The organism is Aquirufa sp. TARAVU-A1A (genome assembly GCF_054558675.1).
On the sequence record NZ_JBPXKP010000002.1, the window covers coordinates 172,289 to 229,959 of the forward strand.

Annotated in this window: 55 protein-coding genes (2 of these 55 running past the window's edge); 31 read left to right on the top strand and 24 right to left on the bottom strand. The window is 41.6% G+C overall.

All coding sequences use genetic code 11. The features are described 5' to 3' along the window. Window positions 1-2,317, bottom strand: the 5' portion of a protein-coding gene (locus V7S75_RS03455; protein ID WP_459511378.1) for a TonB-dependent receptor. 1,010 nt of this gene lie to the left of the window's left edge; the window shows 2,317 of its 3,327 coding nt (coding positions 1-2,317); the start codon lies at window positions 2,315-2,317; the stop codon falls past the left edge of the window. A gap of 256 nt (window positions 2,318-2,573) precedes the next feature. On the opposite strand from V7S75_RS03455, the gene selD reads away from it, so the two are divergent. Genes selD through purS form a run of 6 tightly spaced genes read left to right on the top strand, consistent with a single transcriptional unit; the run spans window position 2,574 to window position 6,712 of the window. Next, window positions 2,574-3,620 (top strand): selenide, water dikinase SelD, encoded by a 1,047-nt coding sequence (selD, locus tag V7S75_RS03460; protein ID WP_459511379.1) that lies wholly within the window; start codon window positions 2,574-2,576, stop codon window positions 3,618-3,620. Further along, window positions 3,620-4,381: an alpha/beta fold hydrolase gene (locus V7S75_RS03465; protein WP_459511381.1), complete on the top strand. Its 762-nt coding sequence runs from the start codon at window positions 3,620-3,622 to the stop codon at window positions 4,379-4,381. Before selD ends, V7S75_RS03465 begins: the two co-directional genes overlap by 1 nt. Further along, window positions 4,378-5,079 carry an SAM-dependent methyltransferase gene (locus V7S75_RS03470; protein ID WP_459511383.1) on the top strand — a complete coding sequence of 234 codons (702 nt, stop codon included), beginning with the start codon at window positions 4,378-4,380 and terminating at the stop codon, window positions 5,077-5,079. The genes V7S75_RS03465 and V7S75_RS03470 overlap by 4 nt, the downstream gene beginning before the upstream one ends. A 30-nt stretch (window positions 5,080-5,109) precedes the next feature. Further along, window positions 5,110-5,751, top strand: a complete 642-nt coding sequence (locus tag V7S75_RS03475) for an MBL fold metallo-hydrolase (protein ID WP_459511384.1) — start codon at window positions 5,110-5,112, stop codon at window positions 5,749-5,751. Beyond that, window positions 5,748-6,464, top strand: coding sequence for a CDP-diacylglycerol--serine O-phosphatidyltransferase (gene pssA, locus V7S75_RS03480; RefSeq protein ID WP_459511386.1), 717 nt, complete (start codon window positions 5,748-5,750; stop codon window positions 6,462-6,464). Before V7S75_RS03475 ends, pssA begins: the two co-directional genes overlap by 4 nt. After that, window positions 6,461-6,712: a phosphoribosylformylglycinamidine synthase subunit PurS gene (purS, locus tag V7S75_RS03485; protein WP_377977183.1), complete on the top strand. Its 252-nt coding sequence runs from the start codon at window positions 6,461-6,463 to the stop codon at window positions 6,710-6,712. Before pssA ends, purS begins: the two co-directional genes overlap by 4 nt. A 1-nt stretch (window position 6,713) precedes the next feature. On the opposite strand, the gene V7S75_RS03490 is transcribed toward purS, so the two are convergent. Beyond that, window positions 6,714-7,070, bottom strand: coding sequence for a CoA-binding protein (locus tag V7S75_RS03490; protein ID WP_459511388.1), 357 nt, complete (start codon window positions 7,068-7,070; stop codon window positions 6,714-6,716). A gap of 89 nt (window positions 7,071-7,159) precedes the next feature. Between V7S75_RS03490 and V7S75_RS03495 the strand changes: the two genes are divergently transcribed. Then, entirely contained in the window at window positions 7,160-7,690 is a 531-nt protein-coding gene (locus V7S75_RS03495) for an HNH endonuclease (RefSeq protein WP_459511390.1), read from the top strand. Here V7S75_RS03495 and metF read toward each other — a convergent pair. From metF to kdsB, 3 genes are read right to left on the bottom strand one after another with little or no spacing between them, the layout of a single operon-like run. Continuing rightward, window positions 7,687-8,640, bottom strand: coding sequence for a methylenetetrahydrofolate reductase [NAD(P)H] (gene metF / locus V7S75_RS03500; RefSeq protein WP_459511392.1), 954 nt, complete (start codon window positions 8,638-8,640; stop codon window positions 7,687-7,689). The genes V7S75_RS03495 and metF overlap by 4 nt on opposite strands. A 6-nt stretch (window positions 8,641-8,646) precedes the next feature. Continuing rightward, the gene (gene metH / locus V7S75_RS03505; protein ID WP_459511395.1) at window positions 8,647-12,408 is read right to left on the bottom strand and encodes a methionine synthase; all 3,762 of its coding nucleotides are present in this window, start codon (window positions 12,406-12,408) and stop codon (window positions 8,647-8,649) included. 49 nt (window positions 12,409-12,457) lie between these two features. After that, window positions 12,458-13,210 (bottom strand): 3-deoxy-manno-octulosonate cytidylyltransferase, encoded by a 753-nt coding sequence (gene kdsB / locus V7S75_RS03510; protein WP_459511397.1) that lies wholly within the window; start codon window positions 13,208-13,210, stop codon window positions 12,458-12,460. Window positions 13,211-13,275: 65 nt separating this feature from the next. Between kdsB and V7S75_RS03515 the strand changes: the two genes are divergently transcribed. The 6 genes from V7S75_RS03515 to V7S75_RS03540 are packed head-to-tail and all read left to right on the top strand — an operon-like array spanning window position 13,276 to window position 17,612. Further along, window positions 13,276-14,010 carry a hypothetical protein gene (locus V7S75_RS03515; protein ID WP_459511398.1) on the top strand — a complete coding sequence of 245 codons (735 nt, stop codon included), beginning with the start codon at window positions 13,276-13,278 and terminating at the stop codon, window positions 14,008-14,010. Then, window positions 13,997-14,854, top strand: a complete 858-nt coding sequence (locus V7S75_RS03520) for a septal ring lytic transglycosylase RlpA family protein (RefSeq protein ID WP_459511400.1) — start codon at window positions 13,997-13,999, stop codon at window positions 14,852-14,854. The genes V7S75_RS03515 and V7S75_RS03520 overlap by 14 nt, the downstream gene beginning before the upstream one ends. A 1-nt stretch (window position 14,855) precedes the next feature. Continuing rightward, window positions 14,856-15,020: a hypothetical protein gene (locus V7S75_RS03525; RefSeq protein WP_459511402.1), complete on the top strand. Its 165-nt coding sequence runs from the start codon at window positions 14,856-14,858 to the stop codon at window positions 15,018-15,020. Between the two features lie 3 nt (window positions 15,021-15,023). Then, entirely contained in the window at window positions 15,024-15,803 is a 780-nt protein-coding gene (locus V7S75_RS03530) for a TIGR02757 family protein (RefSeq protein ID WP_459511404.1), read from the top strand. Then, window positions 15,794-16,690, top strand: coding sequence for an aldose epimerase family protein (locus tag V7S75_RS03535; protein ID WP_459511405.1), 897 nt, complete (start codon window positions 15,794-15,796; stop codon window positions 16,688-16,690). Before V7S75_RS03530 ends, V7S75_RS03535 begins: the two co-directional genes overlap by 10 nt. Window positions 16,691-16,721: 31 nt before the next feature. Further along, a complete protein-coding gene (locus tag V7S75_RS03540; protein WP_459511407.1) occupies window positions 16,722-17,612 on the top strand; it encodes a DUF3078 domain-containing protein in 891 nt (296 codons plus the stop codon). Here V7S75_RS03540 and V7S75_RS03545 read toward each other — a convergent pair. Both V7S75_RS03545 and V7S75_RS03550 read right to left on the bottom strand, forming a co-directional pair. After that, window positions 17,601-18,500 (bottom strand): Ppx/GppA phosphatase family protein, encoded by a 900-nt coding sequence (locus V7S75_RS03545; protein ID WP_459511408.1) that lies wholly within the window; start codon window positions 18,498-18,500, stop codon window positions 17,601-17,603. The genes V7S75_RS03540 and V7S75_RS03545 overlap by 12 nt on opposite strands. Then, complete coding sequence (locus V7S75_RS03550) at window positions 18,497-18,793, bottom strand: HesB/IscA family protein (protein ID WP_459511409.1); 297 nt, start codon at window positions 18,791-18,793, stop codon at window positions 18,497-18,499. The genes V7S75_RS03545 and V7S75_RS03550 overlap by 4 nt, the downstream gene beginning before the upstream one ends. 129 nt (window positions 18,794-18,922) lie before the next feature. Here V7S75_RS03550 and porX point away from each other — a divergent pair, with 129 nt between their 5' ends. Beyond that, window positions 18,923-20,488, top strand: coding sequence for a T9SS response regulator signal transducer PorX (gene porX / locus V7S75_RS03555; RefSeq protein WP_459511411.1), 1,566 nt, complete (start codon window positions 18,923-18,925; stop codon window positions 20,486-20,488). 4 nt (window positions 20,489-20,492) lie between these two features. On the opposite strand, the gene V7S75_RS03560 is transcribed toward porX, so the two are convergent. Both V7S75_RS03560 and fsa read right to left on the bottom strand, forming a co-directional pair. Further along, a complete protein-coding gene (locus V7S75_RS03560; protein WP_459511413.1) occupies window positions 20,493-21,164 on the bottom strand; it encodes a cell division ATP-binding protein FtsE in 672 nt (223 codons plus the stop codon). A 10-nt stretch (window positions 21,165-21,174) separates the two neighbouring features. After that, window positions 21,175-21,831, bottom strand: coding sequence for a fructose-6-phosphate aldolase (gene fsa, locus V7S75_RS03565; protein ID WP_459511415.1), 657 nt, complete (start codon window positions 21,829-21,831; stop codon window positions 21,175-21,177). A gap of 197 nt (window positions 21,832-22,028) precedes the next feature. On the opposite strand from fsa, the gene V7S75_RS03570 reads away from it, so the two are divergent. Genes V7S75_RS03570 through V7S75_RS03580 form a run of 3 tightly spaced genes read left to right on the top strand, consistent with a single transcriptional unit; the run spans window position 22,029 to window position 24,017 of the window. Beyond that, window positions 22,029-22,730 carry a tetratricopeptide repeat protein gene (locus V7S75_RS03570; RefSeq protein ID WP_459511417.1) on the top strand — a complete coding sequence of 234 codons (702 nt, stop codon included), beginning with the start codon at window positions 22,029-22,031 and terminating at the stop codon, window positions 22,728-22,730. Window positions 22,731-22,735: 5 nt separating this feature from the next. Beyond that, entirely contained in the window at window positions 22,736-23,095 is a 360-nt protein-coding gene (locus V7S75_RS03575) for a transmembrane 220 family protein (RefSeq protein WP_459511418.1), read from the top strand. 1 nt (window position 23,096) lies between these two features. Continuing rightward, window positions 23,097-24,017, top strand: a complete 921-nt coding sequence (locus tag V7S75_RS03580; RefSeq protein ID WP_459511420.1) for a sugar phosphate isomerase/epimerase family protein — start codon at window positions 23,097-23,099, stop codon at window positions 24,015-24,017. Here the strand turns inward: V7S75_RS03580 and V7S75_RS03585 are convergent. The 6 genes from V7S75_RS03585 to V7S75_RS03610 all read right to left on the bottom strand — a co-directional run bounded on the left by V7S75_RS03585 (window position 24,014) and on the right by V7S75_RS03610 (window position 32,475). Then, complete coding sequence (locus V7S75_RS03585; RefSeq protein ID WP_459511422.1) at window positions 24,014-24,463, bottom strand: hypothetical protein; 450 nt, start codon at window positions 24,461-24,463, stop codon at window positions 24,014-24,016. The two genes, V7S75_RS03580 and V7S75_RS03585, sit on opposite strands and share 4 nt — an antisense overlap. Window positions 24,464-24,550: 87 nt before the next feature. Further along, window positions 24,551-25,282: an outer membrane lipoprotein-sorting protein gene (locus tag V7S75_RS03590; protein WP_459511424.1), complete on the bottom strand. Its 732-nt coding sequence runs from the start codon at window positions 25,280-25,282 to the stop codon at window positions 24,551-24,553. A gap of 81 nt (window positions 25,283-25,363) precedes the next feature. Next, on the bottom strand, window positions 25,364-26,575 hold the full coding sequence (locus V7S75_RS03595; protein ID WP_377977205.1) for a TCR/Tet family MFS transporter: 1,212 nt from the start codon (window positions 26,573-26,575) through the stop codon (window positions 25,364-25,366). A gap of 24 nt (window positions 26,576-26,599) precedes the next feature. Then, on the bottom strand, window positions 26,600-27,493 hold the full coding sequence (locus V7S75_RS03600; RefSeq protein WP_459511426.1) for a sugar phosphate isomerase/epimerase family protein: 894 nt from the start codon (window positions 27,491-27,493) through the stop codon (window positions 26,600-26,602). Window positions 27,494-27,872: 379 nt separating this feature from the next. Then, window positions 27,873-28,610: a PI-PLC domain-containing protein gene (locus V7S75_RS03605; protein ID WP_459511427.1), complete on the bottom strand. Its 738-nt coding sequence runs from the start codon at window positions 28,608-28,610 to the stop codon at window positions 27,873-27,875. A 4-nt stretch (window positions 28,611-28,614) separates the two neighbouring features. After that, complete coding sequence (locus V7S75_RS03610; protein ID WP_459511429.1) at window positions 28,615-32,475, bottom strand: pyruvate carboxylase; 3,861 nt, start codon at window positions 32,473-32,475, stop codon at window positions 28,615-28,617. A gap of 198 nt (window positions 32,476-32,673) precedes the next feature. Here V7S75_RS03610 and pdxA point away from each other — a divergent pair, with 198 nt between their 5' ends. From pdxA to V7S75_RS03645, 7 genes are all read left to right on the top strand, one after another. Then, window positions 32,674-33,681: a 4-hydroxythreonine-4-phosphate dehydrogenase PdxA gene (gene pdxA / locus V7S75_RS03615; protein ID WP_459511431.1), complete on the top strand. Its 1,008-nt coding sequence runs from the start codon at window positions 32,674-32,676 to the stop codon at window positions 33,679-33,681. A 3-nt stretch (window positions 33,682-33,684) separates the two neighbouring features. Continuing rightward, window positions 33,685-34,593 carry an NAD(P)-dependent oxidoreductase gene (locus V7S75_RS03620; RefSeq protein ID WP_459511433.1) on the top strand — a complete coding sequence of 303 codons (909 nt, stop codon included), beginning with the start codon at window positions 33,685-33,687 and terminating at the stop codon, window positions 34,591-34,593. Beyond that, window positions 34,590-37,022: an endonuclease MutS2 gene (locus V7S75_RS03625; RefSeq protein WP_459511435.1), complete on the top strand. Its 2,433-nt coding sequence runs from the start codon at window positions 34,590-34,592 to the stop codon at window positions 37,020-37,022. The genes V7S75_RS03620 and V7S75_RS03625 overlap by 4 nt, the downstream gene beginning before the upstream one ends. Further along, window positions 37,022-37,522, top strand: coding sequence for a tetratricopeptide repeat protein (locus tag V7S75_RS03630; RefSeq protein WP_459511437.1), 501 nt, complete (start codon window positions 37,022-37,024; stop codon window positions 37,520-37,522). The genes V7S75_RS03625 and V7S75_RS03630 overlap by 1 nt, the downstream gene beginning before the upstream one ends. A gap of 118 nt (window positions 37,523-37,640) precedes the next feature. Further along, entirely contained in the window at window positions 37,641-38,069 is a 429-nt protein-coding gene (locus V7S75_RS03635; RefSeq protein WP_459511438.1) for an FKBP-type peptidyl-prolyl cis-trans isomerase, read from the top strand. A 5-nt stretch (window positions 38,070-38,074) separates the two neighbouring features. Beyond that, window positions 38,075-40,522, top strand: a complete 2,448-nt coding sequence (locus V7S75_RS03640; protein WP_459511441.1) for a hypothetical protein — start codon at window positions 38,075-38,077, stop codon at window positions 40,520-40,522. Beyond that, entirely contained in the window at window positions 40,519-41,409 is an 891-nt protein-coding gene (locus V7S75_RS03645; protein ID WP_459511443.1) for a YicC/YloC family endoribonuclease, read from the top strand. The genes V7S75_RS03640 and V7S75_RS03645 overlap by 4 nt, the downstream gene beginning before the upstream one ends. Before the next feature lie 233 nt (window positions 41,410-41,642). Here the strand turns inward: V7S75_RS03645 and V7S75_RS03650 are convergent, their stop codons facing one another. From V7S75_RS03650 to V7S75_RS03675, 6 genes are read right to left on the bottom strand one after another with little or no spacing between them, the layout of a single operon-like run. Then, the gene (locus V7S75_RS03650; RefSeq protein WP_459511445.1) at window positions 41,643-42,512 is read right to left on the bottom strand and encodes an EamA family transporter; all 870 of its coding nucleotides are present in this window, start codon (window positions 42,510-42,512) and stop codon (window positions 41,643-41,645) included. Window position 42,513: 1 nt separating this feature from the next. Then, complete coding sequence (hemH, locus tag V7S75_RS03655; RefSeq protein ID WP_459511447.1) at window positions 42,514-43,524, bottom strand: ferrochelatase; 1,011 nt, start codon at window positions 43,522-43,524, stop codon at window positions 42,514-42,516. A 22-nt stretch (window positions 43,525-43,546) separates the two neighbouring features. Further along, the gene (locus V7S75_RS03660) at window positions 43,547-44,701 is read right to left on the bottom strand and encodes a DUF4249 domain-containing protein (RefSeq protein ID WP_459511449.1); all 1,155 of its coding nucleotides are present in this window, start codon (window positions 44,699-44,701) and stop codon (window positions 43,547-43,549) included. A 2-nt stretch (window positions 44,702-44,703) separates the two neighbouring features. Next, window positions 44,704-47,106 (bottom strand): TonB-dependent receptor, encoded by a 2,403-nt coding sequence (locus V7S75_RS03665; protein WP_459511451.1) that lies wholly within the window; start codon window positions 47,104-47,106, stop codon window positions 44,704-44,706. Window positions 47,107-47,161: 55 nt separating this feature from the next. Continuing rightward, a complete protein-coding gene (locus V7S75_RS03670; RefSeq protein WP_459511453.1) occupies window positions 47,162-48,250 on the bottom strand; it encodes a complex I subunit 1/NuoH family protein in 1,089 nt (362 codons plus the stop codon). Then, window positions 48,250-49,416: a trans-sulfuration enzyme family protein gene (locus V7S75_RS03675; protein WP_459511455.1), complete on the bottom strand. Its 1,167-nt coding sequence runs from the start codon at window positions 49,414-49,416 to the stop codon at window positions 48,250-48,252. The genes V7S75_RS03670 and V7S75_RS03675 overlap by 1 nt, the downstream gene beginning before the upstream one ends. 168 nt (window positions 49,417-49,584) lie before the next feature. Here V7S75_RS03675 and V7S75_RS03680 point away from each other — a divergent pair, with 168 nt between their 5' ends. The 5 genes from V7S75_RS03680 (at window position 49,585) to V7S75_RS03700 (ending at window position 54,175) form a co-directional block, all read left to right on the top strand. Then, window positions 49,585-50,952: a 3-keto-disaccharide hydrolase gene (locus V7S75_RS03680; RefSeq protein WP_459511457.1), complete on the top strand. Its 1,368-nt coding sequence runs from the start codon at window positions 49,585-49,587 to the stop codon at window positions 50,950-50,952. 8 nt (window positions 50,953-50,960) lie between these two features. Next, window positions 50,961-52,286 carry a Gfo/Idh/MocA family protein gene (locus V7S75_RS03685; RefSeq protein ID WP_459511460.1) on the top strand — a complete coding sequence of 442 codons (1,326 nt, stop codon included), beginning with the start codon at window positions 50,961-50,963 and terminating at the stop codon, window positions 52,284-52,286. 533 nt (window positions 52,287-52,819) lie between these two features. Then, entirely contained in the window at window positions 52,820-53,590 is a 771-nt protein-coding gene (locus V7S75_RS03690) for a PASTA domain-containing protein (RefSeq protein ID WP_459511463.1), read from the top strand. Window positions 53,591-53,592: 2 nt separating this feature from the next. Further along, window positions 53,593-53,892, top strand: coding sequence for a rhodanese-like domain-containing protein (locus V7S75_RS03695; protein WP_459511465.1), 300 nt, complete (start codon window positions 53,593-53,595; stop codon window positions 53,890-53,892). Window position 53,893: 1 nt separating this feature from the next. Further along, a complete protein-coding gene (locus V7S75_RS03700) occupies window positions 53,894-54,175 on the top strand; it encodes a rhodanese-like domain-containing protein (RefSeq protein WP_459511467.1) in 282 nt (93 codons plus the stop codon). Here V7S75_RS03700 and miaA read toward each other — a convergent pair. From miaA to V7S75_RS03715, 3 genes are all read right to left on the bottom strand, one after another. Beyond that, on the bottom strand, window positions 54,157-55,050 hold the full coding sequence (gene miaA, locus V7S75_RS03705; RefSeq protein WP_459511469.1) for a tRNA (adenosine(37)-N6)-dimethylallyltransferase MiaA: 894 nt from the start codon (window positions 55,048-55,050) through the stop codon (window positions 54,157-54,159). The genes V7S75_RS03700 and miaA overlap by 19 nt on opposite strands. Window position 55,051: 1 nt before the next feature. Continuing rightward, complete coding sequence (locus tag V7S75_RS03710) at window positions 55,052-56,341, bottom strand: DEAD/DEAH box helicase (protein WP_459511471.1); 1,290 nt, start codon at window positions 56,339-56,341, stop codon at window positions 55,052-55,054. A gap of 213 nt (window positions 56,342-56,554) precedes the next feature. Next, a complete protein-coding gene (locus V7S75_RS03715) occupies window positions 56,555-57,013 on the bottom strand; it encodes a hypothetical protein (RefSeq protein ID WP_459511473.1) in 459 nt (152 codons plus the stop codon). A gap of 94 nt (window positions 57,014-57,107) precedes the next feature. On the opposite strand from V7S75_RS03715, the gene V7S75_RS03720 reads away from it, so the two are divergent. Beyond that, window positions 57,108-57,533, top strand: a complete 426-nt coding sequence (locus tag V7S75_RS03720; protein WP_459511475.1) for a transposase — start codon at window positions 57,108-57,110, stop codon at window positions 57,531-57,533. A gap of 108 nt (window positions 57,534-57,641) precedes the next feature. Further along, window positions 57,642-57,671, top strand: partial view of a porin gene (locus tag V7S75_RS03725; protein ID WP_459511477.1) — the 5' end (the start) only. It continues 1,353 nt past the right edge of the window; 30 of the gene's 1,383 nt are visible here — the first part of the coding sequence; its start codon is at window positions 57,642-57,644; its stop codon lies off the right edge, out of view.

Genomic DNA, 57,671 nt, shown 5'->3' on the forward strand with positions numbered 1-57,671 from the left:
TTGAATTTGGCAAGTTTACGTTCTCTAAGTATACGGCATTAATATCTTTTGTGTAGATACCTTCTAATGAAACAATCCAACCATCTCCAAATTGCTTATCTACTGCCAAGTTTCCACGGAATACTTGAGAGAATTTAAAGTTTGGATCAGTTACAGCTAAGTTGTAAGCTGTAGGAGTCAAAGTTGATGAAATCGCTGGACGATATGCATTAACATCTGCATTAAATGGACGATTTGTAGGGTTAGCTAAGTTTTCTGAACCAAACAATACACCATTATTAGACAATTGGTTTGACAACCAAACGTAAGGAACACGACCAGAGAAGATACCTAAACCACCACGTACTTGTGTTGTTTTATCATCTTTCACATCCCAGTTAAATCCAAAACGAGGAGACCACAATAATGTAGTTTCTGGGAATTTGTTTGTAGCTAATTTAACACCATCACGGAAAGTTAAAGCTGGTACATATGGATTGTTGTACTTAGGCTCATCAAATGATGGGAAAGATGTAGCATCACCACGAAGACCAAATGTCAATTTCAAACCTTTAGCAGCTGTAATTTCATCTTGACCATAGAAAGAGAAAGTACTTCCTTTCATTTCAGCAAATGGGAATTCAGCATAGTTAGACCATTGTTGTTGGTAACGAGCAGGAATAACCGTCAAATCACCGCTAGCAGATTTGATGAAATCATCAATTGATTTGAATTGGTAACCACCATAGTAGTTTGGAGCAAAACCGTTTCTAAACGCGTTGCTTTCGTATGCAATACCGAATGTGTAAACATTCTTTCCTTTGTAGATTGTTAAGTTATCTGACAATTGGAAAATATCAGAATCCAAAAGGTTATTTGCCGAGAATGGCTCATAACCGAATGAAGTCAACTCATTTAAGTTATTGTTACCAATATCTACTGTAGGAAATGGATTATTGTTTACAGGCGATTGACGGAAGTCACGCATCGCTGTATAACCAACTGTTAAGTTGTTCGAAATAGAATTCGAGAATGTAGAGTTCAACTCAGCAATGTATGAATCTAAGTTGTTGTTGATACGGTACAATGAACCTTGGAAAGGCAATACCGTAGCAGATGGAGCACGACCACCTGATAATGAACCTGAACTTGATGGAGAGATATCCGCATAAGAACGTAAGTAGTTATACTTGATATTCAATTTATGCTTATCAGAAATATTCCAATCTAAACGAACGTTAGCTTTTTGCGAATATTTTTCTTTGTCATAGTTTTCGTAAGCACCTGGATCATAGTTGTACTTCGTCAACAAGAATTGCTTCAAACGATCTAAATCTTCCGCCTTAGCAATCGATTGATTCGCAGCCGTAGAACCCGTACGAGTAGCTACAAAGTTAGAACCTGGATCAGTTTGTGCCTCTTGCTCAAATGAACCGAAAACAAATAATTTATTCTTGATGATCGCACCACCTACACGTGCTCCAAATTGACCACGTTGGAATTTACCATATTGGTTTGTTACATCACCGATTTTATTTCCTACCAAACCTTCGTTTGTTCCGAAATAGTATCCAGAACCCGTCCAGTTATTCGTACCTGATTTCGTTACAACGTTGATGTTAGCACCTGTTGCCATACCTTGACGAACGTCATATGGAGCAATTAAAACTTGGAATTGGTCAATCGCGTCCACTGAAATAGGAGATGCACCAGCTTGTCCACCGATAGTTGGAGACAACGCAAAAGCATTGTTAAAGAATGCTCCATCAACTGTTACGTTGTTATATAATGCATTACGTCCTGCAAAGTTCAAACCATTCGCACGTGGATCTAAACGAGCAAAATCACCTAATGAACGGTTCAATGTAGGCAATGTCGTAATCGAATTGTTAGAAACCGTTGTAGCAGCACCTGTACGACCTGAGTTAATCACAGATGAACGAGACGCAACAACTTTAACTTCTTCCAATTGAGATTGATTAACCTCTAATTTGAAATTTTGACGAAGCTCTGAAGCCAAAGTCAAAACGATACCTGATTGAACTGCTTCTTTGTAACCTACGAAAGTTACAGAAACTTTGTATGGACCACCCACACGCATGTTTACGATGTTGTAACGACCGTCAGCACGTGTAGACGCACCATAACGAGAACCTGTAGGTTCGTGAATAGCGATTACCGTAGCTCCCGGTAAGCCTTCACCCTTTTCATCAACTACACTACCCGCTAAAGCGGAAGTGGTAGAACCCTGTGCAAACACTTGCCCAATGGGTAGCGCCATCAAAAGCATTAAAAATGCCCCTAACAACACAGAATGAGTAATAAATCTTCTCTGCATAAATTTGGAATTTAGTTATAAATGAAACTGAAGAATTTGGTCACAAAATAAACCTAAAAAATCAAATACTCCAAAAATAAACGAAAAGCTTTTGCAGCTAAATGCTAGATAAATATCTGATATATAGCATTAAAGGCATATTAAATTTACCTATTCGCATGATACAGCCCTAGATTAGTCCTAAAATCATTTTAAATTTAACAGAAAGATAATTTTTAACTATTTAAAGAATAATTTTGCCCTAGATTTAAATATTATGCAATCAAATAACGAAGCAGTTAAATTAACAGCGTTTTCTCATGGTGCAGGATGCGGGTGCAAAATTTCACCCCAAATTTTAGACACCATCCTTAAATCAGATTCTCCCAAAAAACACCATCCACTCCTTCTTGTAGGGAATGAAAGCCGAGACGATGCAGCCGTTTTCGATTGGCAAAACGGCGAGGCCGTCATTTCTACAACGGATTTCTTCATGCCCATTGTTGACGACCCATTTGATTTCGGGAAAATTGCAGCTACAAATGCTATTTCAGATATATATGCCATGGGTGGTTCACCTTTGATGGCGATTGCCATTCTCGGTTGGCCCGTGGATAAACTTGCCCCCGAGATTGCAGCACAGGTCCTTGAAGGCGGCCGTGCAGCCTGCGCAGAAGCGGGAATCCCTTTGGCAGGAGGCCACTCCATTGATTCTCCTGAACCCATTTTCGGTTTAGCAGTCACGGGAAAAGTAAAAAAAGAACATCTGAAACAAAACGATACAGCTGTTAAAGGATGTAAACTCTATCTAACCAAACCTTTAGGGGTTGGTATCCTATCCACTGGCCAAAAACGCGGAATCGTTAGCCCTGAAGATTTAGCGCGCGCCGTCAAACAAATGAGCACATTAAATTCCTTCGGTGAGAAGCTCGGTCCATTAAGCTATGTAAAATCGTTAACCGATGTTACGGGTTTTGGATTATTTGGCCATTTAGTGGAAATGGCAGATGGCTCAGGATTGAGTGCTTACATTGACTTCAATGCCTTACCCCTGTTGCCTAACATTTCAGATTACTTAGACCAAAAATGTTTCCCAGGTGGAACTTCGAGAAATTTGGCGAGTTACGGTCACCGACTGAGCGACGAGATCAATGAACGCCAACGATTTATTGGCGCGGATCCACAAACATCGGGCGGCTTATTAATCGCCGTCGATGCCGAACATATATCTGAATTTGAAACTTTTGCAAAATCACATGGCTTTGAATTAAGTCCCATAGGAGAATTAATTGAAGCACAAGAAAAAGCCATTTATTTAGCCTAATGAAACTATTTGCCCGCACCGTTGGAACAACGGGAACCCCAATCATTATCTTACATGGAATTTTCGGTACCTCCGACAACTGGCTTGGTATCGCCAAAGCCTTTGCTGATACCAACCGCGTTTTCTTGTTAGACCAACGAAACCATGGTCAATCCCCTTGGTCGGACGAATTTGACTACCAGGTCATGGCTGCCGACTTATTGGAATTCATTGAAGATCATGCTTTAGAAAATCCCATCATCATCGGGCATTCCATGGGTGGAAAAACGGTTATGCAATTTGGCCTAAATTATCCTGGAATCGCGCAAAAAATCATCGTGGTAGATATTGCACCCAAATTTTACCCGGTGCACCACACACAAATATTGGCTGGTTTAAATTCTGTTAACTTGCAGGCGATTCAATCGAGAAACGATGCCAATGATCATATGAAGCGCTTCGAGGAAAATGAAGGGGTTCGCCAATTTTTACTTAAGAACTTATATCGAAATGCCGAAGGCCAATTTGCTTGGCGCATCAACTTAGCTGTCATTACCAAAAACATCGATGTGGTAGGACATGAATTGTTCGTTAAAAATGCCTGCGAAACGACCACCTATTTTATCAAAGGTGGGAATTCGCATTATATTCAGCCGGAGGACGAACGCTATATTGCGGAGATTTTCCCCAACTTTGAATTAATCGAAATCCCGAATGCCGGCCATTGGGTACAGGCCGACCAACCGGAAGCTTTCGTTCAAGTGTTAAAAGAGATTCTATGAAATTAGTGCTCATCCCTTGCCCCATTGCAGAACAAACTGCGGCACATGTGCTTCCAGAAGAAGTGCGTCAAGCTGTTTCACAGTGCAAGCATTTTCTCGTGGAAAATGTACGGACGGCCCGCAGATTTATCAGCGAATTGAAACTCGGCATTCAGATTGATGAGCTAACGTTTGAAATATTAGATAAGGATACTGACAGAAAAACGGTTTCCGACTTTTTCAACAAATACAATTCTGTTGAATCCATCGGTGTCATTTCGGAAGCAGGTTGCCCCGGTGTAGCAGATCCGGGTGCCTTAGCCGTAGCTATCGCACAAGAAAAAGGCATCGAGGTATTGCCACTCGTAGGCCCCTCTTCTATCCTACTCGCATTAATGGCATCTGGCTTTTCAGGTCAAATGTTTCGCTTTCATGGCTATTTACCCATCGATCGCGCCGCAAGAATACGAAGAATCGAAATGCTACAAAAAGATGTAGAGAAATTGGGTGAAACCCAACTCTTCATCGAAACGCCATACCGTAATAATGCGATGTTAGAAGATTTAATCCAACAATTACCTGGAAATCAATTATTAGCAATAGGGTGTAATATTCAAGATTCAACAGGATTTACACAAACGAAAACCTTGAAACAGTGGTCGGAGGAAAAGCCCGATCTACACAAAAAACCCTGCATCTTTCTATTGGGACGCTCATAAAATTCGTAATTTGCACCAAAATATTTTTTCGTGATTCATCAAAAATCCTTTACCTGCAATCCTTTCCAAGAGAACTCCTATTTGGTGTGGGATGATGCCGGAATGGGTGTTATCATTGACCCAGGTTGCTATACCTATGATGAACGAAAAGAATTGCATGATTTCATCGAATCAAAAGGGATTAAGCTTCAATATATCTTAAACACACACGCACACATTGACCACGTGCTGGGTGTTGCTTACTTCCAACAAACCTACCAAATTCCATTTTGCCTACATCCTTTGGATAAACCCTTGTTGGCCGATGCATCAAATCGCGCACAAGTCTATGGATTTCCGCATTTCCAAACGGCCGAAGTAGATCGCTGGCTTGTTAATGATGAACAAATCCAAATTGGCGAAATGAACTTTAAGGTTCTATTTGTCCCAGGGCACGCACCTGGACATGTTGCCTTTTATGAAGCATCCATGGGATGGGTATTTGGAGGAGACGTATTATTTAAAAGAAGTATTGGTCGGACGGATTTTCCTTTGTGCAATCACGCAGACCTCGTAAACAGTATCAAAACTCAACTATATACTTTGCCTGGAGAAACTGTGGTATTTCCGGGGCATGGTCCTTCTACACGTATCGAAGAAGAAAAAATAGCTAATCCATTTGTCAAAGCATGAAAAAGGAAATCCCTAATTTATTGACCTTAGGAAATCTCTTAGCAGGTTGCATGGGTTTGTATTTTGTTATGCAAGGCAATATGTTGTTTGCATCGTATTGCATTTTCATTTCCTTGATTTGTGATTTTTTAGACGGCTTTCTTGCTCGATTATTGCATGCCTATTCTGAATTAGGCAAAGAGCTTGATTCCTTGGCCGACATGGTTTCTTTTGGCGTCCTACCCAGCTTTATGCTTTTCAATTTAGTGGAACAAAGTTGTGGAGCTCAATGTACGGTAGGACCACTGGGCTTCTATAAGCCGTTTATGGTATTTTCATTGGCATTAATGTCGGCGTATCGATTAGCCAAATTCAACATTGACACTAGACAAACCGACTCGTTTATTGGAGTACCTACGCCAGCTAATGGTCTACTTGTCGCTTCCTTGCCACTCATATTACATTTCCAACCTGAATACACGGCCTACATTTTACATTACAAAGGCCTTTTAATCTACAGCATTTTGATGAGCTATTTGCTGGTATCTGAATTACCACTCATGGCTTTCAAATTCAAGACTTGGACTTGGGCCGACAATCAAAGTCGATACTTATTCTTAATTTATTGCGTTGCTATGCTAGTAATGTTTAATTTTGCAGCTTTCCCTGTTTTGGTAATATCCTATATTGCTTTATCAGGTATTCTTTCGTTAAATAAATCCTTTCAAAAATGAAATTCATCGCCGAAATCAATGTAATGCCACAAAAAGAAATTCTTGACCCACAAGGAAAAGCAGTTCGCATAGGCTTACAAAACTTAAATATCACGCAAGTAGCTGATGTTCGTATCGGAAAGCACATTACTTTGCAATTAGAGGCAGCTACTGAAGCGGCGGCGAATGAAATTGTGACGGAGGCATGCAAGAAATTATTGGCAAACCTTATTATGGAAGAATTCGAATTTACGCTAACAGCGATCTAAATCAGAATTGGCCTGTATGCAGCATAACAAGCGTACAGGCCTCTTCTACTTGAATTCCCTGCTTACTTAATTCAGCCATCAAAGATGGGTTCTCAGTACCTGGATTAAAGATTACCCGCTTGGGGCTTAATTGCTCGATATATGCCAACAAATCTTGTTGGTGTGCCGGCCCTACATACAATGTTACCGTATCAATATCAGGAATAATCGGTTGATTATGTTGAATGCTAATCCCAGCAACCTCCCCTTTTTTTATCCCAACCAAAAACACTTCATGCCCTTTCTCCAACAATAAATTTGTTGCGCTATAGGCATATCGAGCTGGATTTGTGGAAGCACCGTAGACTAAAACGCGCATATTATCAGTTTATTGGTACAATATTAGTAAAATATCTCAAGTATTTAGTGTAGTTTAACACGCAATTACAACCACTAATCTATATCAATATGTTATCACGCACACGCTGGGCGGAAAAATGGGCATTTATCGAATTGCCTATTCCGACTGATCAAGTTTATGAAATCTCAAATTTTGGACGAATCCGAAATCGGCATCAAAAAATCCTACAAGGGTCAAGTATACAAGGGTATCGAACGCTGAATATCCGCATTGGCACCGAACATTTCAATTATTACATACATAAATTAGTGGCTTTGCACTTCGTTAGCCATATATCCTCGGGAAATCTATTTGTCATCCACAAAGATTACGACAAACTGAATAATGTAGCTGAGAACCTTCAATGGGTAACGCGCGCTGAGTTAACGGAGCATAATAAGCGAAATCCAGCCAATGTGAATAAACGTAAACCAGAAACGGGAAGCCATTATAAACTTAATCCTGGCAAGGTCAAAATCATTAAGCAACTCTTACGCTCAGGAAAAAGCAGACCTAAAATGATTGCCAAGCAATTCGGTATCACCTCAACGCAGGTAACGCGCATTAAAAAAGGCGAAAACTGGAAGCACGTGAGCTAGAACAATTGCGAGGCAATGGCATGCACACTGTCCGACTTACTCATCGTATAGAAATGTAATGCTGGAACTCCCGCTTGAATCAATTCTTTACCTTGTTGGACTGCCCATTCAATACCTAATTGCTTAATTGCTGCGTTATTAGTACATTTTTTTGCCTCAGAAGCTAATGCCTCAGGCATCTCTAAATGGAATATTTCAGGCAAAATTTCCAATTGACGTGCTGTTGCTAAAGGCTTTAAACCTGGGATAATAGGGACGTGGATATCCATGGCCCGACATTTCTCTACAAAATCAAAGTAATGCTGATTGTTGAAAAACATTTGTGTCACAATGTAATCAGCTCCTGCATCCACTTTTTGTTTCAAATAGCGCATGTCTTCTTCCAAAGAAACAGCCTCGAAATGTTTTTCAGGATAGGCCGCTACTCCAATACAGAAATTAGTTGGCAAAGACTCCGTCTCCTCATGTAATAAAATCCCTTGATTCATGGCATGAACCTGCGCCACTAATTCATTCGCATAAGCGTGCCCACCCGGCTTGGGAATAAAACGCTCCTCTCCTTTTTCTTGATCTCCACGTAATACTAAGGCATTTTCGATGCCTAAATAATGTAAATCGATTAGGAAATCTTCCGTTTCTTCTTTGGTAAAACCACCACAAATAACATGAGGAACAGCCTCAACCTTGAATTTCTGCATAATAGCTGCACAAATACCCAGTGTACCCGGACGCTTGCGAATCGGGATACGTTTCAAGAGACCATCAACTATCTTTTCGATGTATTCTTCCCGATGATAGGTCACCTCTATAAAAGGCGGATTAAACTCCATCAAAGGCTCAATGTGCGAAACTAATTCACCCAAATGTTGGCCTTTCATCGGGGGAATAATCTCGATTGAAAAGAGGGTTTTACCCTTTGCCGCAGCTAAATATTCCGTAATTTTTGTCATGTAATCTTAAACATCATAGGTTAAAACGGGACTCAACCACCGCTCAATCTCATCTACAGGCATGCCTTTACGAGCAGCATAATCCACGACTTGGTCTTTGGCAATTTTACCTAAACCAAAATACGTACTTTCCGGATGAGAGAAATAGAAACCGGATACCGAAGAAGCTGGGTGCATCGCATAACTCTCAGTCAACTCTATACCCAACTGTTTCTCAGCATCCAACAATTCAAATAAGCGTTTCTTTTCCGTATGATCTGGACAAGCCGGATAACCGGGTGCCGGACGAATCCCTTGGTATTTCTCCGAAATCATTTCCTCATTCGATAGGTTTTCTTCTGAGGCATATGCCCAAAACTCCTTACGAACGCGCGCATGCATCAATTCAGCAAATGCTTCCGCTAAACGATCCGCCAAGGCCTTCACCATAATCGAATTATAATCATCGTGCTGCTTCTCAAAGCGTTCCAACAACACTTCAATGCCCACACCTGTTGTAACAGCAAATGCCCCTACATAATCCGTCTCGCCACTTTGTAAAGGAGCAACAAAATCACTCAAACAACGATTTGGCAGACTTGCCGACTTCTGACCTTGTTGGCGTAAATGATGCAACCAAGCACTTGAATCAGACGTTTCATCCTTGCGAAGGACATCGTATTCGATGTGCGTATGAACACCATGTTTGTCACAAGGAACTTCTTTGACTTTTTCAACGATATCATGCAAAACGATATCATCCCCAAAACTATTCGCTGGGAAAAAGCCTAAAGCGGCTTTAGCTGTCAATAATTTATTGTCAACAATTTCCTTCAACAAGGCTTGCGCATCATTGAATAATTTTCTTGCTTCTTGCCCAATGGTCTCATTTTCGAAAATGCGAGGGTATTTGCCCGACAATTGCCAAGTGGAGAAGAACGGAGTCCAATCGATGTATTTAGCGATTTCGGCTAAATCATAATCTTGGAAATATTTCACACCTAAGAAGCTTGGCTTAGAGGCTTTGAACCCAGTCCAATCGATCCCAGATGGCTTTTGACGCGCTTGTTCAATCGACAAATAGTTTTTCTCTTGTTGGCGTGCTGCATGCGAAACTCTCAATTCCGCATATTCCTGCTTAATCTCGTTGAAGATTTCTTGCGAAGTCAAGTCACTTTGCAATAGTCGGCCAGCTACAGGAACCGAACGAGATGCATCCAACACGTGAATAACAGGTCCACTGTAATGTGGATCAATTTTCACCGCAGTATGGATGCGTGAGGTCGTAGCGCCACCGATCAACAATGGTACTTTGAACCCTTGGCGTTCCATTTCTTTGGCAACATAAACCATCTCATCTAGAGATGGCGTAATCAAGCCCGATAAACCAATGATATCTACATTGTGTTCTTTCGCAGCGGCCAAAATTTTCTCACAAGAAACCATCACACCGATGTCAATAACCTCATAATTATTACAAGCCAAAACAACACCTACGATATTTTTACCAATATCATGTACATCCCCTTTCACCGTAGCTAAAAGGATTTTACCTGCAGATGAACTCTCGCCACCTTGCTTTTCCGCTTCAATAAAAGGCAATAAATAAGCAACGGCCTTTTTCATGACACGTGCCGATTTCACCACTTGGGGCAAGAACATTTTTCCTTCACCAAACAAGTCGCCCACAACGTTCATTCCATCCATTAATGGACCTTCAATCACCTGAATTGGACGTTCAACTTGTTGGCGCGCTTCCTCCACATCTTCATCAATAAATTCGGTTAAGCCTTTGATTAATGCATGCTCCAAACGCTTATTCACTGGCAATGAACGCCAAGCATCATCAACGACGGCTTCTTTGCCAACCGACTTAACTGTTTCAGCAAAATTTACCAACTTCTCCGTTGCTTCAGCGTTGCGATTCAACAAGACATCCTCGCATAAATCACGAAGCGGTTGTTCAATTTGGTCATAAACGCCTAATTGGCTCGCATTCACGATACCCATGTCCATTCCCGCTTTGATTGCGTGATATAAAAAGACGGTATGCATCGCTTCACGAACGGGTTCGTTTCCACGGAAAGAGAAGGAAATATTCGAAACTCCACCTGATACTTTGGCTAGAGGCAGGTTTTCTTTAATCCATTTCGTTGCTTTGATAAAATCATTGGCATAATTATTATGCTCCTCGATTCCCGTCGCAACCGTTAAAATATTGGGGTCGAAAATGATGTCTTCGGCAGGAAATCCCACTTCGTCCACCAAAATCCGATAAGCTCTTTCACAAATTTCGATGCGGCGCTCATAAGAATCTGCTTGTCCAGCCTCGTCAAAAGCCATGACCACAACAGAGGCACCGTATTGTTTCACTTTGTGCGCGAGTTCAATAAATCTTGCCTCCCCTTCCTTCAAGGAAATGGAATTAACTACTGATTTACCTTGCACACATTTCAATCCCGCTTCGATTACCTCCCATTTAGAGGAGTCAATCATGATAGGCAAACGTGCGATATCAGGCTCTGCCATCAACAAATTCAAGAATTGTGGCATCATTTTCACGCCATCAATCATTCCTTCATCCATGTTGATATCCAAAATCTGCGCACCACCATCAACTTGCTCCCGAGCAACAGCAATGGCTTCTTCGAAATTCTCCTCACGAATCAAACGGGCAAATTTCTTGGAACCGGTTACGTTACAACGCTCACCTACATTGACAAAATTGGTCAATTCTGTAATTTCCAACGGCTCTAAACCTGAAAGTTTTTGATTATGACCGGATACAGGTAATTGATGTGGTGGGTATTTCGCTGCCACTTCCGCAATTGCCTGAATGTGTGCAGGCGTCGTTCCGCAACATCCTCCAATAATATTGACAAAACCATTTTGTAAAAAGTCCTCGATAACCACAGCCATTTGTTCAGGGCTCTGATCGTATTCACCCATTTCATTCGGCAGACCCGCATTCGGGTGAGCAGAAACGTAAAATGGTGATTTATCATTTAGGGTCTTGACATATGGGCGCATCAAATCCGCTCCAAGCGCACAGTTTAAGCCCACTGACATCAATGGCATGTGCGAAATAGAAGTCAAAAATGCTTCCGTCGTTTGGCCTGAAAGCGTCCGCCCAGAAGCATCCGTAATGGTTCCTGAAACCATGACAGGCAAATAGGGTTTGCTTGGGTTTGTTTTGAAAAACTCATCAATGGCAAATAGCGCGGCTTTGGCGTTAAGCGTATCAAAAACGGTTTCGACCAATAACACATCGGCTCCTCCATCCACTAATCCGCGTACTTGTTCCGTATATGCTTCTACTAATTCATCGAATGTAACGGCACGATATCCAGGGTCATTCACATCGGGCGATAACGAAAGCGTACGGTTCGTTGGTCCAATAGATCCCGCCACGTAACGTGGCTTATGAGGGGTTTTCGCCGTAAATTCATCGGCAACCTCACGTGCAATTTTCGCAGATTCGTAATTTAATTCATACACCAAATCCTCCATGTGGTAATCGGCCATCGCAATGGAAGTACCCGAAAAGGTATTCGTTTCAGCGATATCAGCACCCGCTTCAAAATATTTGGCATGAATTTCCTTGATAACATCTGGACGGGTAATGGAAAGCAAATCATTATTACCCTTTACCTCATGAGGAAAATCCTTGAAACGTTCGCCACGGTAATCGGCATCTGATAACTTATATTCTTGAATCAATGAACCCATAGCGCCATCCAGGACTAAAATCCGTTGGCGTAATTGTTCGTATATAGATGGCTTCTGCATAATCCTGCAAATATACCACAAAAGCCTCAAATGATGGACTCAAAAAGGCTTAAACTAATCCCATTTTTTTGATTTTTACCAAATCCTCCGGCGTGTCAATTCCCACTGTTTCATATTCCGTTTCTAAAGTTTGAATGGTATAACCATTTTCTAACCAACGCAATTGTTCCAAGGATTCAGCTAATTCGAGAACACCAGGCTGTAAGCGACTGATTTCCTGCAAGATATCCGCACGATAGGCATATAGCCCGATATGTTTGAAGAATCGGTGATTCGAAAGCCAATCTTTTTCAGGAACTCCACGAAGATGCGGAATGGTTTGTCGGGAAAAATACAAAGCCTCTCCGCGTTGATTTACGACAACCTTGGGCGTATTCACTGAGAAGAGCGTATCTGCATCCTCAATTTTTTTAATGAGCGTCAAAATAGGAGCATTCGTTTTAAACCCCTCAGCCAATTCCATTAACTGAGCTGGCTCAATAAAGGGTTCGTCCCCCTGAATATTCACGACATAATCGATGGCATCGCCAAGTTTACTAAGGACTTCGGCACAACGATCCGTACCTGAAACATGATCCGTGCGCGTCATAATTACTTCAGCTCCAAAAGCTTCTGCCGCAGCCTTAATCTGCAAATCGTCCGTAGCAATGACAACGCGCTGCCAACCATGAACCGCCATAACGCGTTCGTAGGTGCGCTGAATCATTGGCTTTCCACCTAAATCAACTAAGGGTTTACCGGGAAAACGTGTGGAGGCGAAACGAGCGGGAATAATGGCAATTACTTTCTTGTCGTGCATCATTTTATGATATAAGTGACGAAATTTTCCCAAATTTGCACATAATTGACGAAGATGCTTTCTGAATTATGCGAAAAATATTCAATCACCAATTTCCGGACACCCTATGGAGCTTAGGCTATTGGGGAACAAGCGCCGAACCCCAGTTGTGGATTGAGACACGCAGTTCAGATTTATCAGCAAGTTATTGTTTGAATTTACATACGCAAGAACTACAAGAAATCCCTTCTATAGCGAACGGATTACAATGGTTAACTGGCCTACCCCACGGCGGCGTATTCCTTAGACTTCGCAAAGGCATCAATCCTGGAATAGAAGGTTTGGAAGTTTACGATTTCCCGAGTGGCGAACAACGATATGCCATCCCGCTGAGTCAATGGGTTAGCCTAGAAAACACCTACCTAAACACCTCGCAAGGGTATATAGATCTCGAAACAGGAAAATTCACCGAAGAAATCTCAAAACGCGTAGCTGAAATCACAAAGCCAGAATCACCTTTGCATTTCGAGGAAAGTCAAGATGAATTTAAGGCATTCGAAAAGCTTTTTGAACAAAAATTCCAGGAAAAAATCGGAAAAGGAATGGATTATTGGGAAGGCTCCAATAAGCTGATATTTTCTTATTATATTTACGAGAACACTTGGAAAAATAAGCTAAGAATTTGTGATTTTGAATTCAATACGCTGTTTTCAGAGACCTTAGCCGAAGGCGATTTAATGGGCTATCATACCTTCCAATGCGTTCAAAATACGCTATATTTTATCAAAGATAAACGTGAACTTTTCATCTATGCAGATTTATAAAATACGTTATACGATCCTGTTTTTCATGCTATTAGGAGCATTCAATGGCATGAGCAATAGCCTTGATTCCTTGGGACTCAAAAAGGAAAACAATAAAACCTATCTGGTATACAAAATAGGGGCTAAACAAAGTCTTTTTAGCGTATTGAAGCGCTTCAACTTATCATTAACCGAGTTCAAACAGGTAAACCCGGAAATCGAAATACCGGTTAATTCGGGGGAATTGGTATTCATCCCATTACACTATTTGGACGAGAGTACGAATACCTTGGGCAATGTGGCTAAACCTGTTGAAAAGCCAACAGCTCCCGTGGAACCCGCTAAAAACAATGGTATTCACATTGTAACGGCGAAACAAAGCCTTTTGACCGTAGCGAATCTTTATAAGGTCACTATGGCTGAAATTCGTAAGTGGAATAATTTAACGAGTGATGTATTGAAGGAAGGCCAACGGCTCATCGTAGCTGCTCCAGCTGCCACAACGCCCATTGACAAATCAGCTTTACTTCCTGCCAAAGGAAGCGAAGAGACAAAAGCACCCTCAGCAGTTGCTGAACAAACGGATGCTAATGGCATGCGTAAAACGATTGAAACAGGCATGGCTGAATTAATCGACGTACCAGACAATTCAGGCAAATATTTAGCCTTGCATAAATCAGCACCTATTGGGACTTTGGTATTAGTTAAAAACTTGGCCAATGGACAAAGTATATGGGTAAAAGTAATTGGACGTTTACCGAACACAGATAGCAAATTGATCATCAAATTATCCCCAAAAGCATTTGAGCGTTTAAATGCAGTTGACAAACGGATTCGCGCTGAAATCAGCTATTTAGTACAATAAGATGGCGAAACGCAAAAGACCTATCACCGCAGGAACAATCGCATTTGAGGTTTTATTTATCCTCTCCTATCCGTTTATTGCCGCATTCTCTTTGGTCGTAACGGTTGCCGTTTGGATATTGTCGCTGCCTTCTCGAGTATTAGCATTCTTTGGTAATCGAAAATAAGCCATGGAAGCGCATGTGATTAAATTACTGGACGAGAAATTCCATTTTTTCAATCATGTGCGTTTCATTGAGCATGATCCTATTCAAATCCCGCATTTATTCAATAAGAAACAAGACATCGAAATCATGGGATTTTGGGTGTCGATGCTGGCTTGGGGCCAACGGAAAACCATTATTTCCAAGGCGCATGAATTAATTGACTTCATGGATGGAGCACCCCACGAATTCATTTTACATCATCAGGAAAGTGACTTAAAACGCTTTGAGAAGTTCAAACATCGAACCTTCAACGCAACCGATGCCCTATATTTTATCTCATTTTTCCAAAGGCATTACCAGACACATAACAGCTTAGAGGATGCATTTGCCGGTCCTAATCAATCGAATGAACCAAGCGTTGAACAAGCGATTAATCGCTTTTATGAACGCTTTTTCGATGATGAATTCGCGCCTGTTCGAACACAAAAGCATATAGCATCCCCGGCTAAGAATTCAGCGTGCAAACGCATCAATATGTTTTTACGTTGGATGGTTAGAAAAGATGAAGCAGGAGTTGATTTTGGCATTTGGAATAAAATTCAGCCACACCAGTTAGTTTGTCCCTTGGATGTGCATGCCCTACGAACGGCGGAAAGCTTGCAATTAATTCAACCGGGTCCCACAAACTGGAAAAAAGCATTGGAATTAACAGATACCTTGCGAGCTTTAGATCCGCATGACCCTGTCAAATATGATTTTGCCCTTTATGGCATGGGCATAGAAGAAAAAACAATATGGAAATAGTACACATTCAAAGTCCCGATCAATCTGCTTTTTTTGAGCTCATTCCCGCTTATGGGGGCATGTTGACGCAATTAAATTGGAATGGAAATGTCATCGATATACCCTTTTCGGAACAGTTCTCTAATAATGAAAATCCATATCATCCGAGTGCTTTATTGAGCCCATGGGTAAACCGCGTAAGGAACGGAAATTATTCCTTTGAAGGAAGAAATTATCAATTACCAATCAATGAGCCTAATTTAGGCAATGCGATTCATGGACTTTTGGCGCGCAAACCTTTTGAAATAAGCCAAGAAAATTCCAAAGCAACTTTAAGCTATCGATATACTGCCGAGGAAAAAGCCTATCCATTTCCGTTTGAGATGCGATTAACATATTCATTCACAGAAGAGAATATATTCCAATTGCGCTTTACCGCAAAAAATACAGGAGAAGGCAATATGCCCTTTGCTTGCGGTTGGCATCCCTATTTCAATTTAACCGAAGGGAATCTCGCCGACTGGCGTATTCGATTTGATTCCTTGAGTAAATTTCATTCTGATAGCCAAATGATTCCTTTACGCGAGGAAAACTACGATGCAAGTGCTGGAGTGAATTTAGGCGAAGAAGTGTTAGACAATGTTTTTCGTTTAAAATCCATGGAAAAACATATCACACATTTTTATAATAAGTCGAAAGAGGAATCGTTGTACATCGAACAATCAAGTAAAGACTTCCCTTTTTTAGTTGTTTTTGCACCTGAAAATGGGAACTGTGTTGCGATTGAACCGATGTCGGCAAATACCGATGCATTTAATACCGGAGACGGTTTAATCATATTAGCACCCGGAGAGTCCTTTGATTCGACTGTCAAAATTTGGCATGTAAAAGCGGACAAAGCAGATTAATTAGGCAAAACCTTTTTGTACATTTGTGTTTATGATGCATCGATTTCTTTTTTTAGCTCTGATTTGTACTGGCATACATTCGCTGAAAGCGGAGGTTGTGGCAGACAGCTTAGCTAGCAAATGGAAAAAGGATTTTAATACAGGCATCAACATCAACCAATCGAGTTTTTCAGATAACTGGAAAGGAGGAGGAACGAATACCTTTGCCATTGGTTGGTTTTTAAATCATTCAGCCAAAGTCGTTAATAACAATTGGCGTTTAAATAGTGATTTAAACTTACAAGTAGGTTTTCTTCAAAACAGAACCCAAAGCCTTCGGAAGAATGTTGATCGGATTTTTTATGAGTTCAAGGCCGGTTATCGCATTAGTCCCAAATGGGATTTTTATGGGTCGACCAACTTTTCTTCTCAGTTCTTTCAAGGTTTTGAATATGGTAAAAAGAATGCAGCAGGCATACCTGTTGATTCCTTGGTTTCCAATATCTTCGCCCCCGCCTATTTAACTTCCTCAATGGGTTTTGAATTCCACCCAGACAAGTCATTCTATACACGAATAGGTGTGGGTAGTTTACGCCAAACTTTCGTCTTTGATGATCGGATTTCCAATGCGGGATTATTTGGTTTGGAGAAACCCGGCGACAATATTCGTAATCAGTTCGTATTTCAATACTTGATGAACATCGAGAAAGACATCTTTCAAAATATCAACATGAAAGCCCGTTATTCGGCATTAATCGACTATTTCCGTATGGGTTATTCGAATGGCGTTGTGCATCGTCTGGATGCGAATTTTACGATGAAGGTCAACAAATATGTCAGCACGAATTTACAAGCTGTGTTGTTCAAAGATTATGACCAAGATCCTAATTGGCAATTCTCCCAGATCCTTTCGATGGGCGTTTTGTATCGATTAGCTAATTGATCGTTTCCGTTGTTGCATCCGTTCGTGCAACATTTGAATGATACCGTCCTTCAATCCCAAATCTGGAACAAAAATTGTTTGACATCCCGCTAATTCCATAGCTGTCAAATAGATAGAAGCCGCAGGCACAATGACATCCGCACGGTCCGTGTTCAAGCGCAATTTATTCACACGCTCTTCATAGGAATAGGAACTGATAAAGTCGGAAATTCGCTTCAACTCCACTATATCCATGGTTTTTTCCTCGCTTACTTGCGTAGAGAGATTATATAACTTACTAATATTACCACCAGTTCCAACTGCGTGAACGGGACCTCTCAGCGATTCCATTTGAAGCGAGATCCATTTCTTCATTTTATCCCAATCGCCTTCTTTCTCTTTTCCTTCTAACAATCGAACAGAACCAATCTTGAAGGATTTAGAAGCAAATTTTTCTTGATTGCGGTAAAAATTCAACTCGGTTGAACCTCCACCCACATCAATATGCAAATAATTCTTTTTGGGGTTTAAGGACTTAACAACCACATCATTGATTAACTCGGCTTCACGAGCACCATCAATGATTTGAATTTTCATATCCAAAATCTTGTGAATGCGCGTTACAAGTTCTGCCGAATTGGAAGCCTCCCGCATCGCAGAAGTTGCGCAAATGGCATAATCTTGCACTTCATGCAAATCCATCAATAATTTATAAGCATGCAGCAATTTAAACACGCGGACTTCTGATTCCGGCGTGATAGCTCCTTGACTAAATACATCATGTCCTAAACGAAGGGCAAAACGTACATATTCAACGCGTTTAAAACTCATCATCCCGTCATTTTCCAGAACGCTGGAAATTTGTAAACGTGCGGCATTGGAACCGATATCTATCGCAGCGAATTTCATAAAGAGGGATTGGGTTTATGTAAATAAAATCCATTGGCACTCGGCTCAAAGCTGATTTCTGTACCTAATACAAATAACAATTGCCTTTTATCAATGACAACGGGAATCTCTTGCACCAGATATTCCTCGTCAAATTCCGTTTTTTGATCAAAACCTAATACATAGGTCCCACCACAAGTACCGCCACGCATACCTACTCGTAAAAATGGTTCAGGCATTTTACCCTGTTGAACCAGCGCCACAAGATTTTCGTGTGCAGTTTGAGAGAAAGAAATCGGAGAATTATTTGACATACATGCAATGATAGCCTGCACAAATTTAGTTAAATTTAACCTGCTATAAAGCTTTTTGACATTAACAATTTTTAAGGATTTAAAGGCAATAAAAACCTATTGATACGTTTAGGTGATAAAACTAACAGCATGAATTATTCCATTCTTTGGGCAGACGACGAAATTGATCTATTAACTCCCTACATTTTATTCCTAGAAAGCAAAGGCTATCAGGTAACAGCAGTGAACTCAGGTGCGGATGCTTTGGACCTTGTGAATAAACAAAAGTTTGACGTCTTATTTTTGGATGAAAACATGCCTGGAATGACAGGCCTGGAAGTGTTAATTGCCATCAAGCAAATCCGCCCAAATCTTCCTGTCATCATGATTACCAAATCCGAAGAGGAAGAATTAATGGAAGATGCTATCGGATCTAAAATCGCCGACTATCTTATTAAACCACTGAATCCCAATCAATTACTATTGTCAGTTAAGCGTATTTTTGACAAAAAACGTTTGGAAGAGGAGAAAACAAACCTAAGTTACCAACAAGAATTCCGGGAACTTTCGATGCGTTATCAAGATAATTTAAACGCAGCAGAATGGGCTGAAATCTACAAAAAACTAACTTATTGGGAACTAGAAATCGACCAAACAGAGAATAAATCGATGTCGGAAGTCCTTATCAGTCAAAAATCAGAAGCCAATGTTCATTTCAGCAAATTCATTGAGAATTCTTATGAATCCTGGTTACAGAAACCGAATAGCGACACGCCTATTCTGAGTCATTTAATGATGCGAAAACATGTTTTTCCCCGCATTCAGGACAAATCACCTTTATTCTTTATCCTAGTAGATAATCTACGGTATGACCAATGGAAAACTTTGGAATTATTCATCCAAGATTACTTTCAGGTAGAAGATGAAAAAACCTATTATTCCATTTTACCTACTACTACGGCTTATGCGCGAAACTCCATATTTGCGGGCATGATGCCAATGGAGATTCAAAAAAATTACCCAGATAAATGGGTATTTGATTTAGGGGATTCGGAGGATGAAGAGGGTTACAACCAACATGAGGAGTTCTACCTAAATGAACAATTAAAACGCTTACGAATTGACGCGAAGGCGTCTTATCATAAAATCGTTCATCAATACCAGGGGAAACAATTAGTTGACAATTTTAATAAACTATTGACCAATCAGTTGAACGTCGTCGTGTATAATTTTGTAGACATGCTATCCCATGCGCGAACTGACATGGCCATGATTAAGGAATTAGCACCCGATGAATCCGCATATCGAAGCCTAACGGCGAGTTGGTTCCAGCATTCTCCCCTATTCGATTTCTTGAAGCGTATTGCAGAGAAAAAAGGGCGGGTAATCATCACCACCGACCATGGCATGATTCGTGTACAAAACCCGATTAAAATTATCGGAGATCGCAATACAAACACCAATCTTCGTTACAAACAGGGGAAAAATTTAAATTGGGATGCTTCGAGTAAGATGATGGTCTGTCGTAAGCCTGAACAATTATTTTTGCCGAAACCCAATGTTTCTACCTCGTATGTATTTACGAAAGAAGATTACATGTTTGCTTACCCGAACAATTACAATCAATATGTCAACCACTACCGTAATACCTTCCAACATGGCGGTATTTCGTTAGAGGAATGTATTATTCCGGTAACTTATTTGACAGGAAAATAATCGATTAAAGAGAGCTTACAGGCACGATATGCCCACCTTCGCATTTCAAGATTTTTCCTGGAACACGTTGAATCGTGTGGTAATCATGGCTTGCCATGATGATGGCTGTACCCTGTAAGGTCAATTGTTTAAATAATTCCATGATTTCTAAGGAAACCTCTGGATCTAAATGACCTGTAGGCTCATCAGCTAGGATTAAAACAGGATTATTCAATAAAGCTCGCGCAATGGCGATGCGTTGCTGCTCTCCACCTGACAATTTATGTACGCGTTTGTGGATCGCATTAGACATACCCACCTGTTCCAAAACAGCTTCGATCCGCGCTTTGATCTCAGCCTTATCTTTATGACCCGTAGCCTCCAAAACAAAGGCTAAATTCCGCTCTACATTGCGGTCGGTTAACAACTGAAAGTCTTGGAATACAAATCCTAATTTGCGTCGCAGATACGGAATATCTTGATTTTTAATCGATACTAAATCATAGCCAGCAACGTGCGCTGAGCCCGCATCAATGGCTAATTCACCGAAAATAGATTTAAAAAAGGTACTTTTTCCTGAGCCCGACTTACCAATCAAATAATAAAATTCACCTGCCTCAACTGTTAACGAAATATCTGTTAATGTAGGAACTCCTTCCTGCGAGATATGAACATTTTCAAAAGTCAATACAGACATAAAAATTAAATTATTGGTTAGACTTGGCGTGATCAGCTAGGAAAGTGGCTAAACCACTATCCGTTAATGGGTGTTTTAATAAGGCTAAGATTGCCGACAAAGGTCCAGTCATCACATCTGCACCAATTTCAGCACATTTGATGATGTGAATTGGGTGACGAACTGAGGCAGCTAAAATTTGCGTATCAAACTCATAATTATCGTAAATCACACGAATTTGATCAATCAAATCCATGCCGTCGAAAGAAATATCATCTAAACGACCAATGAAAGGAGAAACATAAGTCGCTCCAGCTTTAGCAGCTAAAAGCGCTTGTCCCGCTGAGAACACTAAGGTACAATTGGTCTTTATTCCCCGATTTGAAAAATATTTCAATGCCTTGATACCATCCTTAATCATCGGAATCTTCACAACAATCTTGTCATCCAATTCTGCTAACTCCTCCCCTTCGCGAATCATGCCTTCATAATCTGTGGCAATCACCTCCGCTGAAACATCTCCATCAACTAAGTCACAAATTGCTTTATAATGACGTAAAACGTTATCTTTTCCGCTAATACCTTCTTTGGCCATTAAGGAAGGATTCGTTGTTACACCGTCTAAAACACCTAAATCTTGGGCTTCTTTGATGTGGGCTAAATTCGCCGTGTCGATAAAAAATTTCATATGGGGAGGTTTATATAAGGCAAAAAAAAATGGCAAATTCACCGCTACAACCAACCTACCTTTGCTTCTTTCACGACCTGGAGGATTCAGCGGGAGCTGGTAATTTGCCGATGCAAATATGGCAAAATCTGCGCTTTTTTCAAAATATATGCCAATAATTTCCGAATACCCCTTAACTTTAATTTCAAATTAAAAATATGCGAATCCTTTCTTATTTCTGCCTTTCCTTAATGCTACTTGCCTGCTCTTCAGATGCTGATTCCTGGCTTCAAGAAGCGAAGAGTCGTTTACAAAAAGGAGAAACTGTATCCGCCAAAGAAGCGATTAAGAAAGCATTAGAGAAAAACCCTGGATTAGCAGAAGCTTATAATTTGCAAGGTGTTATCGCATTTCAAGAGAAAAGTTGGGATGAAGCCCGAACAAACTACCAAAAAGCAATCGAACTAAAGCCATCACTTTATACAGCGCAATTAAATCTAGGAGCCTTAGAAATGGAACAAGGGAACTGGAAAGCGGCCTTAGCACCTACAGAAGCGGCAGTTAAACTTCAGCCCGATTCAAGTGCAGCATATTTGCAGCGAGGAATTGTTCAAGCGGCATTAGGTAAATCGAATGAGGCATTGGCCGACTTCACCCAAAGTATTTCGAAAAATACCAAGGAAATTAATGCATTATACAATCGGGGGAATATCTATTTCCAACAAGGTAAATTTGTTGAGGCAAATCTCGATTTTGAAGCAAGTGTACAAATTGATCCCAATTTCGGAAAAGGATTTTATGCCATGGGATTGAGTTATTACAAAGTAAACGAGAAAGAAAAAGCCTGTTTTGCATTACAGCAAGCCCAAAAATTAAAATATCCTGGAGCCAAAGAGGCCGTAACTAACCTGTGTAACTAAGCCATATGAAAACGAAAAAAGCTATCTCATTTTTGGGAATCCTCTTTTCCCTAATCTTTCTGTTGTTTACCTATTGGCAGTTCAATGATCCGGATCCTATTTTATGGGTTCCAATTTATGGAGTTGCCACGTATGTTTCATTCCAGGCATTTAGAGGAATGGTCAATAAAGAATTAACGCTTGTTTTATTTGCACTAAGTACATTTGCGGGCATTCAATTATGGGTTGAAATGACCGCATGGGAAGGATTTATGACAGATGGTCTAGCAATGAAAACGATGAATCAAGAATTAGCGCGTGAAGCTGTTGGTCTTTGGATCGCTTCATTTTCATTTGCCTTGTATTACCTTTTAGAGAAAAAATAAGATGCTTGAATTAGGTTTTGCTTCAGCAATTTTGCCCAATTTATCTTTGGAACAGGTCTTGGACTTTGCCCATCGTGCGCGCTTCTCGTGTGTCGAGGTGATGTGTTGGCCTTCCCAAAACAGTGATACTCGTCGCTACGCGGGCGTAAGTCACATCGCCGTAGACCAATTAGATTCATTGGGTTTATTGAACCTAAAAACCTACCTAAAACAACATCCTGTTAAGATCTCAGCTTTGGGTTACTATCCCAATCCGATGGACCCTAACGAAGAGCAGGCGCTGTTTTACCGCGAACATATCAAAAAGATTATTCGCGCAGCGGCAGTACTCGAAATCCCTGTGGTTAACACGTTTATTGGAAGGGATTTTACCAAAAGTGTCGCCTACAACTTGGACAAATTCAAGGAAGTTTGGCCCGAAATTATTTCGTTAGCAGACTCGTTAAACATCAAAATAGGCATTGAAAATTGCCCGATGTTTTTCACGGATGATGAATGGCCGGGAGGCAAAAACTTGGCAACGACACCCAAGATTTGGGATCAACTCTTCAGCATTATTCCTTCGACGAATTTTGGCCTTAACTATGATCCCTCGCATATGGTTTGGCAGCAAATGGATTATTTATATCCTATCTATCACTACGCAGAAAAATTACATCATATTCACTTAAAGGACGTAAAGGTCTACCAAGATAAATTAGACCGTGTAGGAATCATGGCGAACCCATTGGAATACCATTCACCCAAATTGCCAGGCTTAGGCGACATTCAATGGGGGAAATTCATCAGCGCCTTGCATGATGTGAGATATCGTGGACCTATTGTTATTGAAGTGGAAGATAAAGCTTTTGAAGGGTCGGATGATGATATACAAAAGGCAATTTATATGGCCCGAAATCACATCAATACCTTTTTACCCTAGGGAACCGGTACCATTTTTACCGTGGCATTGACGTAAGTCGATTTATAACTTCGCGATCCTGAAAAAACAAACTCAGTTTTTAATAGACTATTAATGTCTCCAATTCCATCCAACACGAAATAATTGGTCTCGGAAATTTGTAATTGCGTATCGTTATTTATCAGCTTCCATTTACCTGAAGCCGTGTTGTTACCCGTATTATCGATTGCCAGACATGTTCCATTCGCATAAAATGTCAAACGAACCTTAGACATATCATATTGAGATCCCTCTGCAGTTCTCCCTCGCTGGTAAACGGTTCCATTTAAATATCCACTGGCCGTAACCTCTTGAATCTGCCAAGTTGTACTTAACAATATTTCTGTTTTAGTTTGGGGATCTAGGCTAGCATCTGGCTGACATGAAAATAGGATGTTCAAACTAAACAGGATAAAAATGTATCTCATACGTGGATTAATGAACATCAAAATTACGAAAATTTAGTCATAAAAAAGGGAGCTCAATCGCTCCCTTCTCAATACCAGAATGAAATTTTATTTTGTTGGCTTAGCGAAAATATTCGCATCAATGCTCGGATTAATTTCAATCGAAATCGTATCCACGGTCATCATACCTCCCATTGGACTAGCTGTTTCCATCGTATGGGGGAAATACAAGCCATCTACAGCTTTGTAATTTGAAAAATTAACCTCTGTATCTACTTCCTGACCATTAGCCTTAATTTTTCCAGCTACCTTGACGATGTAGTAAGTGGATGCTGAAACATAAATTTGGGATTCTTCACCACTTGTTTTGGTGACTTTCAGCAAATATACATCTGCACCATCCAATTTTTCTTTACTGACCAATTCAATCTTAGAACCCTCTTTTTGAGCAATAATTAACGTTGATCCAATATTTTTTTGAGAAGCAGCCATTTTTACTTGATCAGCTGGCATTGCTTCGGGCTGACCCGTTCCTCCCATCATCGCAGGACGCATCATCCATCCATTTTCACCATTTACGGCCGTTACAATTTTATTACCCATCACTTCCACATCGGTACGAAAACCTTGTCCCACTAAAACAGAGGTTTTACTCTCAATGTCCATTCCTTGAACACTGAACTTATTTTTCATCACCAAACTTTTAACCGCTGCCCATTTTTCAGGGCTTCCCATGGCTGATTGATGTTTACTCAAAACCTCTTCGGTAGATTGAGCTTTTAACAGGATGGTGCTGCATAATAGCAAGCCCAACATGATTGCATTTCTTGTATTTTTCATAAGGGTTTATTTTTTCTGAAAGATATTCAATAATCCTTCAACTCAGATTCCTTTTAACCTGAAATCAAACCAATTATCAGTTTACTGATTATTTTTCGGGATCGAACGCATGATGATTCCCCATGCAAGGAACCCTACAATCCCCGCGGCAAAGAAAGCGGCCCCAGGGAAATTATGTTCTGATGTCGTGAAATAAGCAAATAAGTTCGATGCAAAAAGTGGCCCTAAAATCGTCGTAATGGATTGAAGACTAGTCAAACCACCTTGCAATTCACCTTGCTCATTCGCACCCACTTGTTGGGTTATTAAACTTTGTAATGCCGGCCCTGCCAATCCTCCTAATCCGAATGGCACCATAAAGGCATACATCATCCAAGACTTAGAAGCAAAAGCGAAAAGAAGAAAACCGGATGCCCAAAGGAGTAAACCAAATGAAATAGCTTTCCGCTCCCCTATTTTGGGAGTAATCACGCGTGTTAATCCACCTTGAACAATAGCCACGATTAACCCTACAAAAGCTAAGGAATAGCCAACTTCATCCGGAGACCAATTAAATACCTTCATCGTAAAATAGGACCAGGTACTCGGATGTGCCTGACTCGCTAATTGGATACAGAAATATCCAGCAATTAATCCTAAAACGAGCGGATGATAACGCGACATATGTTTTAACGAACCGAACGGATTCGCACGCTTCCAGTTAAACGGTCGGCGATTCGCTAAACTCAACGACTCTGGCAATACAAAATACCCATAAAGCGCATTCAACATGGTCAAACCCGCTGAGGCATAAAAGGGTAAATGCACATCGATATTCCCTAAAGCACCCCCAATGGCGGGTCCTACAATAAATCCTAAACCAAAGGCCGCTCCAACCATACCAAAATTCTTTGCACGGTTTTCAGCCGTTGATACATCGGCGATGTAAGCCTGAGCTGTTGTAAAACTTGCCCCAGTAATCCCAGCAAGAATCCTACCTACAAACAACCAAGTAATGTTGGGAGCATTAGCAAGCAATAAATAATCCAAGGAGAAGCCAAATAGAGAGGCCAAAATCACGGGTCTCCGACCGAATTGATCCGATAATCCCCCTAAAATGGGTGAAAACACAAATTGCATGATGGCATACGAGGCCATCAACCAACCGGAATATTGCGAGGCAACACTTAAATCACCTCCCGTAAATCCCCGAATCAATGTAGGCATCATGGGAACAATAATCCCGATTCCCATCACATCAATCAATAAGGTAACAAATATAAAACCTATAGCCGCGTCGCGCTTTTTTAGCATATCATTAATTTATTCGGCAATTTACTAAAATTGATACGCAATTTTACCTTGTAAAAAATCTTTACTAATCTGGGCACATTGCATAGGTAATTTTGCTTTATCAGGAACAGCATCCAATTCCACAATAGCCCAACCACCAAATTTTATTTTATCCATGGAAGCAAAAACGCCAACTAAGTCAACATTGCCTTGCCCTAATTCAACGAATTTATAGGATTTAGGATTCGAATCTCCCTTGATTGGGCATTCCACATCCTTGATGTGCATACTATGTAAAACCTTTTGGTATTTTATCACCGCCTCCGCTGGTTTTCCTCCCCCCTGGTGATAATGGGCTACATCCAATAATAAACGAAGATATTTCGGATCCATAGCTTGAACCAACGCATCGACCTCCTCAGGTGTTTCACCATATTGGTTCATGTGATTATGATACGTCGCTTGAACACCAATTGCCTGGGTTTGTTTCCCAATTTCATTCATCGCTGCTGCCAAACGGGCTAATTCATCTGCCGTAGGTGCCACATTATTTTTTCGTAAACTATTCGTTAACTGAATCGAACTACCACCCAAAGCTTTCACAAATCGCGCATGATTTACATGCATCGCCACATTTGCTTCCATTTTCGCAGGATCAATTTCGACATTTCCACTCGAAAACATAACCAAAGACAAACCTTTGGCATCCAATAATTGCTTCAAATCGCTTGGATTATCTTTATACTTCGCATAGGTATTCGCACGCAATTGTATGCCTTTGTAACCTAATACCGACAATTCCTCGATGGCTAATTCATCCTTTCCACCCCATGTGATGGCCGAATAGCCCATGCGATAGGTCTTGGATTTTGCTGAAGGTAAAAATGCCGCAAGGGCTAATAATGAATTTTGTGCGAGAAAGCGACGACGAGATAACATAGGGAGGTGAGAGTTAAGAGTTTAGAGGTAAGAGATTGGACGTTGGACGTTAGACGTTGGACGTTAGACGTTGGACGTTGGACGTTAGATGTTTAAATAGGTTTTACCTCTAAAACAACAAAAAAAATCAGAGATAAAAAAGAGAACTATGGCTAACTTTTGTAACCCTAGGCTTTAGCCTAGGGAACCCCAGACTAAAGTCTGGGGCTAAATATCTAAATACTTATAACCCTAGGCTTTAGCCTAGGGATCCCCAGACTACAGTCTGAGGCTAATAACCTGAATACTTATAACCCTAGGCTTTAGCCTAGGGATCCCCAGACTACAGTCTGAGGCTAATAACCTGAATACTTATAACCCTAGGCTTTAGCCTAGGGATCTAACGCGCTGCCTTCAAATACGCCGCCAAAGCGCCCAACTGATCCGTCCCGATATAATCCACACCTAAATCCAAGAAAGTCTGATAAGCCATCAATCCCTCCGGAGTTGCCCACAAACGAACTTTTCGGCCAGATGCATGCACCTTATCGATATAGCTTTTCAATTTAGTCCGCAACGTAGGTGACATGGGAGTTGTCCCATTCCAAATACCAAATTTGTAAAAGGCCTCACTTTCTAAAACCACATGAGATGCTAAAAAGGAAGGAACTTCCTCATTCGACCGACCGTCAAAAGTTAACCATGAAGGAAACTTGACATAATCCGATACGGCTGGCCGATTGCCCGAAATGACAATTCGGAAATTATTTTTGATCAATAAATCTCTATAAGGCTCGATGGCCTTCAATAATAGCGGCATGGTTGAATCCGCAGAAGTTTTCGAATCAATCAATAATTGATGATAATTCCCCGCTTTTCCAGAAGTTAAAACTTCCACTAAAGGATCTAAATACAAATTCTGAAAGGTCCTTGAAGCTTTCAAATCCTTCACATCATGGGCTACCAACAATTGGCCATTGACCGCATAAACATCCACTTCAATGGAACCAAAGCCCAACGAAAAGGCCTCGTAAAAAGGCCTCTCGTGTTCATAATCATTGTGCGCATGTGCTTTTGTCAACAAATTTTGACCCCAAACAGTACTGGAAATCATCAACAACAAAAGCAGCTTTTTCATAAAATTATCCTTTTAAATAATCCCCAGAAGCAATTCGTTTCTTCGAATCAACGGGTTTATTGTAAAGATATGCATATGAAGTAATTTCCTTGTCCTTTAATTTCACTGTAACATGCTCACGCATAAATAAGGATTTCTCAGAGCTTTCTGGATCGAATTCCTCGTATTCATCCAAGACATTCAACAACTTGATCGTGTTTGAAAGCAAGTACAACTCCCCTACCACCTGATCTTTGACATCATCCGAAGGAATAATTCCCGGATAATCTGCCACTTGATACATTTGGCCTTGATAAGTCGCCATGCCCACATAATCCGAGTTACGAGCGATCAAACGATGTAAGTCATTGCCACAATCACGACGCAAAGTTCCATATACAAATAAGTATTCCTCTACATCAGGTTCTGGCAATTTGGCTTCTTCCAAAGTCAATACCAAATCTTCTTGCTCCACGACCGTACCTTCATTCAAGACTACGTTTCCAATAATCCCCTCAAACGGCGCCGAAACAATCGACTCCATCTTCATCGCCTCAATCACATACAATGGAGCATTTTTCTTCACTTCCTCACCCGGCTTCACCAATATACGACTCAAACGTCCTTGCAAAGGTGCTCCAATATCTCCTTTGGCCTTCGCTTTGGCATGTTGGGCACGCTCAACCTTGATGTTCTTATCCAAGATTTTCAATCGGCGAGCCTGACCATTCAATTCAAATGTTATGTTTCGCAAGCCGGATTCATCAGGGTCCGACATATACAAATACTTCACGATGATTGTCTTACCTGGCTCAATCGTGATCATGATTTCCTCGTCCTGCTTTAAGCCATAGAAAAAGGCTGGCGTAGGCATCGCTGATAAATCACCATACAAGGCTTGATTCTTGTAATAATCCTCGTAAACCTTTGGATACATTTTGTATGACAAGTAATCCAAGAAGCCTCCTTCATTGTCCGGGAATTTTGCAACAAATGCCGCATAATCCTTATCAAAATCAATCGGCGCTAAGTTGTCGTTCGGACGTCCTTCGTAAGCGGTTTCTCCTTTTAAGATGATTTCTTGCAATTGCTTTGGAAAACCTTGATATGGTTGGCCCAATCCTCCTTTGAAGAAATCCTTCACGGATTCTGGGAAAGATAAGGTTGAACCTTTGGCGTATACATCTTCTGCCGACAAGCTATTTGCCGTCATAAAAATGGCCATATCCCCTACTACTTTCGAAGATGGAGTTACCTTAACTATATCGCCAAACAATTTATTCGCTTCCGAATAATTATCCTTCAATAATTCAAACTTATCCCCTACGCCCAAAGCAATCGCCTGACCACGTAAGTTGGTGTATTGCCCACCCGGAATCTCATTATTATAAACCTCTGCTGTTCCTGCTTTTAATTCCGATTCAAAAGGGAAATACATCGTACGAACCGCTTCCCAATAATTGGAATAATCATTCATGGCATCCAAATCCAAACCACTATCGTAAGGATGACCTTGCATCATCGCTACCAAGGAGTTCAAATTCGGTTGGGATGTTAAACCAGACATCGCGGCCAAAGCCCCATCAACCACATCAACACCCGCCTCAATCGCCTTCAAATACGTAGCCGATTGAACCGAAGCTGTATCATGCGTATGTAAGTGAATCGGAATAGCAACCGCTTTCTTTAATTCAGTAACCAATTTCTCTGCCTGGAATGGACGTAACAAACCTGCCATATCTTTAATGGCAAGCATGTGCGCTCCCGCATCTTCTAGTTGGCGCGCTAAATCCAAATAATACTGCATATTATACTTCTCATTTGTAAACACATCTCCTGTGTAACAAATCGCAGCCTCAGCAATACCTGGCGTGCGCTCACGAACCGCTTTGATGGACACCTTCATCGCATCGATCCAGTTCAAGGAATCGAATATACGGAAGACATCGATCCCGGATTCGGATGATTTCTCTACGAATTTCTCGATCAAATTATCAGGATAAGCGGAATAACCCACAGCATTGGAGCCACGGAACAACATCTGTAAAAGCATGTTTGGCATCGCCTCTCTAAACTCTTCCAAACGCTTCCATGGAGACTCATGCAAGAATCGCATCGCCACATCAAAAGTTGCACCGCCCCAAACCTCCATCGAGAATAAATTCGGGAAGGTTTTAGCGAAGCCGGAAGCAACGGCCAACATATCTTGTGTACGAACACGTGTCGCTAAGAGCGATTGGTGTCCATCGCGGAAAGTTGTGTCCGTAAATAAAACTTGTTTCGAATCGCGAATGTGTTTCGCGAAACGCTCAGGTCCTAATTCTGTCAATAATTGTTTGTGTCCACGTGGGAATTCCGCAAACTCATCCACAGAAGGAATAATAGGTGTACGGAAAGGAGCAGATGGCTTCACTTTCACGTCAGGATTCCCATTTACGATTACCTCACCCAAATAGCGCAACGCTTTTGTTGAACGGTCACGTGTAGGCTTAATGTTAAATAATTCTGGATGATTCGCGATAAACGGAACCGTACAATTTCCTTCTTGGAACACGGGATGCGTGATCACATTACGCAAGAATGGAATATTAGTTTTCACCCCACGAATACGGAACTCAGACAATGCTCGGTTCAAACGCTCAGAAGCACCACGTAGCGTACGGCCTTTGGCAGAAACTTTTACAAGCATTGAATCGAAATAAGGCGAAATCTTAACCCCTGGATACGATGAGCCCTCATCCAAACGAATACCAAAACCAGCTGCGTTACGGTAAGCGATGATCGTACCAAAATCAGGCTTAAAGCCATTCGATGGATCTTCTGTGGTAATCCGACACTGAATTGCAAAACCCTTCAATGGAATATCTTCCTGGTTTTGGATAAAGATACCCGGATCCGATAACTTATAATTTTGCGCAACCAAGATTTGGGTACGGACGATATCAATTCCTGTTACCTCTTCGGTAATGGTGTGTTCCACTTGAATACGTGGATTCACTTCGATGAAATAGATATTTTCATCTTTATCCACTAGGAACTCAACGGTTCCCGCATTGTAATAATTTACCGCCTTACCGATTGACAAAGCGTACGCATATAATTTTTGCTTCGTTTCTTCTTTTAAACCAAAAGAAGGCGCAACCTCTACAACCTTTTGGAAACGGCGCTGTACGGAACAATCACGTTCGTAAAGATGAACCAAATTACCGTGTTGGTCACCAAGTAATTGAACCTCAATATGCTTAGGATCATCGATGAATTTCTCGATGAACAATGTATCATCACCAAAGGCATTTTTTGCCTCATTTTTCGCCTCTGAATGTGCTTTTTCTAATTCCTCTTCCGTGCGAACGACCCGCATTCCACGACCACCTCCACCTGCTGCGGCTTTCACCATCACGGGGAATGTGATACGGCGAGCTTCGGATAAGGCATTTTCGTACACCGACATATCTCCTTTCGAATCTTGGATCATCGGTACATTTGCTTTCAAGGCAGCAACTTTCGCAGCTACTTTGTCCCCTAATGCATTCATGGCTTCAGGAGACGGACCTACGAAAACGATGCCTTCTTCACGGCATCGACGCGCTAAACCAACATTTTCTGATAAGAATCCATAACCTGGATGTATGGCATCGATCTTTTTGGACTTACACAAAGCAATCAGTCCTTCGATATCCAAATAAGGTTTTAATGGCTCATTGTCCTTACCAATTTGGTAAGCCTCATCCGCTTTATAACGGTGTAAAGAATAGCGATCCTCAAAGGTGTAAACCGCAACAGTTCTGATTCCCAGTTCAGAAGCGGCACGCATGATACGGATGGCAATTTCACCGCGGTTCGCGATGAGAAGACTCGAGATTTTCTTAACGTATGATTTTGGCATGCTAATAATTTTAGTGCATTGTAACAAAAATGATAAATAAATTGGGATTTAAGTACAATGACAGCTATTTTATTTGGCAAAACTTGAAAATTTACAATTTTTATAGGCTTCGTTACCAAAATATGCAGGGCAAAAAAAATATCTACATCCTTCCTGTGAAATTTCTTAACTTGCAAGCCCAAAATTCACCCATTTTATATGAGCGCAACGAAACCTTTTATTGGCATAACCTTAGGCGACTACAACGGCATTGGACCCGAGGTCATTTTAAAGGCCTTGGGCAGTCAGCGTATCTTAAAATGGTGTACACCGGTGATTTATGGCTCCCAACAAGTCGTTAAATTCTACCGCAAGCAATTAGATCTACAAGATTGGTCAATCAAAAGCATTGCTTCCATGGAAGAAGCAACAGAAGGACACACTTCGTTGATAACTTGTTGGGACGATTCCAACACTGTTGTAGAACCTGGAAAAGTAACCCCTGAAGCCGGTAAAGCTGCATTTGCATGCTTAGACCGTGCCGCACAAGATTTAGACAAGGGATTATTGGCAGCCTTAGTTACTGCACCTATCAATAAGCATAATATCCAGTCGGAGGACTTCAAATTCCCTGGCCACACAGAATACTTAACCGAACGTTTCGAGGCGAAAAACTCCTTGATGATGATGGTAAGTGAAGGCTTCCGCATGGGTGTTGCGACCGGTCACCTACCCTTGCAAGATGTCAGTAAAGCCTTGACGAAGGAATTAATCAAAAATAAGATCGATGTTTTCTTGCAGAGTTTACAAGAAGATTTTGCCATCGAGAAACCCAAATTAGCCGTATTGGGATTGAATCCACATGCGGGTGAGTCGGGCTTATTGGGTCAAGAAGAACTAGAAATCATCCAACCGGTGATAGAAGAATACCGTAAGAAAGGTGTTTTGGTTTTCGGACCCTACCCGGCAGATGGTTTCTTCGGAAAAGCACAATTCAAGGAATTTGATGGTGTTTTGGGCATGTATCATGACCAAGGATTGATTCCGTTTAAATACATTGCTTTTGAGACAGGCGTGAATTTTACGGCGGGTTTACCTATCATCCGTACATCACCTGATCATGGAACGGCATATGACATTGCGGGTAAAAATGAAGCTGACCCCAGCTCGTTTTTACATGCATTTTTTCTAGCAATCGATTTGGTCAAAAACCGCATGCACGTTTAGTCTATGGCAAAAAAGGTCTTGATCATTGATGAAGTTCACCCATCCCTCGCTGCGGACTTACGATCCTTGGGCTTTGAGGTAGACGAACAGCCACAAATTCACCCGAAAGAGGTGCAATTAACAGGCTATCAAGGCTTAGTACTTCGTTCAAAAATGTCGCTCGGGGCCAAAGAACTGGAAGGATCTACATTAGAATTCATTGCCCGTGCCGGAGCCGGATTGGATTTGATTGATGTGGATTATTGTTCAGTAAATCAAATCGCCGTTTTTAGTGCTAATGAAGGTAATCGCGATGCCGTGGCAGAACATGTCATCGGCCAATTAATCACACTAGCTCGGAAAATCAACACAGCAGATGCTGAAGTTCGTAATGGAATCTGGGACCGCGAAGGTAATCGAGGATGGGAATTACAAGGCAAAACGTTGGGCATCATCGGTTATGGAAATATGGGTCAAAGTCTTGCCAAAAAACTGCAAGGTTTCGATATGAATATTCTGGCCTATGACAAATATGCGCCAGCGACTCATGCATTAACGGATATTTTCGAGCAAGCCGACATCCTAAGTTTACACGTTCCCTTAACGGACGAAACGAAGGAGATGGTTAATTCAGCATTTATTGAACAATTTAAAAAACCCATCGTATTGATCAACAGTTCGCGGGGTGGCGTTTGTTCTTTGGAAGCATTAGCTGCAGGATTATCGAGCAGTAAATTACGTGGTTTGGCTTTAGATGTGTTGCCCAATGAAAAATTGGCCACATGGACAACTACAGAAAAAACGCTATTTGATCAAATTGCCTCACATCCCATGACCTTATTCAGCCCGCATGTAGCAGGTTGGACCACAGAAAGTTATTGGAAAATCAACGACGCGCTCATCGACAAAATTAAAACCCATTATCAGCTATGAATTATCCAGAAAACATTGCTGAAAAACTAGGGTTCCACCAGATTAAGGAACACATCCAAGCGGCTTGTTTAAGCCCGATGGGTGCGGAATATGCCGCCAAAATGAAATTCTCGACGCGTTTCCCCGTTGTCAAACAATGGGTAGAACAAGTGCATGAGATGAAACAAATCATGGCGGAGCATGGGGGTGAATGGCCCCAACAAGATTATTTTGACCTGCGTCCATGGTTCGCACCTTTGACACTGGAAGGTCATTATTTAGCGCCTGAAGATTGGCGTGAATGGCATCGTGGATTAGATATCCTCTATCAAGTCATTCGCTTTTTCGCGAACATTGATTCGGAAAAATACCCCGAAATCGCGAAGATCACGCAGAATTACCTCAACAAAGAGGAAGAACAAGGATCCAATTTCCGACAAATCATTCCCATCGTACAAGAGTTGGACCGCGTATTTGACATCAATGGTCAAATCAAGGAAACGGCCTCTGCTGCGCTAGGTGATTTACGAAGAAAGCGTTTTGCGGAAGAGCAAAACCTACGTAAAAAATTAGACTCCTATATTCAGCAGGCATACAAAGAAGGCTGGGTTAGCAAGGATTTTTCGTTGACGCTACGGAATGGTCGGATGGTGATTCCCTTAGCTGCTGAACATAAGCGCAAAATCAAAGGTTTTGTGCAGGATGAGTCGGACACCGGGAAGACCGTTTATTTGGAACCGGCAGATGCCTTGGTTTTAAACAATGAGATAAAGTCATTGGAATCCGCGGAACGACGGGAAATTATTCAAATTCTCTCACGCTTATCCGATCGTGTTCGTCCGATGGTTCCCATGTTGACAGCCTGGTATCAATGGCTCGGAATCATCGATTTTGTACGTGCCAAAGCCGTTTGGGCCATCGAACACGATGCCATTTTACCTCATTTAAAATCCATACCTTGGGTGGAATGGAAAGGCGCGAGACATCCAATCTTAGAAGAATCGCTCGCTAAAATTGGTAAGAAAATCAAAGCCTTGGATATTACATTAGATGACCAAAAACGCATCATGGTCGTCTCAGGACCCAATGCCGGAGGTAAATCGGTGACTTTGAGTACCATCGGATTATTGCAATATTTATTCCAAGCTGGTTGCTTAGTTCCTTTAACGGAAGGATCAACCATGGGATTTTTCGACCAAATCTTTTTGGATATGGGCGATGAGCAAAATCTCGAAAATGAATTAAGTACCTATTCTTCTCACTTGAGCAATATGCGTTATTTTCTAGCGCATGCGCAGGAGAAAACGCTTTTATTGGTTGACGAATTTGGAACGGGAACGGAGCCTTCTTTGGGAGGAGCCATCGCGGAATCGATCTTAGAGAAATTAGCCGATAAAGGCGCATACGGTGCTATCAATACGCACTTTGGCAATCTGAAAAGCTTAGCAGATCGCAAGCAAGGATTATTCAATGCGGCGATGCGTTACGATACAACCCATTTAGAACCGCAGTTCATTTTGGACATGGGGAAACCGGGTAGTTCTTTTGCTTTTGAGATTGCGCAAAAAATAGGCTTACCGAATCAAATCATTGAAAATGCACGAAAAAAACTGGGTAAAAACCAAGTGGATTTCGATAAGTTGTTGATGGAAACGGAGACGGAGAAGCAGATCTGGGAGGCAAAAAATACGAGTTTAGCTGTTCAACTAGCACAGGCTGAAAGTATCAAAGAGCAATATGCGAGCCTAAAGAATCATTTGGAAGAAGAGCAAAAACGTTTACTCAATCAAGCCAAGGCAGAAGCGAAGCAATTGGTCAAAGATGCCAATCAGAAAATCGAACAAACCATTCGAGAAATCAAGGAGAAATCGGCAGAAAAAGAGGTAACCAAGGAAATCCGAAAAGGCCTCAATGAATTTTCCGAGAAGAAATTAAAGGTGCAGGCAACCGTAACTCCTCCTACTCCGCAAAAAGCTGCAATCAACGGACCAATTGCGGTAGGCTCTTGGGTAGCAATTAAACAAGCGGATGGCGAAGGTGCGATAGGTGAAGTGATGCAAATGAAAGGCAAAGACGCAGTGGTTGCCTTAGGTGGAATCCGCACCACGATTAAATTAAATCGATTAGAACAAGTTAAGGCACCTAAAACGGAAAAGTCGGCACGCACAGCCATGCGCGGCATCGACATGAATGATCGCATGGCCCATTTTGGTTTAACGCTCGATGTACGTGGTAAACGCGGTGAAGAAGTTTATGTGATTTTGGATCAATACATGAATGATGCGCTATTACTCGGCGTACCTGAGGTTCGTATATTACATGGCAAAGGCGATGGCATTTTGCGCAATTTGGTCAAAGAGCAATTGAAACGCTACCGCGAAATCAAATTGGTGCAAGATGAACATGCCGACCGTGGAGGTGCGGGAATATCCATTGTAACATTTAAGTAATGAAATACCTGATTATTTTATCTTGTTTCTTGTTGAGCGGTTGTATGATCGATTACAATTTGGGCTTGACTAAAATTCAAGAAGGAAAATTTCAAGAGGCGACTGAACTGTTGACTCTCGCACACGCCAAATACCCAAAACATCCACAAATTCTGTTTACGCGCGGGATTAGTCGGGGATTTCAAGAAAACTACTCGGGAGCCGTGGCTGATATCACCCGGGCGATTCGTTTGGAAGATGATCATGCCGACTACTACTTTTACCGTGCTTATTTCAAATCGAAAATGGGAAATGAAAAGGGTGCGATTTCGGATTATTCCAAAACGATTTCCCTCTACCCGTACTACTCAGAGGCTTATTTTAATCGCGGAATCAAATTAATGAGCATTGGGAATGTAACCGATGCCTGCTATGATTTTCAGTATGCGGCTGATTTGGGAGATACCGTGTCCTTAGGCTATCTAAATATTTATTGTAGGAGCTTAAAGCGGCCTGAATAGGGTATGAAAAAGCAAAAAAAATCCCGAACTTTGAAGGATAGGCTTTAGAGCTTAGAAAAAGAAATCAATTTATTTACTGCCTGGGCGCAATTATGTGAGCAGGATTAATTTTAACAACATGTCTATTGCAAAAACAGGCGATAAAGTAGCCGTACATTACACAGGAAAACACGATGATGGAGCAATTTTTGACTCATCAGTTGGACGTACTCCATTAGAATTTCAATTAGGTTCTGGAATGGTGATCAAAGGTTTCGATGATGGCGTAACGGGAATGACTATTGGTGAGAAAAAAACGATTGTAATTCCTGCGGCAGAGGCCTATGGGGAGCATTCACCAGAAAATACGGTAACGATTGAGCGTGCTCAAATTCCACCACATATTGAATTAGAATTAGGTTCTTCACTAAGCATGCATCAAGATGGTGGTCATGTTGTGGAAGTAGTTATCACGGATTTGACAGAAACACATGTAACATTGGACGCTAACCATCCATTGGCTGGTCGTGATTTAACATTTGAATTAGAATTAGTAAGTATTCAATAGCTTTTATGAAAATTGATTTGCGCTCCTTTGTCCCTCATGGACTCGTTATTATCGGATTTATCGTCATTTCCTTTCTGTATTGTGGCCCCGTGTTGCAAGGAAAGGTCTTGATCCAACATGATATTATGCAGGCCCAAGCCGCGGCACAGGAGAGCATTCAATTTAAAAAGTCGACAGGAACGGATGCGTGGTGGACCAACTCGATGTTTGGGGGAATGCCTACGTATCAGATTTCGGGATCTTATCCATATAGTGTTTCCAGTTACATGGGAAGTTTCATTACCAATTTATTCCCAACACCCGTGAATTTAATCATGCTGCAATTATTAGGCATGTATTTATTCTTGTGGGCGATGAGCGCTTCGCCCCTATTAGGCTTTGCGGGAGCCGTATTTTATGCATTTGCGACTTATAATTTGGTCATTATTCCAGCAGGACATACTTCTAAAGTTTTAGCGCTTGCCTATGCTCCGATGGTCCTTGCGGGTATTCGGATGTGTTGGGGAACGCGCAAATGGTTAGGTGCGGCGGTATTTGCGCTCGCAATGGCCTTGGAATTATATGCCAATCACGTGCAGATTACCTATTATTTATTCTTCATTATTGGGGCTTACAAATTGTATATGTTGGTGCACTCCTACCGAAACAAAACCTTAATCGACTGGTATAGCCGTGGATTATTGTTGGGCCTCGGTTTGATCTTAGCCATCGGAACCCACGGCATGCGTCTTTGGAATAACTATGATTATGCCAAAGAGACAACCCGTGGAAAGTCTGAATTAGCTGCGAATGCCAAACGTGGAGACGGATTAGACAGTGGTTATGCCTTTGATTGGTCTTATGGATTATCAGAAACGGGAACCTTATTGATCCCCAATTTCAAAGGAGGAGCCTCACAAGGGGATTTGGGCGGAACAAAATCTGCGACCTACAAAACGATGGTTGATGCCGGATTTCCGGAAGATCAGGTATTGGGATTTGTGGAAAAGGCACCGACCTATTGGGGAGAGCAGTCCTACACAGCAGGCCCAGCTTATGCAGGAGCTTTGGTGATCTTCTTGTTTTTATTCGGGGCATTTTTTGTCAAATCAGCCGAAAAATGGTGGATTCTTGGAATCACGACATTGTTTTTAACGATGGCTTGGGGAAAGAATTTCCCATTGAATTATGTTTGGTTTGATTACATTCCGATGTTCAACAAGTTCCGTGCGATTACGATGGTTTTATCGTTTGTGCAGTTTGGAATGGTGAGCCTTGGTCTGATGGGATTAATCCAGTTGGCCAAACACAAACCTAGCTTCGCTGAAATCAAGAAACCGCTTCTTTATGCTCTAGGACTTAGTGGCGGCTTGTGTTTACTATTCGGAATTTTACCGGATCTGTTCTTCGATTTCAAAGGATCGCAAGATGGAGCAGCCATTATACAAGATCAAGCCTTGAATACAGCGATTTGGAATAGCATCCGACTGGATCGGATTGATTTGTTCCAAGCAGATGCGTTTAGAAGCTTGGTTATTATTCTCTTGGGGGCAGCTTTGATTTATCTTGCGAGTCTTGCGAAAGTAAAGAAATCCATTTGGGTGATTGGTATTGTCTTGTTGGGAATATTTGACTTGACTCCCGTTGCCAAACGCTATTTTGGCAAGGAGGCCTTTGTATCCAAGAGCACTTTGGAGGAACAAATTCAGCCGACGGCGGTAGACCAACAAATCTTAGCCGATCATGGGACATTCCGCGTATTAAACTCGACGGTTTCTTTCATGAATGATGCGACGACAAGTTATTATCACCAATCATTGGGTGGTTACCATGCGGCTAAATTGCGTCGTTACCAGGAATTAATTGAAAAGTACTTTGCAGGTAATCCTGGCCAAATGAACGTATTGAATATGTTGAATACCAAATACATCATTGTGGCGGATTCAGCGGGTCAGCCGGCTGTTCAAACCAATCCTACTGCATTAGGAAATGCTTGGTTTGTGCAATCGATTCAATGGGCTAAAAATGCAGATGAGGCATTAAATGGCATTGAGAAAATCAATCCGGCTTCGCAGGTAATTGTCGAAGAACAAGATCGTACGATTATGGGTACTGTGGCATTGGATTCTTCAGCCGTTTCTTCGATTCAATTACAAGAATATAAGCCAAATCATTTGACTTATTCGTCAAATTCCGATCTTCCTGGAATAGCTGTATTTTCAGAAATTTACTACCGTGGAAATAAGGACTGGAAGGCCTATATCGATGGAAAAGAAGTTCAGCATGCACGTGCAAACTATGTCTTACGCAGCTTAGTGGTACCCGCAGGAAAACATACCATCGAATTCAAGTTTGAGCCTTATTCAGTTGAAATGGGCCAAAAAGTTGACGGCATAGCGTCCATCGGCTTACTCTTATTTATCGCTCTGGCCATCGGCCTGACGATTAAACAACAAACAAAAACAGACGCATGATTTATTCCATGACCGGTTTTGGGAAATCCCAAAAAGAGGCGCAAGACTTACAAATACGTGTTGAGGTAAAAACCTTGAATTCAAAGTTTACTGATATTTTTTGTCGGCTCCCAAAATCCATTTCAGCACGCGAAATTGAGATTCGTAATTTCTTGACGCAGCAATTGGAACGTGGAAAGATTGAATTAAGTGTTCAAATTCAAAAGAATCATGATGGAGCAGAGGCGAGCATATTACCTCAGGGTCAGATTGCCTTGTATTATGCGGAATTGAAGCGCGTGGCTACAGAATTAGGCGTTTCAAGTTTAGACGAAGGGGCCTTGTATTTGCAGGCGTTGAATGTTCCAGCAAGTATTTCACAAGAGACCAAAGAAGAGAACGAAGAGGAAATTGAAGCTTTGTGGCAAGTCATTTATGAAGCTATCCAAGAGGCAGTAGCGGAATGTAAAGAATTCCGTGCCCGTGAAGGCAAAATTGTCGAAGACAAGTTTAGAGAATACATTGCATCCATTGCGACAGGATTGCAACAAGTTTCGGAACAAGATTTGGTGCGTATGCCGGGCATCCGTGAGCGGATGAAAAAGTCGCTTTTAGAATTAGGATTGAATGAAGATTTCGACAAAAATCGCTTTGAGCAAGAGGTCGTTTATTACATCGAGAAATTCGATATCTCGGAAGAAAAGGTTCGTTTGAATACCCACTTAGGCTATTTCATCGACATCCTTGCAGAAGGAAATGGCAAGAAGCTTAACTTCATGGCGCAGGAGATTGGTCGGGAAATTAACACGATTGGATCCAAGGCGAACGATTCACAAATTCAGCGATTGGTGGTGAATATGAAAGATGAGTTGGAGAAGATTAAGGAGCAGACGGCGAATGTGCTCTAGACGTTAGACGCTGGACGTTGGACCTTAGACGTTGGAAACTAGATGTTGGTCAATCGCTCTGCATGTCGTGATGCGCCTCTCTGCATCTTCCACTCGTTTAAACCAAGGGTTATTGTATTCTGATTTTTTTATATTTTGAATTGAATCGGCGTGAAATACGCCTCAAACTTTGGCAATCCTTAAAGGTTTGCCAAAGAAAAAGCTTCCAAAATCTAACGTCTAACGTCCAACGTCTACAGTCCATTGAGGAGCGCTATCCCCACACATCCTAATCCCAAACCCAGCCATTGTTGGCCTGAGAGTTTTTCCTTAAAGAATGCATAAGCAGCCAAAGCGCTCAACAAAATCACACTTAAATTATAAGTCGTCAAGACAACGGCAACGTTATTTTGGTAGGCATCTAAGGCCTTCAACAGGAAGTAAAATGAAAAGAAATTTGGCAAGCCTAAGGGAATAGCGGCTAATACAGAATTCGTATTCCAGTTCAGGGTGCCGTTCACCGACTTCCAGATTAACACGATGGCAGAGCTCGCCATGGAACCAATCAACAACATCATAATAAACGGCAAAGTACCTCCTACCTGAGCGGTTAACGTACTATTTAAATAACTGAAAAGCGTATTCGTAAGACCGTAAGCCACAAAAACGGCCAACAATAATGAAATAACGGGTTTAACGCCAGCTGTCGAACTTACCTGCGGACTGCAGAAATAAATCGCAGCAAAGGAGAACAACAATCCAGCTAAAATGCTTATCGAAATATCTCCTCCCGTCTTCAGAATGAACAAATTAATCAACACGGGAATAACCAACGAGATATTATTCGCCAAGGAAGTTGGCGCCATCCCATTCCGCTGCGTAGAAAAACCGGAAAGCAAAAAGGTAATCACAAAACCGATTCCCATCGCCATCAATAATCCGGTATCGGAATCAGAAGGCCAGTGAAAGGGAATCGCAGAAGGCTGATGCAAATAGGCCGTTAAAAAACAAACAGGATAATTTAACAAAATCGCAATGCGTGTATCCACCTGAAAGCGGGCATGCGCTCTGAAATTCACCAGCAATAATACCGAGAATACAACGCTTAAAAGTAAATAAAGCATATTATGATTTTTTAACGAGATCCTCTAAAATACCTACCCATTCCGGCGAATTGTTCAAGCTTTCAACCAATTGCCAATGCTCTCCCCCCGCCTCTTCGAACAATTCTTTGTACTCCTCACCTACTTCAATTGTCGTTTCCAAACAATCCGCGACAAAAGCTGGCGAAAATGCTAAGATTTTTTTCTTACCCTCTCCCACTAATTTCTTGATGGTTTCATCAGTATAGGGTTGCAACCAAGGATCCCGACCTAAGCGACTTTGGAAAGCAGTTCCATAAGTTCCAGGATTTAAGCCCATTTCAGCTGCGATCCGACGCGTTGTTTCGTGGCATTGCGCCCGATAACAACCATGGTTTTTCTCTGTAATGCTGTCGCAACATGTTCCAAACACACAGGTATTTTTTGAATAATCCCCTTTCCGGATATGACGTTCTGGAACACCATGGTAAGAGAACAAATAATAATCGAAATCAACATCCTTTTGGTAATTCGCAGCTTTGGCGGCAAAATACTTGGCAAAATCTGGATGATCATAAAAATAACTAACCAAAGATAAATCTGGCATCACTTGCCAGTCCTTCATCAATTCCATCACGCGCTCATAGACGGAACCCGTCGTAGCGGATGCGTATTGTGGAAAGAAAGGAATAATAATCAGTTTCTTGAGATTCTTAGCCTGCATATCTTCCAAAGCAGATTTCATGTCAGGCGACTGATAGCGCATCGCCAATTTAACATAATAGCCATTGCCTAGCTTTTCCTGTAAATCACGTGCTACATCCTCCCCATAGTATTTGAGCGGAGAGCCGCGATCATCCCAAAGTTCTTGGTAGATCTTCGTAGATTTAGGCGCACGGAATGGGGCAATAATCCCATTCACGAGCAAAGAACGAAAAATGTAGGGGATATCAATCACCCGACCATCCATCAAAAATTCACGCAAATACTTACGAACTGCAGGGGTCTTCGGATTATCCGGCGTACCCAAATTCACTAATAAAACTCCAATCATAGCACAAATTTGGCCTAATTTATTAGAACACCCAACCTTCAGGCGTAATTTTTGTCCGTGTAGGTCCTTCGATACATGGCGCCAAATCTTGGCAGCCTGTAGAACCTGGTGGGCAAGCATAGGTCTCACCCGGCACAGGGAACACGATTGGAAACTCACCCGCAGGGATATTTGTTTTACGATCGATAATGAAAATTTTCTTGCGAACAGAGAACACATTGAATATTCCCAACACCTTTTCCGTCGGGTCACTCAATGACTTAATGTTCATACTAAAACGCGTTTCAGCGGGAACATCAAACAAAGAACCACTCGACTGCACCTGCGAAATCAAGGATTGATAAAAATTAAACGCATTTTTCGTAATCGAACGTTGCTCCAAACGGAAATAATAAGACTTCCAACCATCAAACGGAATACGTGCAACTTGTCGGCCTACCACCCGCTGACCATTTGTCAAAACATCCGAAAAGACATTCAAATCGTTGTTTGTAGTAATATCCCAGCAATTACCATTGCAACGATAATTCAAAATTTGATCATTTGGGAATTTAGGTTGTACGCAATCCAATGTCTTCACAAAATCGAATTTGCCTCCATCCGAACATGTCGCACAGAAATCCAACTTCTCGAAATGCTTCCAATTCCACATGTAATAATCACCTTCGGATGGAAGATCCTTAAAGTCCAAATAGACCGTAAATCCAGCACGGCGGGGATCGACACGTGAATATTGATCAAAGGTTTCAAAACGATTAATCACGTTTTCGATGTCAGGCACACCACGCATGGTCTCTACCGTACTTTCATATTGCTTCCCAACAAGTGTTTTAACGTAAAGTTTATAACTAGAACCTACTTTCCCTTTAAAACCCGCAATCGCAGGGAAATAAGTACCCGCTGGAATTCCCTCCTTAAAAACAGTCTTGATTCCATCTTGATCTGTCACATAAACTTCCGCTTTGACAACGGCTTGCGCTAATACGGATGTCAGTCGGTTCGCCGAATTCGTCAAACGAATCTTACACAGTTCGGGATCATCAGATATGTCAGCCTCAATCGTCATAAACGATGTGGCGTTCACTTGCACAAAATCTTTAATCGGGTTCACACAGGCCCAAGTCCCTAAAGCGACAAGGGATGCGAAAAATATATATCGTAGAAAATTCAAACGCATTTCTATAAGAATTTAAAATTATAGGTTAGAGAAATAAATGGTGAAGCGAAAACGCTCAACTCATAGGCTTTTAAGCCATTTTTGGTCGATTTAAAGAAGACTGAATACGGGTTTTGACGTCCATATAAATTATAGACCGTAAATACCCAACTTCCTTCCCAGCGTTGCTTGCGCATCGATGGATTATTAATCGTCCAAGAGAAATCTAAACGATGGTAATCCCGCACACGATCATTATTACGTTCCGCAAACACCGGAAATTTCTTTCCTCCAATCTCATAACTTCCCGAAGGCGAAGAGAACGGACGGCCCGTATTGTAAGCAAATGTAAATGAGAAACTGTGGTGCGTCGTAGGCTGAATGTTCAACATCATGTTAAACGAGTGAGGCTTGTCGTAATTTGTCGCAAACCACTCACCTCCATTAATCGCTTGAACTTCCGGAAAATCACCCACCATTTGATTGAAAGCTCTTGCATAAGTATAGGAAATCCAACCTGAATACTCCCCTTTCTTCTTTTGAACCATGAATTCCATTCCGTAAGCCTTGCTCTTACCCGTGATTAATTGGGTCTCAATGTTCGGATTCAACTGCAAATTCGCACCCGATACGAAATCCAATGTATTACGCACATCACGGTAATACGATTCTACCGAAGCCTCATAGACGTTATCATTGAAGGTTTTAAACAACCCCAAGGATACGAAATCACTAACTTGAGGCTTGATGAATGAGTCGGCGGTTTTCCAACGGGACGTTGGCAATGGAGTTGTGTTATTCGACAACAATTGGAAAAACTGTTGTTGGCGATTATACCCAAACTTCATCGTCGTATTTTCAGCCAACGAATATTTCATGGTCAAACGAGGTTCAAGGCCACCGTAAGAAGCCATGACATCTCCATCACCATAATTGACTTTATTAACAATTGAATTCAAAGAAGGCATTTGCCCTGGAACATATTGATTCACGGTTCCCGCTCCAATTCGCCAGTATTGAGAATAACGCAAACCTACTTGAACCGTTAATTTTTCATTGATTTTCCATTCGTCATCCGCATAAATCCCCGCTTCGATCGATTGCTCATCCGGTAGCATGACACGTGCCACACGCGAAACAACGCCATCGTTTAATGAACCAGGCTTGATATCGTAGCGCGTTGCCGTTACCCCAAAATTCATCTTGTGATTTTCACGCGGTTGATAATCAAAACTTGCCGCAATATTACGATACAATATCGAACTCTGTAAATCAATCGTGTTCACCGTATCAGGTGCCCATGTTTTGGTCGAATAATTCGTCAAAGAGGCACTGATCATCATATTTAACTTATCGGAGAAATAATGATTCCAGTGAATCGAGGCATTTTTATGGCCATAATCAAAGGAGGTTTGCTTCGCCACCACATTCTCAATGCTGAACAAGGAATCCACACGATAATAATCATGACTCAAATAAGTTGATAGCGAAATCGTATTCTTGTTATTCGGTCGGTAAAATACCTTCGTCGCTACATCCGAGAAATTCGCACGAATGTTTTTCAAGTAATCTGGCGCGAACCATTTGAACATGAAGTCATTGACAGATAATCGCCCTGCTACCAAGACCGATAATTTATCTTTAATCACGGGAATTTCAGCCATAACACGGTTTGAAACCAAACCTATCCCACCTTGCATCTTAAACTTCTCAGTGTTCGGTTCCGTCATTTTGATATCTAAGACCGCTGCGGTTCTACCTCCAAATCGCGCTGGAATACCTCCTTTATACAATTCCAAATCCCGAATGGCATCGGATGCAAATACCGAGAACAAACCAAACATGTGTGTTGGGTTGAAAATTGGGGTATCGTCAATGAAAATTAAGTTTTGATCCACGTTCGAACCACGAATGTTCAAGCCGTTCGCTCCTTCTCCAACCGATGAAACGCCCGGTAAGGATTGTAAACTACGGATTACATCAACCTCTCCCATCATCGTAGGAAGTTTTTTGATTCCCTTTAAACTCAATACCGTCACACCCAAAGATGGTGTCTGAATATCGCGCTTGCTCGTTGAAGCAGATACAATTACCTCTTCTAATTGTTTGGTTACGTCGTTTAGTTCAACATCCAAGGTAACATCGCCCTTCAAATAGACTTTGGTACGAAAAGGATTATACCCCACGTGGCTGTATTTAATGACCACTTCACCATAAGGTAAATAGATTCGGTAATTACCGAGGCTGTCGGTATGAACCCCTGATTTCTTAAAATCAACGGATATGTCAGCACTTCTGAGTGGTTCGCCCGTTTGGGCATCGATTACTTTTCCGGAAATGGAGGGTAATGAAGTAGATTGTGCTTTTAGGTCAAACATCACACACGTGATACCTAATAGCAACATTAGGGTAATTTTTTTGATCATAGTTAATTGGTCAAATTTTGCAAACACCAATGATACGCAAATTCTCAGACTTTCCTCACCCGAGTAGCGACCAAAGGGCGGATATTGCGACGAAAAGTAGAGCGAATGGAATGAGTACTTTCCAGCAGAGGTACATGAATTGATCTACGCGAAGGCGCGGTAGCGTCCATCTAACCCACATTTGAATTGCAATTAAGACGTATGTTTTTAGCATGATCCAGCCAAAACCCCACAAAGTTGCATAGATAGTGCCAGGTGTGCCATTCGTCCAATCAGCCAAACGGACTGATCCGATATTGGGAAAAGGAGAATACCAAGCTCCCCAAAATAAGATAACCCCAACGACACTGACGAGTAGCATCATGCCATACTCAGACAAAAACAAAAGCGCCCAGCGCATGCCGGCATATTCCGTGTGAAACCCACCCACTAATTCTGATTCTGCTTCGGGAATATCAAAGGGTGCCCGATTCGCTTCCGCGAGCGAAGCGATAAAATACAAGATGAACAAGATAAAAAACAGTGGCATTCGAACCACATTCCAGGCTAATACCCCACCAATCGATTGAATTTCAATCCCAAGCGATTTTAAACCAAACAAATACTGCACCTCCGAAGAAAAAATACCTTGTTGGGCTGCAATATCCTGCAAATTCAAACTCCCTGATATAATCACCACACAGAGAATCGTTAAACCTAAAGGAATCTCAAAAGAAACGAGTTGGGCGGCAGAACGAATCGCACCGAGTAAAGAATACTTATTGTTGGAAGTCCAACCGGCCAACAAAATACCTAGGGTATCCAATGAAACAATTCCCATCAACAACATGATGCCCATTTCGGTTTGGGAACCTTGCAACCAGGTGCCTGAACTTAGTGGAACCACAGAAAAAGCACCAAAAATCGACAAGAAAATAATCCAGGGCGCGAATAAAAACAAGCGCTTTTGAGCCAAAGCAGGAACAATGTCCTCCTTTTGGAACAACTTCAACAAATCAGCAAATACTTGTAATAAACCCCATTTACCCACTTCCATGGGACCTAAACGGTCTTGCATGAAGGCAGATAGCTTACGCTCGACATATACGCCAATGATGACATTGACTGTCAACAAAACCAAGCATATCAGGAGCGCGATGAACATTATTTAATCGCGTTTAAAGCTTGCAAGAAATCGGCTTTCAAATCCTCAATCGATTCTAATCCCACGGCCACACGTACCAAACCATCGGTAATACCCAAAGCCACTTTTTCCTCCGCGGCAATTTTCGCATGCGTGGTAGAAGCTGGATGCGTAATGATCGTTCTTGAATCCCCTAGATTTGGTGAAATAGAAGCAATCTTCAAAGCCTTGCTGAAAGCAACTACTTTTTCAAATCCACCTTTGATATCCAAGGTTAAGATACCGCCACCATATTTCATTTGGCGTTTAGCTAATTCATATTGAGGATGAGATTTCAAATAGGGATATTTCACTTGAACTAAGGCCGCATGACCATCCAAGGCTTCGGCTAATGCCAAAGCATTTTCAGAATGTTTCTGCAAACGCAAGTCCAATAATTCTAAACTTTTAGATAGTACCCAAGCATTAAATGGCGACAAAGAAGGTCCCGTATGACGCGCAAAGAAGCGAATTTCATCCATGTAGACTTTCTTCCCACATATCACGCCACCTAATACGCGACCTTGACCATCAATGTATTTCGTTGCCGAGTGAATCACTAAATCTGCACCTAAATCCAAAGGAGTCTGTAAAATCGGTGTTGCAAAGCAATTATCCACTGCCAACACGATATCACGCCCTTTCTTTAAATCTGCCAAAGCCTTCAGGTCAATTAATTCTAAACCTGGGTTAGACGGAGATTCGCAGAACAAAAATTTGGTATTCGGTTGAATAGCTGCTTCCCAAGCTTTTAAATCAGCTCCAGGAACAAACGTACATTCAATCCCCCATTTGGCCGTAATCTTCGTTAAGATTTGAATGCATGAACCAAACAAAGCATTGGAAGCCACAATGTGATCGCCTGCTTTTAACAAACCAGCCATCGACGCAAAAATTGCTGCCATCCCCGTAGAGAAGGCTAAGCCATCTTCTGCGTTTTCCAACATCACCATTTTCTCTACGAATTCATCCACATTGGGATTCATGTAGCGAGAATAGATATTTCCCGACTTCTCATCAGCGAAAATAGCGCGACCTTCTTCAGCATCTTCGAATGTAAAACTCGAGGTTAAATAAAGAGGGACAGAATGTTCGCGGTTGTGAGAACGTTCGGCTTGAATACGGATAGCTTTTGTTTGTTTTTGCATCAGGCTGTAAAATTAATCTACAAAAGTAATAGAATAGTGGGAAAACGCGTCAATTCCGCATTCAGTATTTTTTGCCCTGATGCTAGCCCACAGGCAAACAGAATTATTTAAAGATAAATGAGTAAATTTCAGCGTTAAGCTTCCTTTAGCTAACAATAAAAAAGAACTATGAAAAAACAATTACTCTATGCTTTGAGCGTCGCGCTCATGTGCATTTCAATCGAATCAAATGCCCAAAAATGGACAAATTTATTCGATGGAAAAACCTTCAAAGGTTTCAAACAATTAGGTGGAACAGCGAAATATGAAGTCAAAGATGGCGTGATGGTTGGAACAACCGTTCCGAATACCGGCAACTCATTTATGGCCACCGAACAAGAATATGGAGATTTTATTTTGGAAGTAGATGTAAAAGTCGACAACAAAATGAACTCAGGCATTCAATTCCGTAGCCTTTCGAACCCAGAATATCAAAATGGACGTGTTCATGGTTACCAAGCAGAAATCGACCCTTCTACTCGTGGATGGTCAGGCGGAATTTACGATGAATCTCGTCGGGGTTGGTTAGCTCAAAATGAACTAAAACCCGAAGCGAAAAAAGCATTTAAATTAGGCGATGTTTGGAATCATTATCGCATCGAGGCGATTGGAACTACGATTCGCACATGGATTAATGACGTTCCTGTGACTTATTTAGTTGACGATATGACTGCCAAAGGTTTCATCGCATTCCAAGTTCATGCGATTTATGCCGACATGAAACCGGGCATGCAGGTTATGTGGAAAAATATTCGCATTCAAACAGGAAAAGACATGCAACCTCGTCCTTTGGATGGTAAAACGGTCGTGGACAGCTATATGTTGAACAATTTATCTGAGCAAGAAAAAGCGGAAGGATTCAAATTATTGTTCAACGGAAAAGATTTAACGGGTTTCCGTTCAGCATTCAAGACTACGGCACCTCCATCTGTTTGGACGGTTGAAGATGGGACATTACATGTAAATTCTTCTGGTGGTAAAGAATCCGTGAATGGTGGAGACATCTTAACGAATGAACAATTTGGTGCATTTGAATTGACATTTGATTTCAAATTAACAGAAGGTGCGAATTCAGGAGTTAAGTATTTCGTGAATGAAACCTATGATTCGGGGATGTCGGCAATCGGCCTAGAATATCAGGTTTTAGATGATGCCAAACACCCAGATGCCAAATTAGGAACTGTGGGAAATCGTACCTTAGCGAGTCTTTATGACATCATTCCTTCAAACAAATTAGACCCTCGTTTCCAACGGAAAATTGGCGAATGGAATCAAGGACGTATCATTGTGTATCCAAACAACATCGTCCAACATTGGTTGAACGGTTTTAAAGTATTGGAATACGAGCGTAAAAGCAATATTTTCAAAGTACTTGTGGCACACAGCAAGCATGCAAAATGGAATGGATTTGGCATGCAAGATAAAGGCCCAATCTTATTTCAAGAGCACGGGGATTCCGTGTTTTACAAAAACATCAAAATCAGAGAAATTAACTAAACCTTACCATGGAAAGAAGATCATTTATTCAAAAAGGAGCTTTGGCGACACTGGGAACACTCGCTTTTAGTGCTAAATCATACAGTAAGATTATTGGAGCAAACGACCGTGTTCGCGTGGCATGTGTTGGATTCTCCGATCGTCACCGTGCATCACATGTGCCACCATTCAAAACTTTGGCGAAAGGCATGAACTTTGAAATGGTTGCGCTTTCGGATCTTTGGAACCGCAGACGTGATGAAGGGAAAGCCTTTTTAGAAAAAGAATTAGGTGGCACGATTCAGACATATCGTAACAATGAAGAATTGTATTCTGCCAAAGGCATAGATGCTGTTTTCATTTCCACGGCGGATTTCCAACACGCCTTGCATACCATCGAAGCGGTAAAAGCAGGTTGCGATACCTACACGGAGAAGCCATTGGCAGAAACGATGGAAGATAACCGCGCGGTATTGAAAGCGGTGAAAGAATCAGGAAAAATTGTTCAAATTGGTTCACAACGCCGTTCAGGAGAAAATTACTGGGCAGCGGAAGAGTTTATCAAATCAGGTAAATTCGGTGATATCAAAATGGTCGAGTTGATGTGGAACGTGAACCAACCGGGTCGTTGGAGACGCCCTGAATTGACAAGCATCTTGAAGGAATCCGATATCGATTGGAAGCGTTTCTTGATGAACCGTCCAGCAGATACGTTTGATCCACGTAAATATTTAGAATACCGTTTATTCTGGCCATATTCTTCGGGCATTCCAGGCCAATGGATGTCACACCAAATTGATACCGTTCACTGGTTCACTGGCTTGAAGCATCCAAACTCGGTAGTTGCCAACGGTGGAATTTACCAATGGAATGATGGTCGGAAAAATGCGGATACCATGACAGTAGTATTTGATTATGGTCAAGGAAATAAAGGATTCCAAGTACAGTTTACTTCACGTTTCTCAAACGGTGCAGGTGGAACCAAAGAGATTTACTACTCAAATGGTGGTGAATTAAATTTGGATACCAATATGATTTCACCAAACGGAGGATTACAAGAACGTGAAGCGAAAGCAATGGGTATGCAGGCGAACCTATTGCCAACCATGAAAATCGAAGGAGCTAAAGTTGCATCGGATGCCAATACAGGAAATGATCCACTAACATTCAACCATGTGAAAAACTGGATGGAATGTGTTCGTTCTCGCAAAACGCCTAACGCGCCGATTGAAGCAGGGTACCAACATTCCATTGCGACAATCATGTCGAATGCAGCATATCGCACAGGCCAACGCGTTACGTTTGATGAGAAGACGCAAGAGGTGATGGCGGGAGATAAGGTTTTTAAATACTAGTCGTTAGTCGTCAGTCACTAGTCGCAAGTCCGGAGTCCGGAGGAGTTAAGTCCGAAGTGAATTGTACCAGTGTGCGAAAGCAACTGAATACTTTTTGCTTCGGATTTTTTTAGACTTTGGACTTTAGACGTTAGACATTGGACGCTGGCTTGTAGATATACGATACCTCGCGTCTAATCGACGTTGGACTTTAGACTGTGGACATTGGAATTTGGACATTGGACTTTCAATTGTAGAGACGCGATACCTCGCGTCTAATCTACGTTGGACTTTAGACTGTGGACATTGGAATTTGGACTTTCAATTGTAGAGACGCGATACTTCGCGTCTAATCGACGTTGGACTTTAGACTGTGGACGTTGGCCTCTTAACATGAAAAATATGATACAACATTTTTATGCTAAAAGTCAGATACTAATAATCCAACTAGTCAACTTACCTCCAACGTCTAAAGTCCAAAGTCTAACGTCTATCTTTCCATTTGCCTTGCGTTATTGTTTTAACTATCTTGCAACAAATACGTATTTCCACTTATGGCTCAAATACCCACGAATTCTAAGAAAGACTTAATCACACACATCGCGATTTTAATCTCGTTGTTTCTCGTGCTATTCTTTGGCTTCTTTTTTGTGTATTTACCTTGGAGTACGCACCATGGCGAAACGATTCAAGTGCCTAATTTGAAGGGCATGACGGTCGACAAAATGGAAGAGGCCATCGATGCCAATGATTTATCTTATGAGGTAGCTGATTGCACGTATACGGCCGATAAACCTCCTTTGACGGTATTATCCCAATATCCTTTACCCAATGCTTTGGTAAAATCAGGTCGGAAAATTTACATTACGATTAATTCAGAAACACCACCTACAATTAAGTTGCCAACGTTAGTTGGCCTTTCAGTTCGCAGTGCGGAGCAACAATTATACATTGCCGGCTTGCGCAAAGGAATCGTCCATGAAGTGAATGACCCGCGTGTGAAGGAAGTTATTGAAGTTCAAGCCTTTGGCAAAAAAATAGAAGCTGGTGCAAGTATCCCAAAAGGTACGATGGTCGATTTATACATAGGAAATGGTACGGCGGATGTCGACATGGAAATACCCGATTTTGTGGGTAAGCCGATGGATGAAGTGACCCTTGTTTTGGCAGGAATGAATTTAAAAGTGGGTAAAATTACCTACGAAGCGAATGATGCATTTCCAGCAGGAACTGTCTTTAAACAGAGCTGTGCGACTTGCGAAGGAACAAGTGTTAAACCTGGCGACCTGATCGACCTTTGGGTTGTGGGCGGCGAAGATCAATAATCATGGATATTACAATTGAAGAATTAAAAGAGCGTTTGGACAAAGGGGAAAACTTGAACCTCATCGATGTCCGCGAAGAATATGAATTCGATGAATTCAACATCGGGGCAAAACTAATTCCTTTAGGTGAATTGCCGGACCGTTTGGAAGAAATCGAAGCTTGGAAAGACCAAGAAGTTTTAGTGCATTGCCGTTCTGGCGCACGATCGGGTCGTGCCAAAGAATATTTAGCAAGCGAAGGTTTCACGAATGTTCGCAACGTATTAGGTGGCATGCTCGCTTGGCAAGCCGCTGGATATTAAGATGCAATCCATTTCCGCGAACGATTTCAAGGAATATTTATCCGCTCTTTCCCTGTTGGACATTCGAACGCCCAGGGAACGAGCGGATTTTGATTTAGGGGGTATCCACATCCCTTTGGATGATTTATTAACGCGTATCCAAGAATTAAATCCCACGATTTTATACACCGTCATCTGCTACAACGGAACCCAAAGCCAAATCGCCTGTCGGCTGTTAACGGCCAAAGGCTATCTTGCCCAAAATGTCACGGGAGGTCTAGAAGCTTATTTAAGCTTGCCTTGAATGTAACTGAATGCTTTGTCGGGATGCACAAACTCGAAATCATCCTGATGGCGGAACCAGGTTAATTGTTTTTTGGCATAATGCCTGGAATTTCGCTTTAACAAACGAATCATTTCGGCTTCGTCGTACTCGCCTCGGAAAAAACCATATACTTCTTTGTAGCCTAAGGTTTTTAAGGCGTATCGGTCTTGAAAAGCCTCAAAATCTTTGGCTTCTTGAACTAATCCGTCGGCCAACATCGTATCCATGCGCAAGTCGATTCGCGCATACAATTCCTCACGTGGTCGGTCTAGGCAAATCTTAATCATCTCAAAAGGACGATCGGCTTTTAGCTGATTGCGGAATGACGTGTAGGATTTGCCAGTAGATAAACATACCTCCAAAGCCCGCACAACCCGTTGGGGATTCTGCGAATCCACTTTCAAGGCATATTCTGGATCTAATACTTGTAATTGCTTGAAAAGTTTTTCCAAACCATCCGTTTCCAAAGCACGCATCAGGTTTTCCCGTAGATTCAAATCCACATCGGGCATATCATCCAAACCATCCATGAGGGCCTTTAGGTATAAACCTGAACCTCCAGTCAAGATGACAATATCATGTGTTTGGAATAAATCCGTCAGGACTTTCAGGGCCTCACGCTCGAAATCACCCGGGGAAAAATAATCGTGAATGGAATGAGAATCAATGAAATGATGCTTGACACCACCCTGTTCATCTAGACTGGGTTTTGCGGTACCAATGCTCAATTCTTGGTAAAATTGCCGAGAATCGGCGGAGATGATTTCGGTATGAAAACTTTTGGCCATTTCGACACATAAAGCTGTTTTGCCAACAGCCGTAGGACCCGCAATGACCAAAAGTGTTTTTTTCATCTTAATAAGTATTCTTTTTGCCGTACCATTTACGGCCAGCTTTTGCTTTATCGAATGAACGTGGATTTTCAGCAGGTTTCGCGGCAGCTCCAGGCCCAGCAGGTTTTCCTCCACGATTTGGAGGTCCTTGTTTGGCTTTTTTCTCGATCGTTAAAACCTTCATCGGGTAACGATGCGCTTCCACAATAGGAACTTTCTTGCCAATAACCTTTTCAATATCCTTCAAATAGGCTTTTTCCTCTATATCACAAAAGGAAATCGCAGTTCCGTTGGCACCCGCACGCCCTGTCCGACCAATCCGGTGAACATAGGTTTCGGGGATATTCGGAAGTTCAAAATTAATCACATATTCCAAATCGTCCACATCAATACCACGCGCAGCAATGTCAGTAGCAACTAACACACGCGTTGTTTGCGCAGTAAAGTTTTTCAATGCCGTTTGACGAGCATTTTGGGATTTATTTCCGTGAATCGCTTCCGCTTTGATACCAGCTTTCAAGAGTACCTTGACAACTTTATCGGCACCATGTTTTGTCCGTGTGAAAACCAGGGCAGTTTTGATTTTGGTATCTTCTAGGATATCGAGCAATAAGGTATTCTTGTTGTTTTTGTCAACAAAATAAACGGATTGGTTGATGATTTCAACCGTTGAAGAAACAGGCGTAACAGATACCTCAGCTGGATTTCGCAAAATAGACGCGGCCAATTGAACGATTTCTGGTGGCATGGTTGCCGAGAAAAAGAGCGATTGTCTTTGACGAGGCAATGCTGCTAATAGTTTTCTTACATCATGAATAAAGCCCATATCGAGCATACGATCGGCTTCATCGAGAACGAAATATTCAACATTGGCAATCGACAAATGTTTTTGATTCATCAAATCCAATAAACGACCTGGTGTAGCAATAACCACATCGACTCCGGCACGCAGGGCGGAAACTTGTGGACTCTGCCCTACTCCACCGAAAATCACAGTGTAGTTTAAAGACGTGTGACGCGCATAAGCTTTAAAGCTTTCGCCGATTTGAATCGCTAATTCCCGAGTGGGCGTAACGATCAAAGCACGAACTTTTTTGGGCTTTTGAAAAGTTTGCTTGGCATCCATTAATTGGATGATGGGCAAGGTAAAAGCAGCTGTTTTTCCAGTACCTGTTTGGGCACAACCTAATAGGTCGGTGCCTTTTAATACAATTGGAATCGCTTGTGCTTGAATGGGTGTTGGGTTCGTATAACCCTCCTCGTTGAGTGCCTTTAAGATCGGCTCAATGAGGTGTAACTCTTGAAATGTCATATAATAATGAGAATGTGTGCTTATGAGTAATAACTGGAAATAACAAGCATTCTCATAATGATGCCGCAAGTTACGGCTTTATTTCCGCATTTCGCGCTTTCGGCCTTCAGCCGCGCGCGTGGGGTAACGCTGCCGGGGTCGTGACCCCGGCAGCGTGGTTGTTAACTTGCGAACGTTTTTTTTCGGACATAAATTGTCCAATAACTTGATAATCTACAATCGAACTGCCGCTTGAATTCCAACGGGTTTTTGGGTACCAATTAATAGCTTTTCACCCGATTTGAAGATTAATTGAAGACCTTGATTCCCTGAAACATTATACACTTTCCCTTGGCCATTGAAACCATACTTGATGCCCCAGCCCCCGTATTCACGCAATGGGCTGTATGTACGAACCTGCGCGGATTCAATCGAATCCCATGGGTAAAATTGCTCTTTCAAGTGAAAAGGAATGAAACGAACATAAATCCCCTCGTCGGTCAAGCGCGTAATCAAGCGCATCTGCCAAAACAAAATAGGTAATCCAAATGCGATAAAACCTGTGACAAGATAGGCCGCACTTGTTTTGGGCGGCTCCTGAACAAACGCATAGATCATTGAGCCCCATGTACCTATCAAGATCAACCACAACCACCATTGCGTAAAGCGCTGCGTTTCTTTAAATTCTGTCATAGTTTAAATTCGAATAAACAAAAGTAAAAAATTTCTACGTTTATTACCATTTTTGGTAATTTCCTATAGCTTTGCTAAAATAATATAGATTACTATGGCGTCCAACACACCTTGTCCTCAATGTTCCTCATATGAGGTGGCAAAAAATGGCATTATCAACGAGAAGCAGCGATTTAAATGTAAATCATGTGGCTATAACTTTACGGTTTCCAAAATTGGGAAAAGCATCGATAGTTATTATGTGATCAAAGCACTTCAGCTGTATATTGAAGGAGTTAGTTACCGCGAAATTGAGCGACTATTAGGGATTAGCCATGTTTCAGTAATGAACTGGGTAAAAAAATACCGAATCAAAATTCCAAAACAAGAGTTCTATACTCCTACTTACCGCATCCTTAACCACAAAGAACTATCCGAATTTGTCATTGTACCTGGGAACCTCAGTAACAAAGGTATGATAATCACGGAATTAGGGGATAAATTCATGGTAATTCAATGGACACGCATAAAAAGTATTTAAATCTATATCAATTTAGCAATACTATAGTAAAAGAATTGTTTTCGTAAGAATTAAGAAATATTTGCTCAACCAAAAAATGCAAATAAAACCCTATAAACTTATATTCAAATGAAAACCTCTTCTGTAATTCTGTTTGCC

Coding starts and splice junctions, on each gene's coding strand:
- V7S75_RS03635 (WP_459511438.1), top strand. CDS start 37,641: ATGTCTATTGCAAAAACAGGCGATAAAGTAGCCGTACATTACACAGGA.
- porX (WP_459511411.1), top strand. CDS start 18,923: ATGAATTATTCCATTCTTTGGGCAGACGACGAAATTGATCTATTAACT.
- V7S75_RS03590 (WP_459511424.1), bottom strand. CDS start 25,282: ATGAAAAATACAAGAAATGCAATCATGTTGGGCTTGCTATTATGCAGC.
- V7S75_RS03660 (WP_459511449.1), bottom strand. CDS start 44,701: ATGCGTTTGAATTTTCTACGATATATATTTTTCGCATCCCTTGTCGCT.
- V7S75_RS03640 (WP_459511441.1), top strand. CDS start 38,075: ATGAAAATTGATTTGCGCTCCTTTGTCCCTCATGGACTCGTTATTATC.
- pssA (WP_459511386.1), top strand. CDS start 5,748: ATGAAAAAGGAAATCCCTAATTTATTGACCTTAGGAAATCTCTTAGCA.
- V7S75_RS03580 (WP_459511420.1), top strand. CDS start 23,097: ATGCTTGAATTAGGTTTTGCTTCAGCAATTTTGCCCAATTTATCTTTG.
- miaA (WP_459511469.1), bottom strand. CDS start 55,050: ATGAAAAAAACACTTTTGGTCATTGCGGGTCCTACGGCTGTTGGCAAA.
- V7S75_RS03530 (WP_459511404.1), top strand. CDS start 15,024: ATGGAAGCGCATGTGATTAAATTACTGGACGAGAAATTCCATTTTTTC.
- V7S75_RS03595 (WP_377977205.1), bottom strand. CDS start 26,575: ATGCTAAAAAAGCGCGACGCGGCTATAGGTTTTATATTTGTTACCTTA.
- V7S75_RS03710 (WP_459511471.1), bottom strand. CDS start 56,341: ATGACATTTCAAGAGTTACACCTCATTGAGCCGATCTTAAAGGCACTC.
- V7S75_RS03625 (WP_459511435.1), top strand. CDS start 34,590: ATGAATTATCCAGAAAACATTGCTGAAAAACTAGGGTTCCACCAGATT.
- V7S75_RS03540 (WP_459511407.1), top strand. CDS start 16,722: ATGATGCATCGATTTCTTTTTTTAGCTCTGATTTGTACTGGCATACAT.
- V7S75_RS03520 (WP_459511400.1), top strand. CDS start 13,997: ATGCAGATTTATAAAATACGTTATACGATCCTGTTTTTCATGCTATTA.
- V7S75_RS03690 (WP_459511463.1), top strand. CDS start 52,820: ATGGCTCAAATACCCACGAATTCTAAGAAAGACTTAATCACACACATC.
- V7S75_RS03535 (WP_459511405.1), top strand. CDS start 15,794: ATGGAAATAGTACACATTCAAAGTCCCGATCAATCTGCTTTTTTTGAG.
- V7S75_RS03515 (WP_459511398.1), top strand. CDS start 13,276: ATGCGAAAAATATTCAATCACCAATTTCCGGACACCCTATGGAGCTTA.
- kdsB (WP_459511397.1), bottom strand. CDS start 13,210: ATGATGCACGACAAGAAAGTAATTGCCATTATTCCCGCTCGTTTCGCC.
- V7S75_RS03470 (WP_459511383.1), top strand. CDS start 4,378: ATGAAATTAGTGCTCATCCCTTGCCCCATTGCAGAACAAACTGCGGCA.
- V7S75_RS03605 (WP_459511427.1), bottom strand. CDS start 28,610: ATGAAAAAGCTGCTTTTGTTGTTGATGATTTCCAGTACTGTTTGGGGT.
- V7S75_RS03495 (WP_459511390.1), top strand. CDS start 7,160: ATGTTATCACGCACACGCTGGGCGGAAAAATGGGCATTTATCGAATTG.
- V7S75_RS03720 (WP_459511475.1), top strand. CDS start 57,108: ATGGCGTCCAACACACCTTGTCCTCAATGTTCCTCATATGAGGTGGCA.
- V7S75_RS03610 (WP_459511429.1), bottom strand. CDS start 32,475: ATGCCAAAATCATACGTTAAGAAAATCTCGAGTCTTCTCATCGCGAAC.
- V7S75_RS03465 (WP_459511381.1), top strand. CDS start 3,620: ATGAAACTATTTGCCCGCACCGTTGGAACAACGGGAACCCCAATCATT.
- V7S75_RS03675 (WP_459511455.1), bottom strand. CDS start 49,416: ATGCAAAAACAAACAAAAGCTATCCGTATTCAAGCCGAACGTTCTCAC.
- metF (WP_459511392.1), bottom strand. CDS start 8,640: ATGACAAAAATTACGGAATATTTAGCTGCGGCAAAGGGTAAAACCCTC.
- V7S75_RS03645 (WP_459511443.1), top strand. CDS start 40,519: ATGATTTATTCCATGACCGGTTTTGGGAAATCCCAAAAAGAGGCGCAA.
- V7S75_RS03560 (WP_459511413.1), bottom strand. CDS start 21,164: ATGTCTGTATTGACTTTTGAAAATGTTCATATCTCGCAGGAAGGAGTT.
- V7S75_RS03490 (WP_459511388.1), bottom strand. CDS start 7,070: ATGCGCGTTTTAGTCTACGGTGCTTCCACAAATCCAGCTCGATATGCC.
- V7S75_RS03620 (WP_459511433.1), top strand. CDS start 33,685: ATGGCAAAAAAGGTCTTGATCATTGATGAAGTTCACCCATCCCTCGCT.
- V7S75_RS03630 (WP_459511437.1), top strand. CDS start 37,022: ATGAAATACCTGATTATTTTATCTTGTTTCTTGTTGAGCGGTTGTATG.
- V7S75_RS03525 (WP_459511402.1), top strand. CDS start 14,856: ATGGCGAAACGCAAAAGACCTATCACCGCAGGAACAATCGCATTTGAG.
- V7S75_RS03600 (WP_459511426.1), bottom strand. CDS start 27,493: ATGTTATCTCGTCGTCGCTTTCTCGCACAAAATTCATTATTAGCCCTT.
- V7S75_RS03550 (WP_459511409.1), bottom strand. CDS start 18,793: ATGTCAAATAATTCTCCGATTTCTTTCTCTCAAACTGCACACGAAAAT.
- V7S75_RS03680 (WP_459511457.1), top strand. CDS start 49,585: ATGAAAAAACAATTACTCTATGCTTTGAGCGTCGCGCTCATGTGCATT.
- V7S75_RS03570 (WP_459511417.1), top strand. CDS start 22,029: ATGCGAATCCTTTCTTATTTCTGCCTTTCCTTAATGCTACTTGCCTGC.
- fsa (WP_459511415.1), bottom strand. CDS start 21,831: ATGAAATTTTTTATCGACACGGCGAATTTAGCCCACATCAAAGAAGCC.
- V7S75_RS03670 (WP_459511453.1), bottom strand. CDS start 48,250: ATGTTCATCGCGCTCCTGATATGCTTGGTTTTGTTGACAGTCAATGTC.
- pdxA (WP_459511431.1), top strand. CDS start 32,674: ATGAGCGCAACGAAACCTTTTATTGGCATAACCTTAGGCGACTACAAC.
- V7S75_RS03575 (WP_459511418.1), top strand. CDS start 22,736: ATGAAAACGAAAAAAGCTATCTCATTTTTGGGAATCCTCTTTTCCCTA.
- V7S75_RS03715 (WP_459511473.1), bottom strand. CDS start 57,013: ATGACAGAATTTAAAGAAACGCAGCGCTTTACGCAATGGTGGTTGTGG.
- V7S75_RS03650 (WP_459511445.1), bottom strand. CDS start 42,512: ATGCTTTATTTACTTTTAAGCGTTGTATTCTCGGTATTATTGCTGGTG.
- V7S75_RS03585 (WP_459511422.1), bottom strand. CDS start 24,463: ATGAGATACATTTTTATCCTGTTTAGTTTGAACATCCTATTTTCATGT.
- V7S75_RS03685 (WP_459511460.1), top strand. CDS start 50,961: ATGGAAAGAAGATCATTTATTCAAAAAGGAGCTTTGGCGACACTGGGA.
- hemH (WP_459511447.1), bottom strand. CDS start 43,524: ATGATTGGAGTTTTATTAGTGAATTTGGGTACGCCGGATAATCCGAAG.
- V7S75_RS03695 (WP_459511465.1), top strand. CDS start 53,593: ATGGATATTACAATTGAAGAATTAAAAGAGCGTTTGGACAAAGGGGAA.
- metH (WP_459511395.1), bottom strand. CDS start 12,408: ATGCAGAAGCCATCTATATACGAACAATTACGCCAACGGATTTTAGTC.
- selD (WP_459511379.1), top strand. CDS start 2,574: ATGCAATCAAATAACGAAGCAGTTAAATTAACAGCGTTTTCTCATGGT.
- V7S75_RS03665 (WP_459511451.1), bottom strand. CDS start 47,106: ATGATCAAAAAAATTACCCTAATGTTGCTATTAGGTATCACGTGTGTG.
- purS (WP_377977183.1), top strand. CDS start 6,461: ATGAAATTCATCGCCGAAATCAATGTAATGCCACAAAAAGAAATTCTT.
- V7S75_RS03700 (WP_459511467.1), top strand. CDS start 53,894: ATGCAATCCATTTCCGCGAACGATTTCAAGGAATATTTATCCGCTCTT.
- V7S75_RS03545 (WP_459511408.1), bottom strand. CDS start 18,500: ATGAAATTCGCTGCGATAGATATCGGTTCCAATGCCGCACGTTTACAA.